This is a genomic window from Phenylobacterium sp. (assembly GCF_036963605.1).
In the GTDB taxonomy this organism is placed as follows: domain Bacteria; phylum Pseudomonadota; class Alphaproteobacteria; order Caulobacterales; family Caulobacteraceae; genus Phenylobacterium.
Map to the genome: position 1 here is coordinate 1 of NZ_JBALUY010000014.1, position 47,671 is coordinate 47,671.

At 68.1% G+C, this 47,671-nt stretch carries 42 protein-coding genes and 1 tRNA gene; 21 read left to right on the top strand and 22 right to left on the bottom strand.

The window, feature by feature from the left end:
- The coding region (locus V7702_RS04310) for a penicillin acylase family protein (RefSeq protein WP_335648913.1) at nt 1-1,108 on the top strand (1,108 nt) is incomplete at its 5' end.
- A 21-nt stretch (nt 1,109-1,129) separates the two neighbouring features.
- Here the strand turns inward: V7702_RS04310 and V7702_RS04315 are convergent.
- The 6 genes from V7702_RS04315 to folK form a co-directional block, all read right to left on the bottom strand.
- On the bottom strand, nt 1,130-3,298 hold the full coding sequence (locus tag V7702_RS04315; protein WP_335648949.1) for a RelA/SpoT family protein: 2,169 nt from the start codon (nt 3,296-3,298) through the stop codon (nt 1,130-1,132).
- 89 nt (nt 3,299-3,387) lie between these two features.
- Nucleotides 3,388-3,747 carry a DNA-directed RNA polymerase subunit omega gene (gene rpoZ, locus V7702_RS04320; RefSeq protein ID WP_300576798.1) on the bottom strand — a complete coding sequence of 120 codons (360 nt, stop codon included), beginning with the start codon at nt 3,745-3,747 and terminating at the stop codon, nt 3,388-3,390.
- 125 nt (nt 3,748-3,872) lie between these two features.
- Entirely contained in the window at nt 3,873-4,328 is a 456-nt protein-coding gene (locus tag V7702_RS04325; RefSeq protein WP_335648914.1) for a hypothetical protein, read from the bottom strand.
- 23 nt (nt 4,329-4,351) lie between these two features.
- Entirely contained in the window at nt 4,352-4,768 is a 417-nt protein-coding gene (locus V7702_RS04330; RefSeq protein WP_335648915.1) for a DUF2442 domain-containing protein, read from the bottom strand.
- A complete protein-coding gene (locus tag V7702_RS04335; protein ID WP_335648916.1) occupies nt 4,755-5,003 on the bottom strand; it encodes a DUF4160 domain-containing protein in 249 nt (82 codons plus the stop codon). Before V7702_RS04335 ends, V7702_RS04330 begins: the two co-directional genes overlap by 14 nt.
- A 54-nt stretch (nt 5,004-5,057) precedes the next feature.
- Nucleotides 5,058-5,552 carry a 2-amino-4-hydroxy-6-hydroxymethyldihydropteridine diphosphokinase gene (gene folK / locus V7702_RS04340; RefSeq protein WP_335648917.1) on the bottom strand — a complete coding sequence of 165 codons (495 nt, stop codon included), beginning with the start codon at nt 5,550-5,552 and terminating at the stop codon, nt 5,058-5,060.
- A gap of 37 nt (nt 5,553-5,589) precedes the next feature.
- Between folK and V7702_RS04345 the strand changes: the two genes are divergently transcribed.
- Nucleotides 5,590-6,189 carry a LabA-like NYN domain-containing protein gene (locus tag V7702_RS04345; protein WP_300576804.1) on the top strand — a complete coding sequence of 200 codons (600 nt, stop codon included), beginning with the start codon at nt 5,590-5,592 and terminating at the stop codon, nt 6,187-6,189.
- Nucleotides 6,176-6,835 (top strand): uracil-DNA glycosylase, encoded by a 660-nt coding sequence (locus V7702_RS04350; protein WP_335648918.1) that lies wholly within the window; start codon nt 6,176-6,178, stop codon nt 6,833-6,835. The genes V7702_RS04345 and V7702_RS04350 overlap by 14 nt, the downstream gene beginning before the upstream one ends.
- A gap of 138 nt (nt 6,836-6,973) precedes the next feature.
- Here the strand turns inward: V7702_RS04350 and V7702_RS04355 are convergent, their stop codons facing one another.
- From V7702_RS04355 to dapA, 3 genes are read right to left on the bottom strand one after another with little or no spacing between them, the layout of a single operon-like run.
- Nucleotides 6,974-7,732: a GNAT family N-acetyltransferase gene (locus V7702_RS04355; RefSeq protein ID WP_335648919.1), complete on the bottom strand. Its 759-nt coding sequence runs from the start codon at nt 7,730-7,732 to the stop codon at nt 6,974-6,976.
- Nucleotides 7,729-8,184: an SsrA-binding protein SmpB gene (gene smpB / locus V7702_RS04360; RefSeq protein WP_293316850.1), complete on the bottom strand. Its 456-nt coding sequence runs from the start codon at nt 8,182-8,184 to the stop codon at nt 7,729-7,731. The genes V7702_RS04355 and smpB overlap by 4 nt, the downstream gene beginning before the upstream one ends.
- 9 nt (nt 8,185-8,193) lie before the next feature.
- Entirely contained in the window at nt 8,194-9,078 is an 885-nt protein-coding gene (gene dapA, locus V7702_RS04365; protein WP_335648920.1) for a 4-hydroxy-tetrahydrodipicolinate synthase, read from the bottom strand.
- A gap of 128 nt (nt 9,079-9,206) precedes the next feature.
- Between dapA and V7702_RS04370 the strand changes: the two genes are divergently transcribed.
- The gene (locus V7702_RS04370; RefSeq protein WP_335648921.1) at nt 9,207-11,300 is read left to right on the top strand and encodes a lytic transglycosylase domain-containing protein; all 2,094 of its coding nucleotides are present in this window, start codon (nt 9,207-9,209) and stop codon (nt 11,298-11,300) included.
- An 18-nt stretch (nt 11,301-11,318) separates the two neighbouring features.
- Here the strand turns inward: V7702_RS04370 and V7702_RS04375 are convergent, their stop codons facing one another.
- Nucleotides 11,319-11,954, bottom strand: a complete 636-nt coding sequence (locus tag V7702_RS04375) for a TetR/AcrR family transcriptional regulator (protein WP_335648922.1) — start codon at nt 11,952-11,954, stop codon at nt 11,319-11,321.
- Nucleotides 11,955-12,109: 155 nt separating this feature from the next.
- Between V7702_RS04375 and V7702_RS04380 the strand changes: the two genes are divergently transcribed.
- Together V7702_RS04380 and V7702_RS04385 are read left to right on the top strand one after the other, a co-directional pair.
- Nucleotides 12,110-13,024 (top strand): class I SAM-dependent methyltransferase, encoded by a 915-nt coding sequence (locus V7702_RS04380; RefSeq protein ID WP_335648923.1) that lies wholly within the window; start codon nt 12,110-12,112, stop codon nt 13,022-13,024.
- Entirely contained in the window at nt 13,021-13,809 is a 789-nt protein-coding gene (locus tag V7702_RS04385; protein ID WP_335648924.1) for a TrmH family RNA methyltransferase, read from the top strand. Before V7702_RS04380 ends, V7702_RS04385 begins: the two co-directional genes overlap by 4 nt.
- Here V7702_RS04385 and hrpB read toward each other — a convergent pair.
- The 3 genes from hrpB to V7702_RS04400 all read right to left on the bottom strand — a co-directional run bounded on the left by hrpB (nt 13,806) and on the right by V7702_RS04400 (nt 19,319).
- The gene (gene hrpB, locus V7702_RS04390) at nt 13,806-16,247 is read right to left on the bottom strand and encodes an ATP-dependent helicase HrpB (protein ID WP_442958392.1); all 2,442 of its coding nucleotides are present in this window, start codon (nt 16,245-16,247) and stop codon (nt 13,806-13,808) included. The two genes, V7702_RS04385 and hrpB, sit on opposite strands and share 4 nt — an antisense overlap.
- A 23-nt stretch (nt 16,248-16,270) precedes the next feature.
- Nucleotides 16,271-17,707 carry a sodium-dependent transporter gene (locus tag V7702_RS04395; protein ID WP_335648925.1) on the bottom strand — a complete coding sequence of 479 codons (1,437 nt, stop codon included), beginning with the start codon at nt 17,705-17,707 and terminating at the stop codon, nt 16,271-16,273.
- A gap of 133 nt (nt 17,708-17,840) precedes the next feature.
- Nucleotides 17,841-19,319 carry an amino acid permease gene (locus V7702_RS04400; RefSeq protein ID WP_335648926.1) on the bottom strand — a complete coding sequence of 493 codons (1,479 nt, stop codon included), beginning with the start codon at nt 19,317-19,319 and terminating at the stop codon, nt 17,841-17,843.
- Between the two features lie 152 nt (nt 19,320-19,471).
- Between V7702_RS04400 and V7702_RS04405 the strand changes: the two genes are divergently transcribed.
- The 5 genes from V7702_RS04405 (at nt 19,472) to V7702_RS04425 (ending at nt 23,519) form a co-directional block, all read left to right on the top strand.
- Nucleotides 19,472-20,140, top strand: coding sequence for an MBL fold metallo-hydrolase (locus V7702_RS04405; RefSeq protein WP_335648927.1), 669 nt, complete (start codon nt 19,472-19,474; stop codon nt 20,138-20,140).
- Nucleotides 20,141-20,196: 56 nt separating this feature from the next.
- The gene (locus V7702_RS04410) at nt 20,197-20,940 is read left to right on the top strand and encodes a response regulator (protein WP_300576826.1); all 744 of its coding nucleotides are present in this window, start codon (nt 20,197-20,199) and stop codon (nt 20,938-20,940) included.
- Complete coding sequence (locus V7702_RS04415) at nt 20,937-22,289, top strand: ATP-binding protein (RefSeq protein WP_335648928.1); 1,353 nt, start codon at nt 20,937-20,939, stop codon at nt 22,287-22,289. Before V7702_RS04410 ends, V7702_RS04415 begins: the two co-directional genes overlap by 4 nt.
- 186 nt (nt 22,290-22,475) lie before the next feature.
- Nucleotides 22,476-23,108, top strand: coding sequence for a hypothetical protein (locus V7702_RS04420; protein WP_335648929.1), 633 nt, complete (start codon nt 22,476-22,478; stop codon nt 23,106-23,108).
- A 189-nt stretch (nt 23,109-23,297) separates the two neighbouring features.
- A complete protein-coding gene (locus V7702_RS04425) occupies nt 23,298-23,519 on the top strand; it encodes a general stress protein (RefSeq protein WP_335648930.1) in 222 nt (73 codons plus the stop codon).
- Between the two features lie 94 nt (nt 23,520-23,613).
- Here V7702_RS04425 and egtB read toward each other — a convergent pair whose 3' ends face one another.
- Entirely contained in the window at nt 23,614-25,836 is a 2,223-nt protein-coding gene (gene egtB / locus V7702_RS04430) for an ergothioneine biosynthesis protein EgtB (protein WP_335648931.1), read from the bottom strand.
- A 224-nt stretch (nt 25,837-26,060) separates the two neighbouring features.
- Between egtB and V7702_RS04435 the strand changes: the two genes are divergently transcribed.
- Nucleotides 26,061-26,594 carry a sigma-70 family RNA polymerase sigma factor gene (locus V7702_RS04435; RefSeq protein WP_335648932.1) on the top strand — a complete coding sequence of 178 codons (534 nt, stop codon included), beginning with the start codon at nt 26,061-26,063 and terminating at the stop codon, nt 26,592-26,594.
- Here V7702_RS04435 and V7702_RS04440 read toward each other — a convergent pair.
- Nucleotides 26,581-26,775: a hypothetical protein gene (locus V7702_RS04440; protein WP_335648933.1), complete on the bottom strand. Its 195-nt coding sequence runs from the start codon at nt 26,773-26,775 to the stop codon at nt 26,581-26,583. The genes V7702_RS04435 and V7702_RS04440 overlap by 14 nt on opposite strands.
- Before the next feature lie 117 nt (nt 26,776-26,892).
- On the opposite strand from V7702_RS04440, the gene V7702_RS04445 reads away from it, so the two are divergent.
- Complete coding sequence (locus tag V7702_RS04445) at nt 26,893-27,129, top strand: hypothetical protein (protein WP_335648934.1); 237 nt, start codon at nt 26,893-26,895, stop codon at nt 27,127-27,129.
- Nucleotides 27,130-27,179: 50 nt separating this feature from the next.
- The gene (locus tag V7702_RS04450) at nt 27,180-27,812 is read left to right on the top strand and encodes a DedA family protein (protein ID WP_335648935.1); all 633 of its coding nucleotides are present in this window, start codon (nt 27,180-27,182) and stop codon (nt 27,810-27,812) included.
- Here V7702_RS04450 and V7702_RS04455 read toward each other — a convergent pair.
- The 6 genes from V7702_RS04455 to V7702_RS04480 form a co-directional block, all read right to left on the bottom strand.
- The gene (locus V7702_RS04455; RefSeq protein ID WP_335648936.1) at nt 27,804-29,480 is read right to left on the bottom strand and encodes an ATP-binding protein; all 1,677 of its coding nucleotides are present in this window, start codon (nt 29,478-29,480) and stop codon (nt 27,804-27,806) included. The genes V7702_RS04450 and V7702_RS04455 overlap by 9 nt on opposite strands.
- Nucleotides 29,470-30,984 carry an ATPase domain-containing protein gene (locus V7702_RS04460; protein WP_335648937.1) on the bottom strand — a complete coding sequence of 505 codons (1,515 nt, stop codon included), beginning with the start codon at nt 30,982-30,984 and terminating at the stop codon, nt 29,470-29,472. The genes V7702_RS04455 and V7702_RS04460 overlap by 11 nt, the downstream gene beginning before the upstream one ends.
- A gap of 95 nt (nt 30,985-31,079) precedes the next feature.
- A complete protein-coding gene (locus V7702_RS04465) occupies nt 31,080-32,705 on the bottom strand; it encodes an alpha-D-glucose phosphate-specific phosphoglucomutase (RefSeq protein WP_335648938.1) in 1,626 nt (541 codons plus the stop codon).
- 573 nt (nt 32,706-33,278) lie between these two features.
- Complete coding sequence (locus tag V7702_RS04470; RefSeq protein WP_335648939.1) at nt 33,279-34,160, bottom strand: hypothetical protein; 882 nt, start codon at nt 34,158-34,160, stop codon at nt 33,279-33,281.
- A 340-nt stretch (nt 34,161-34,500) separates the two neighbouring features.
- Nucleotides 34,501-34,590, bottom strand: a tRNA-Ser gene (locus V7702_RS04475).
- A 313-nt stretch (nt 34,591-34,903) separates the two neighbouring features.
- The gene (locus V7702_RS04480) at nt 34,904-36,529 is read right to left on the bottom strand and encodes an Ig-like domain-containing protein (RefSeq protein ID WP_335648940.1); all 1,626 of its coding nucleotides are present in this window, start codon (nt 36,527-36,529) and stop codon (nt 34,904-34,906) included.
- Nucleotides 36,530-36,810: 281 nt separating this feature from the next.
- Between V7702_RS04480 and V7702_RS04485 the strand changes: the two genes are divergently transcribed.
- From V7702_RS04485 to hfsH, 4 genes are read left to right on the top strand one after another with little or no spacing between them, the layout of a single operon-like run.
- Nucleotides 36,811-38,397: an exopolysaccharide biosynthesis polyprenyl glycosylphosphotransferase gene (locus V7702_RS04485; protein WP_335648941.1), complete on the top strand. Its 1,587-nt coding sequence runs from the start codon at nt 36,811-36,813 to the stop codon at nt 38,395-38,397.
- Between the two features lie 11 nt (nt 38,398-38,408).
- Nucleotides 38,409-39,851 (top strand): polysaccharide biosynthesis protein HfsF, encoded by a 1,443-nt coding sequence (gene hfsF / locus V7702_RS04490; RefSeq protein WP_335648942.1) that lies wholly within the window; start codon nt 38,409-38,411, stop codon nt 39,849-39,851.
- Nucleotides 39,848-40,768, top strand: coding sequence for a polysaccharide biosynthesis protein HfsG (gene hfsG / locus V7702_RS04495; RefSeq protein ID WP_335648943.1), 921 nt, complete (start codon nt 39,848-39,850; stop codon nt 40,766-40,768). Before hfsF ends, hfsG begins: the two co-directional genes overlap by 4 nt.
- Entirely contained in the window at nt 40,768-41,556 is a 789-nt protein-coding gene (gene hfsH / locus V7702_RS04500; protein ID WP_335648944.1) for an oligosaccharide deacetylase HfsH, read from the top strand. The genes hfsG and hfsH overlap by 1 nt, the downstream gene beginning before the upstream one ends.
- Here the strand turns inward: hfsH and V7702_RS04505 are convergent.
- Complete coding sequence (locus V7702_RS04505) at nt 41,544-44,051, bottom strand: TonB-dependent receptor (RefSeq protein ID WP_335648945.1); 2,508 nt, start codon at nt 44,049-44,051, stop codon at nt 41,544-41,546. The two genes, hfsH and V7702_RS04505, sit on opposite strands and share 13 nt — an antisense overlap.
- 247 nt (nt 44,052-44,298) lie before the next feature.
- Here V7702_RS04505 and V7702_RS04510 point away from each other — a divergent pair, with 247 nt between their 5' ends.
- The 3 genes from V7702_RS04510 to V7702_RS04520 form a co-directional block, all read left to right on the top strand.
- Entirely contained in the window at nt 44,299-44,862 is a 564-nt protein-coding gene (locus V7702_RS04510) for an RNA polymerase sigma factor (protein ID WP_335648946.1), read from the top strand.
- Nucleotides 44,825-45,844 carry a FecR family protein gene (locus V7702_RS04515; RefSeq protein ID WP_335648947.1) on the top strand — a complete coding sequence of 340 codons (1,020 nt, stop codon included), beginning with the start codon at nt 44,825-44,827 and terminating at the stop codon, nt 45,842-45,844. The genes V7702_RS04510 and V7702_RS04515 overlap by 38 nt, the downstream gene beginning before the upstream one ends.
- 261 nt (nt 45,845-46,105) lie before the next feature.
- A partial coding sequence (locus tag V7702_RS04520) for a M14 family metallopeptidase (protein WP_335648948.1) occupies nt 46,106-47,671 on the top strand: 1,566 nt, incomplete at its 3' end.

Here is a 47,671-nt window from a genome sequence, read left to right on the forward strand (position 1 = left end):
CTATGCCGACATCACCGCAACGCCAAATCTGAGCGACGCCCACATGCAGACCTGCGCCGCCGAGGCGCCGGCCGCCGCCAACTGGCGGGCCGCCCGCCTCTTCGTGCTGGACGGCGCCCGGTCCGCCTGCGACTGGCCCGCATCGCCCAGGACGCCCGTCGCAGGACTTACGCCCGGCGACGCCATGCCGGCCCTGTTCCGGGATGATTTCGTGGCCAATAGCAATGACAGCTACTGGCTGACCAATCCGGCCGCGCCCCTGACCGGCTATCCGCGCATCATCGGCGAGGAAGCCGTGCCGCAGAACCTGCGCACCCGCTCGGGCCTGCTGGAGATCGCCGCGTGGCGAGCAGGCGGCGATGGGCAGCCCGGCCGCCGGTTGGACCGCAAGGCGGTGGAGACCATCCTCTATGGCAACAAGGTCCTGGGCGCCGATCTCGTCCTGGATGATCTGCTCGCCGCCTGCCGTCAGGAGCCGCGCCAGACCCTGGAGACCGGCGTCGTCGATCTCGCCCCGGCCTGCGCCATCCTCGCCCGCTGGGATCGCCGGGCGGACGCCGACAGTGTCGGAACCCATCTCTTCCTGGAGTTCTGGACCGCCGCCCACAAGATCCCCGACCTCTATGCAATCGCCTTCGACCCGCAGCAGCCGGTCAACACCCCCCGGGGCCTGAGTCCGGCGCCGGAGGTGCGCGCCGCGGCCCTGACAGCCCTGGCTGAGGCCGTACGGCTCACCCAGACCCGCGGCTTGGCGCTGGACGCCCCCTGGGGTCAGGTTCAGGTCCGCCCGGTGGGCGCCGAGCGCCTGGCCGTCCACGGGGCGGACGGCGACATCGGCGTGCTGAACGCCCAGCGCTCGGTCTGGAGCGACGAGGCCAGGGCCTATCTGCCCGTCCATGGCTCAAGCTACGTGCAGGTGGTGGAGTTCGAGGCCGACGGCCCCAAGGCCGAGGCGGTTCTTAGCTATGGCCAGAGCGCCCATCCGGAGTCGCCCCACTATGGCGACCAGACCCGGCTCTACGCCGCCGAGGCCTGGTGGCCCCTGCCCTTCACCGAGGCCGAGATCGCCGCCGATCCGGCCCTGACGGTGACGCGCCTGACCCGCTGAAAGCCCGGCCGGGCGGCGGGCTCAGCCCTTCGCCCGGTCCACCGTCTCGACGCTGGGATTGGCGCGCAGACCTGCGGCGATGTGGGTCAGGTGGCGGGCGTCCTTCACTTCGAGGTCGAAGTCGACGTCGAAGAAGTCGCGCTGGCGGTGGTGCATGCGTAGGTTGACGATGTTGCCGCCCGCCTCGCCAATCACCGTACAGACCTGGCCCAGCACGCCCGGCGCGTTGCGGATGGTGGCGGCCAGCGAGGCGCGGGAAATGGTGTTGCGCTCGGCCTCCGGCGTCCATTGCAGGTCGCGCCAGACGTCTTCGCGGTCCTCGTATTCGGCCAGGGTGGCGCAGTCGATCGTATGCACCGCCAGGCCGCCGCCTTCTGGGTCCAGGATGCCGACGATCCGATCGCCGGGGACCGGACTGCAACACGGCGCGAAATGCAGGGTCACGCCCTGGGTCAGCCCGCTGCCGCGCACATAGAGGCGCGCGCCTGCCCCGCCTTCGATCCGCCGCTGAGCGGTGGCGGCGTCGCGGTCGGCGGCTTTCAGGCCCGGGAAGATGACGTCCAGCACCTGGGTCGGGGTGACACGACCGCGGCCGACGGCTTCGAACAGGTCGTCCTCGGCAGCGGTGGCGAACCGGTCCAGGGCCGGGCGCAGGGAGACGTCAGCCCGCTTCTTGCCGGCCCGCTCGAATGTCTGATCCACGGTAGCCCGGCCCAGGCGGATGAACTCGTCCTTCTCGCTCTGGCGGATATGCCGGCGGATGGCCGAGCGGGCGCGGCCCGTGACGGTGAGCGAGCGCCAGTCCGGCGGCACCACCGGCTTGGCGCCGCGAATGACCTCCACCACGTCGCCGTTCTGCAGCAGGGTGCGCAGGGGGCGCAGCTCGCCATTGACCTTCACGCCGATGCAGGTGTCGCCCACGTCGGTGTGGACCGCATAGGCGAAGTCCAGCGGCATGGCGCCCCGCGGAAGGCTGACCAGCCGGCCCTTGGGCGTGAAGACGAACACCTGGTCGAGGAACATTTCGAGCTTGGCGTGCTCCACCAGCTCTTCGACATCGCCGCCGTGCTCCAGCAGCTGGACCAGATGGCGCAGATTGACCAGGGGATCGCGCCCGCCGGCCGCGGCCTGGGCCTCTGCGTCAAAGCCATAGCTCTCATTCTTGTAGCGCCAGTGGGCGGCGACGCCGTCCTCGGCCACCCGGTCCATGGCCTCGGTCCGGATCTGCATCTCGATGCGCATGCCCCGGGGGCCAACCACCGTGGTGTGGATGGAGCGGTAGTTGTTCCGCTTGGGCGTGGAGATGTAGTCCTTGAACCGCTCGGGCACGCTGGGCCAGGCTCGGTGGATCACACCCAAGGCGCGGTAGCAGTCTTCCTCGGAATCGACGATCACCCGGAAGGCGTAGATGTCCGAGAGCTGAGAAAAGCCGATCGATTTGCGCTGCAGCTTCCGCCAGATGGAGAAGGCGTGCTTCTCGCGGCCGAACACCCGGGCGGCCACGCTGGCGGCGGCCAGCTTGGCGGAAATCTCGCCGGAGACCACCGAGACCGCCCCGCCCTGCTCCTGGCGCAGGGCCTCCAGCCGGCGGCCGATGGCGTCGCGGGCCACCGGATTCAGGTGCAGGAAGGCCAGCTCCTCCAGCTCGGTGCAGATGCGGTGGCAGCCGATGGAGCGCGCCAGGGGCGCATAGATTTCCAGGGTCTCGCGGGCGATCCGCTCACGCTTGGCCGGGTTCTTGATGAACTCCAGCGTGCGCATGTTGTGCAGGCGGTCGGCCAGCTTGACCATCAGGACGCGCACGTCCTTGGAGATGGCCAGGATGAACTTCCGCAGGTTCTCGGCCTGGCGGGTGTGTTCGGAATTGCCTTCGAGCTGGGAGAGCTTGGTGACGCCCTCGACCAGTTCGCCGATCTCTTCGCCGAACAGCTGGTCGATATCGGCCCGGCTGACCGGACAGTCCTCGATCACGTCGTGCAGCAGGGCCGTGACGATGGTCGCGGTGTCGAGGCGGTAGTCGGTGAGGATACCCGCCACCTCGATGGGGTGGGCGAAATAGGGGTCGCCAGAGGCCCGCTTCTGCGAGCCGTGCATGCGCATGGCGTAAACATAGGCGCGGTTCAGCAGCGCCTCGTCGGCGGTCGGGTCATAGGACCGGACCTTGTCGATCAGTTCGTATTGGCGAAGCAGCTTGGGCGGACGCGCCGGAGCGGGCGCGTCCTTGGGCTCGGCGACGGGTTGGGCCGCCTGGACAGTAAGAGGGTCTGCGCCTTCGGGGCTCAGTACCGCTCCTCCTGACCGCCATCCCGGTCGCTCTGCAGGGCCCGGACCAGTTCCAGCTCGCTCATCTGGGCGTGGGTCGGGTCGGCCAGCAGGGCCAGGGTTTCGGCCTCTTCCTCAGCTTCAGTGTGCTCGTCCACCCGCTGCAGGCTGGCGATCAGGTTCTCGCGCAGCTCTTCGGCGTCGACCACGTCGTCGGCGATCTCACGCAGGGACACGACGGGGTTCTTGTCGTTGTCGCGATCGACCAGCAGCTGGGCGCCGGCGGAAATGGCGCGCGCGCGATGGGCGGCCAGAAGAACCAGGTTGAAGCGGTTCGGGACCTTCTGGATGCAATCTTCGACGGTGACGCGGGCCATGAAATCCTCGGATTGGGGAGAGAACTGGAGAAAATAGTCGCTCACGCCCGATTGTGCAATGCCGCAGGGGTGGCGGCTTAGCGCCGCGAGGGCGCTCATGGCTGGCTACGGCCATGCCTCCTACCCTAGCGCAGCCTTTCAACCCTGGGCGTGACACAAGGATCATGGAGAGACGTCCTTGGGCGCACGGCTTCAGAGATTGCTCTCAAGTCCTTAGCTGAGGTGACGGAAGCACCTGACGGTTGAATCTCCACGTACATCGGAAACGCAAATCCGGTGGTCGAGAATATCCCCGCAATTTCGCTCTTTTGGATCCACTCCCCAGGCCTTCGCTCGCTGTTCGAATACCTGGGGGGACGAACGCCATTGCCCGAATAGATCACCCATATATCATCCTCGGAAGCGATGCGGACGATGCTGGAGTCTGTCTTTTTTTCGTCTGTCAGGATGGCCACGTCTTCAGCCGTCACATAGAAGCCGAGGCCACAATAAATTGGGTCCGGTGACGCCCGCGATTCACAGCCTGTCGCTACAAGCAGCACTGACATGGCGAAAAGTGCTGACCTGAGGATGTTCGGCATAGCTTGGCTCCAAAGGGCGCAGCCTAAGCTGTGACAACCGTCTTCGGCCGCCCACCTTTGCGGCCGTTCTCGCGGGCCGCGCGCGCCTTCTGCGCGGAGCGGGCGCGGCCACCAGCGGCTCCGAGCGTACGGGCCATCCAGGTCTTGGAGCCGAAAATTCCGTTCAGCAGGCCCGGCACATGGAGGTCCACGTCGATCCTGGGCCAGTGCAAACCATCGCCCAGGGGGCTGATCTCGATCTCGGACAGTTCGGCTGGCGTGGCGGCCCCCAGCCCCTCGGCAAGGCGCGGGGGAAAGGCCAATTCCAGCCCATTGTCGAGGCCGATCACGATCCGCGACACGCGGCGGTCGTAGCGCGCGGAGACAGCTTTGGGCTGCCCGTGCAGATCGTCTTGGAGACGCGCTTCGGCCGCGATCCGGTCAGCATCAGTTATCGCCATGGATCTGCTCCCATGCACCACACAACGCCGCCAGCTCGGCGGCCAAGGCGTCCGCAATGCGGTTTAGCTCGGCCGTGGTGAGGCCGTGGCTGCCCCGCAAGGTTGGCGGACCATCGGGACAGCCCAGAACGAAAATGGCCTGCGCCCCCGCCCCGAGGACATGCACATGGGCCGGCCTGTGATCGTTGGTGTAAATCACGACACGCAGACGGCCGAGGCGCAGTACCGTGGGCATGCCGGAGAATATCATAACCCAAGCGCTTGGGAAATACGCGGGCGCCGACGCCCCTCACCCCGGCCGCGCGTCACAACCCACGCTCGCCCCCGCCGCCAACGCCCGCGCCGTCAGCCCCGACGCCGGATGCCGCCAGTCCGGGGCGATCTCGGCCAGGGGGCCCATGACGAACAGGCGCTGGTGGGCGCGGGGATGGGGCAGGATCAGGTCTTCGCTGTCGATCACCTGACGGCCATGGGCGATCAGATCCAGATCAAGGGTCCGCGCGGCGTTGCGCGCGGTCCTTTCCCGGTTGAATTCCGCCTCGATTGAAAACAGGGTATGCAGAACCGAACGGGGTTCAAGGCGCGTCTCGACAATCGCGACAGCGTTGCGATACTCCGGCTGCGACGGATCGGGCCAGGCGGCCGAGCGCCACCATCCCGATCGCCGAAGAACAGGCAATCCCGCCTGATCGAAACGAGTCAGGGCGGCTTCGAGAAGGGCTTCGGAAGAGCCGTAATCGCCGGTCAGATTGCCCCCCAGCGCGATCACGACCGCCTCGTCCAAGCCAGGTCCCGCGCCGTTTTCAAGGATTTCCACGCTTATGACTTTCTACCCCACCGATCGGCTCGCCCTCTTTATCGACGGCGCGAACCTGTACTCGGCGGCCAAGGGACTCGGCTTCGATATCGACTACCGCAAGCTGCTGGAGGAGTTCCGCAAGCGCGGCGTGCTGGTGCGGGCCTATTATTACACCGCCCTGGTGGAGGACCAGGAATACTCGCCGATCCGTCCCCTGGTGGATTGGCTCGACTACAATGGCTTTCGCCTGGTGACCAAGGCCGCCCGGGAATATACCGACGCCCAAGGTCGCAAGCGCTGGCGCGGCGACATGGATGTCGAGATCGCCGTCGACATGATGGAGATGGCCGAGCACGCCGATCACCTGGTGCTGTTCTCCGGCGACGGCGACTTCCGCTGCCTGGTGGAGGCCGTGCAGCGCAAGGGCTCGCGGGTCAGCGTGGTCTCGACCGTGAAGTCGCAGCCGCCGATGGCGTCTGATGACCTGCGCCGCCAGGCCGACGCCTTCATCGACCTGGCCGACCTGTCGGAGATCATCGGCCGACCTTCGCGCCTGCCCCGGTTCATCCAGGAAAGCCGGATGAACAATGAGAGCGAGAACGAGGCGGATGCCGAGGCCTGAGCCGGCCATGAGCTCCGCCGCCGAACCGCCCCGCGACTGCCCGCTCTGCCCGCGCCTGGTGGCCTATCGCGAGGTCAACCGCGCGGCTCATCCCGACTGGTGGAACGGCCCAGCCCCTTCCTTCGGCGATCCCGGCGCCCGGCTGGCCGTGGTCGGCTTGGCGCCTGGGCGCATGGGCGCCAACCGCACGGGCCGCCCCTTCACCGGCGACTTCGCCGGCGTGCTGCTGTTCGACACCCTGATCCGCTTAGGCTTTGCCAAGGGGACCTATGAGGCCCGGCCCGATGACGGGCTGGAGCTCATCGACTGCCTGATCACCAATGCGGTGCGCTGCGCCCCGCCGGGCAACAAGCCGGAGACCTCGGAAGAAGCCACCTGCCGGTCGTTCCTGACCGCACGGCTGGACGAGCTGCCCAATCTGAAGGTGATCGTCACCCTGGGCGACGTCTCGCGGCGTAACGTGCTCCGCGCGCTGGGCCTCAAGGCCTCCGCCGGCGTCGGTGGCCACGGCTCTGAATTTCAGGCCGGCCCCTATACGGTGATCAATTCCTACCACTGCTCCCGGCTCAACACGAACACCGGGCGGCTGACGCCGCAGATGTTCGAGGACATCTTCGTCCGCGTCCGGACGCTGCTGGACGGCTAAGGGGAAACCCTGGCTACGGACGAAGTTCTCGTCCTTCCTCCGTCATGGTCGGACTTGATCCGACCATCCATGAACACCAGGCCAGCCCCGCGTTCATGGACCCTCGCGTCAAGCGCGAGGGTGACGGACCAGCGGGCCTCAGACACACCGCCAGTACTGGTAGCGCCACAGGGGCGCAAATCCGGCGCGGGCATAGAGGGTGCGGGCCGGCGCATTGCCCTCCTCCACCTGCAGGAAGATCTGCGTCGCGCCCTTCGCCCGGGCCGCCTGGGCAAGACAGGCCACCACCTGGCCGGCCAGGCCCTCGCCCCGGCGGGCGCGGCGGGTGCGCATGCCGTGCAGGCTGGCCCAGCCCTCGGCCAGGCTCATCGCGCCGACCGCGTGGGTCCCCTCGGCGTCGCGGACGGCGGCGAACGCCGCGCCCGGCGACTTCGACAGCACGGCCACGCGGTGGGCGCCGTCCTCAGGATCAAACCCCTCGCCGAGGAACACCGCCGCCCAGGCCTCATCCGGCGTCTCAAGTTGCGCCGCGCCGGCCGGCTCGGCGAATCCGGCCACCAGATCGAGATCAGCGGTCATCACCAGTGTGGGCTGCTGCGGTCCATAGCCCCGCTCGGTCAGGGCTTCGGCCACGCTGGCCAGGCCCTCGACATCGGGCAGACGGAACACCGGCGACATGCCCTTGGCGCGATAGGCCGCCTCGATGCGGGCGAGCAGGCCCTCGTCGCGGACCAGGGTGTGGGCGAGCGGCGCAGCGCTTTGGGCCCGGCCGATGGAGCCTGGCCGCAGGCCGAGGATCCAGGGGCCGATCACCTCGAAACAGTCGTGGGCGACCGTGGCGATCGTCGCCCGCTCGATGGCCTCGATCTGCGCCGGACTGGGCGACGAGAGGCTCACCCCTTGTCGCGCAGCAGGCGGGCCTTGTCGCGGGCCCAGTCCCGTTCGGCGGAGGTTTCGCGCTTGTCGTGCAACTTCTTGCCCTTGGCCAGAGCAATCTCCAGCTTGGCCAGGCCCTTGTCGTTCCAATAGAGCTTGGTGGGCACGATAGTGCGCCCTTCCCGCTGGACGGCACCGATCAGGCGGTCGATCTGCTTGCGATGCAGCAGCAGCTTCCGGGGCCGGCGCGGCTCATGGTTGAAGTGGCTGGCCTTGGCGTAGGGTGGAATGTCGGCGTTGATCAGCACGATGTCCCGCCCCTCAACGGCGGCATAGGACTCAGCGATATTGGCCTTGCCGGCGCGCAGGGACTTCACCTCGCTGCCGGTCAGGGCCAGGCCCGCCTCCATGGCGTCGTCGAGGAAGTAATCGAATCGCGCCCGCCGGTTTTCGGCGATGGGTTTTCCAGCCATGACGCGCGCCTAGACGATCCCGGCGTCGTGCAGAGCCGCCAGGACTTCCTTGCGCGCAGCCTCCGACGCCGGCGCGATCGGCAGCCGCGCATCTTCAGAGCAGAGCCCCAGGTGGGCCAGGGCGAACTTGGTCGGGGCCGGCGAGGCGTCGGTGAACAGCGCCTTGTGCAGGCGGATCAGCCGGTCCTGCCAATAGAGGGCCGCCTTCCAGTCCCCGCTGAGGGCGGCGTTGTAGAAGGTGGAGATCAGGTCCGGCGCCACATTGACGCTGACCGAGATCGAGCCGTGGCCCCCGTGAGCCATGTAGCCCAGCGCACTGGGATCATCCCCCGACAGCATCACCCAGTCCTGGCCGCACAGCAGGCGCTGCATGGTCGGCCGGGTCATGTCGCCGGTGGCGTCCTTGACGCCGACGATGTTGGGCAGGCGCGAGAGCCGCCCCAGAGTGTCGTTGGAGATGTCCACCCCGGTGCGCGAGGGCACATTGTAGACGATGACCGGCAGCTGCACGGCCTCGTTGATCGCCGCATAGTGGGCGTACATGCCCTCCTGGCTGGGGCGATTGTAATAGGGCGTCACCACCATGGCCGCGTCCGCGCCAACCGCCTTGGCGTGCTTGACCAGCTCGATGGCCTCGCGGGTCGAGTTGGACCCGGCGCCGGCGATCACCGGCACGCGGCCGGCCGCCGTGCGGATGCACAGATCGACCACCCGGCGGTGCTCGTCATGGGAAAGGGTGGCGGTCTCGCCGGTGGTGCCGACCGGCACCAGGCCGTGGACCCCGCCGGAAATCTGACGCTCGATGAGGGCCACGAAGGCGTCCTCGTCCACTGCGCCGTCCCGGAAAGGAGTCACCAGGGCCGGCATCACGCCCCTGAATAAAGGTTCGGACATTGTCTGCAAAAAGCCGTGAAAGCGCCGCATGGTGTTGCGGCCTATGATGTTGCGCGGACAATATGTCCGGCGCGGCCATGCCCGCAACCGCCCTGTCATCCGAGGGGCGAGACCTGGAGAGTTCCTGCTTGTACGTCCTTGCGCCCAAGACCCTTCTGACCGCCGCGGCCCTGTTCCTCGTGGTCGGCGTCCCCCAGGCGCAAACACCCCCGGCCTCAAGCCAGGATCCCTTCCCCAAGCCCATTGAGCTGCAGGCCGTGCGCCGGCCGCCGCTCGCCCCTCTCTCGGCCAGCGAGAATCAATTGCTGCGCCAGGCCCTGGACGCCGCGCGGCGCAGCGACGTGGCCGGCGCGCGTAGCCTGATCGGCGCTATGTCCGACCCGATTGCGCGAAAGATCGCCACCTGGGCCCTGGTGGATGTGGCCGGCGAATCGGTCGGCTTCTTCGAGGCCGATCAGGCCCGCCGCGACCTGGCCGACTGGCCCCGCGGCGCCGGGCGACAGGAAACCGCCGAAAAGCTGCTGGTCACCTCTGGCCTGTCGCCGCAGCAGACCATCGCCTGGTTCGGCGGCGAACAGCCGGTGACCGCCCGCGGCGCCATCGCCCTGGCCAACGCCCAGATCGCCGCCGGCCAAGAGGCCGAGGCCACCGCCCTCATCCGCCGCTTCTGGCGCGACGAGGTGTTCGAGGCCGACGCCCAGGCCTCCATGCTCGCCCAATTCGGCCGCTATCTGCGGCCCGAGGATCACGTGCGTCGCGCCGATCGGCTGCTCTATGGGCCGCAGGGACCCGCCGCCCAAGCCATGCTCGGCCTGCTTCCGGCCGACGAACGGGCGATCGCCGAGACCCGCATCGCCCTGCGCTCCGGCTCATCCAGCGCCGAGGCGCTGTTGGCCCGTCTGACGCCCGCCCAGGCCGCCCATCCCGGCATCGCCTTCGAGCGCGCGGCCTATTTCCGGGGGCGGGGCCAGGAGTCCCGCGCCTATGACGTGCTGACGCCCCTGCCGCCGGAGCATGCCGAGTTGAGCACCGCGGCCAGCCGGGTCTGGCGCGAACGCTATCCCATGACCCTGGCGGCGCTGCGGGCTGGCGATTATCGCAACGCCTATCGCGCCTCGGCCAATACGGGTCTGACTGTCGGCGCGTCGGCCGCCGAGGCCGAATTCTATGCCGGCTGGATCGCGCTTCGCCGCCTGAACGACGCCAAGCTGGCCGACCGCCACTTCGCGGCCATCGCCGAGATCGGCTCCTCGCCCATCACCCGCGGGCGCGCCCTCTACTGGCGGGGCCGGGCGCATGAGGCCATGGGGGACGCCGCCGGCGCCCAGAGCTTCTATCGCGCCGCCAGCGAGCACAATACGACCTTCTATGGCCAGCTGGCCGGCGAGAAGGTCGGCGACGGGACCATGACCCTGCCGCCTGAGCCCCAGATCACCGAGTTCGACCGCGCGCGCTTCGAGGGCCGTGACGTGGTGCGCGCCGCCCGGCGCCTGCAGGAGATCGGCGAACAGGGCTTGTTCCGCACCTTTGCGCTCCACCTGAAGGACACCGTCCCGAACACCGCCGAGCAGGCCCTGATCGTGGACATGACCCGCGGCTATGGCGACCAGACAGCCTCCATGCTGGTGGTGCGCGGCGCCGCCACCCTGGGCCACATCCTGCCCCTGCGCGGCTATCCCTATCGCTCGCCGCCAGAGGTGAGCAATGCGCCGGAAACCGCTTTGACCCTGGGCATCACGCGGCAGGAAAGCGGCTTTGATCCCCAGATTCGCTCGCCGGCCGGCGCTCGCGGGATGATGCAGGTCATGCCGGGCACGGCCCAGATCGTGGCCCGCCAGATCGGCGTCTCCTATTCGGCCGGGATGCTGGACGACCCGGACTACAATATGCGGCTGGGCCAGACCTATATCTCCCAGATGCTGGGCCAGTTCAGCGGCTCCTATCCCCTGGCCATCGCCGCCTATAACGCCGGGCCCGGCCGGCCTGCCCAGTGGGTCAGCTTCTGCGGCGATCCGCGCGGCGCCGGCACCGATCCCATCGACTTCGTGGAGTGCATCCCGTTCTCGGAGACGCGGAACTATGTGATGCGGGTGATGGAGGGGGCGCAGGTCTATCGCGCGCGCCTGAACAACGGCACGGCCAAGATCACCATCTCGCAGGATCTCGCCCGGGGCGGTTATGGCTATTCCACGGCCCAGGCGGCGACCACTGGCGGTCAATAGGGGCGAGGCCTGCTGGACCTAGTCAACCGTGATGCCGGCCAGCAGGCCGTCTATGGTCACGTGGATCAGCTCATCGACCGGCTGCCAGGGGAAGTTGGGGCGCGAGAGGCGCAGGGCGACCACGCCGTGGCAGGCTGCCCAGAGCGCCTGGCTGGCGCTGTCGCCGTCCCCCAGCCGCAACCGGCCCTCGGCGGCGATCTCGCGAACGACGCCGCTGAAGGAATCGTAGCAGCCCGCCCCCAACTCCGAAGCCGCGTCGGGCCCCCGGGGCAAGGGACGCACGGCTGAAAACACCAGCTGGTAGGCGTTGGGGTGTTCGAAGCCCCAACGCATATAGGCGTCGAGCATCATGCGGGTGCGGCTGACGGCGTCGAGCGGGCGTTCAGCGATCTGGTTGTTGCGGTCCAGCAGTTCCTGCATCGCCCCCTGGCAGATCTCCAGCAGGATGCAGGCCTTGTCCTGGAAGTGCATGTAGAGGGCTGTGGACGACACCCCGACCTCGTCGGCGATCCGCCGGATGGTCGCGCCCTCATAGCCCTCGGCCACGAAGATGCGCTCGGCCGCCGCGAGGATTTCGGCCCGCCGCAGATGGCCGTCACCCTTGGCCTTGCGCGCCGACCGACGCCTTGTGGTGCTGACGCCTACCAAACCCAATTCCCCCTCAAAACAGCTGAACACCGGAAACCAATTTCCGCCATGTGACAACCCCAGGCCGGATTATCCAGACTTTTCAGCCGTTCGACGCCATACCCGACCCTATAGGATTTCATCCCCTGGCGTCGTCGGCGGCTTTTTCGTAAGCGAAGCCCATGACTTCACCACGCCCCACCGTCGCCGAAACCCCCGGCGTGATGCGCACCACCGGCTGGGCCGACTACGCCCTGCTGGATTCCGGGGACGGCAAGAAGCTGGAGCGCTACGGCCCCTATACGGTCGTGCGGCCCGAGCCCCAGTGCCTGTGGGCGCCGCGGCTCGACGCCGAGACCTGGGCCAGGGCCGACGCCACCTTCGACCCCAGCGACGAGGAGGACGCCGGCCGCTGGCGCTTCCAGGGTAAGCCGCAGGACTCCTGGCCCATGTCCTGGCGCCAGGCGAAGTTCAACGCCCGCTTCACCGCCTTCCGCCACCTGGCCTTCTTCCCCGAACAGGCGGCCAACTGGGAATGGCTGGAGACGCGTATTCGCAGCGATGCCCAGGGGGCGGCCGAACCGCCCCGGGTGCTGAACCTCTTCGGCTACACGGGCGTCGCCAGCCTGGTCTGCGCCTCGGCCGGGGCGGCGGTGACCCATGTGGACGCCTCGAAGAAGGCCATCGCCTGGGCCCGCGAGAACGCCGAGCTATCTGGGCTGGCCGACCGACCCATCCGCTGGATCTGCGAGGACGCCCGCCGCTATGTGCAGCGCGAGGTCCGCCGGGGCTCACGCTATGAGGGGATCATCCTCGACCCGCCGAAATACGGCCGCGGCCCCACCGGCGAGGTCTGGCGATTGTTCGAGGATTTGCCCGAGCTTTCGGCGCTATGCGCCGAACTTCTCTCGGAAAAGGCCTCCTTCCTTATACTGAACGCTTATGCAGCCCGGATCTCCGGCGCGGCCCTCGCAGGCCTGTTGTCCGAGCGTCTGGCCGAACGCGGCGGAACCATCGAATGGGGCGAACTGGCGCTGTCGGAGCAGTCCGGCGAGCGTGAGATCGGCCTGTCCTTCTACGCCCGGTGGGCCGCGTGAGCGGGCGGGTCGTCACCTCCCTGACCAATCCGACGGTCAAGGCCGTTCGGGCCTTGCACCAACGCAAAACCCGGGACGAGACCGGCCTGTTCGTGGCCGAGGGCCTGAAGAACGTCACCGAGGGGGTCGAGACCGGTCACGCGCCGGAAATCCTGCTCTTTGGACGCGAGGCCGCCGATCATCCCCTGCTGCGCGCCGCAGCCGATGCGACCGACAAGGCCGGCGGCGAGGTCATCGAGGTGACCCAGGACATCCTCGCCAAGGTCTCCCGGCGGGACAATCCCCAGGCGGTGGTGGGCGTCTTCCGCCAGGTCTTCGCTCCCCTCACCTCGCTGGAGCCGCGAACCGCCAAGGCCTGGGTCGCCCTGCACCGGGTGCGCGATCCCGGCAATCTGGGGACCATCATCCGCACCGCCGACGCCGCCGGCTGCGGCGCGGTCGTGCTGGTCGGGGAATGCTGCGATCCCTATTCGGTGGAGGCGGTGCGGGCGACCATGGGCTCGATCTTCGCCGTGCCCATCGCCCAGGCCACAGAAGGCGAGTTCGCCGCCTGGCGCCGCGATTGGCCAGGCTCGGTGGTTGGCACGCTGCTGAGCGCAGAGGTGGACCACCGCAGCGCCGACTATGTCCACCCGGTCCTGATCCTGATGGGCAACGAACAACAGGGCCTGCCGCCGGAAATGGCTGCCCTCTGCGACGTCAACGTCAAGATTCCCATGCGCGGCCGGGCCGACAGCCTGAACCTGTCGGTGGCCACCGGCGTGATGATCTACGCGGCCAGCTAGCTTCGGGGCTTGGTCCGGGTGGTCGGGTCGGCCACGGACGGGTCTTCCGGCCAGGGATGGCGGGGATAGCGGCCGCGCATATCGGCCCGCACATCCCGCCAGGAGCCGCGCCAGAAGCCCGGCAGGTCCTGGGTCAACTGGATCGGCCGTCGGGCCGGCGACAAAAGGGCCAGCGTCAGGGGCCGGCCCGCCACCATCGGGTGCTCATTCAGGCCGAACACCTCCTGCACGCGGATCTCCACCCGCGGGCCGCCCTCGGCCTCATAGTCGATCTGCGCCCGGTTTCCCGTGGGCGCAGTCCAGTGGGTAGGCAACTCCGCCTCGACCCGTCGCTGGAGGTCCCAGGGAACGAGACTGCGCAGGGCGCCGTCCAGCAGGTCCGGCGTCAGGTCGGCGAGCCCGCGAAGGCCGTGCAGCAGCGGCGTCAGCCAGTCGTCGATTTGCGCCACCAGGGCCTGGTCCGACAGGTCCGGCCAGGTGTCCGCATCCCGCTCTCGCAGGAAGGCGATCCGCTTGCGCAGCGCCGTCGCCGCCGTTCCCCAGCGCAGGGCGCCGAGGCCCTCCCGTCGCAGGCGCACGGCCAGGGCCTGAGCGACCACTTCGGGCGGCGGATTGTCATCCAGGCTTTCATCAAGGGCGAGCCGGCCCAGCCTGGTCAGGCGGCGCACGCGGATCCGGCCGCCGGGGCTCTCCTCGACCCGGTCCTCGGTCTCCAAAATGGGCGCGAAGGCCGCGAGGATTTCATCCTGCGTCAGGGGTGCGGCCAGCAGGATGCGGTCGCGGCGATCCCCGCCGCCCAGCTCGGCCACCGCCAGCCAGGGCTCCCGGGCCAGGACGTCGCCCGGCTCGATGAAGGCGCCACGGCCGGTGGCCAGCTGGAACTCCCCCAAGGGTCCGCGGGCCTTGGCCACCCGTTCGGGATAGGCCAACGCCAGCATCTGGCCGTCGCTGAGCGGCGCGCCCTTCCCGGCCCTCGTTCCCCGGATCCAGCGGTCGGCCAGGGCGCGGGCGTCCCGGGCGCGGGGCGAGCTGTCGCGGTCGAAGGCTTCCAGGCGGTGGGTCAGATGGGCTTCGCGGCCGCCCAAACTGCGCTCGGTGACCAGGGCCGCGATGCGTGCGGCGCGCAGGGCCAGCCCATGCTCGGCGGCCCGCAGGACCATGTGCGCCAGCCGCGGCGGCAGGGGCATGTCGGCCAGGGCCTCGCCGTGCGGGGTCAGAACCCCGGCCTCATCGACCGCCTCCAGCCGGCGCAGCAGTGCCTGGGCCTCGGCCAGAGCCGCCCGCGGCGGCGGGTCGAGAAAGGCCAGGTCGTCGGCCGACTTCGCGCCCCAGCGGGCCATGTCCAGGGCCAGGCCCGACAGGTCGGCGTCGAGGATTTCCGGGTCGGCGAAGGCCGGCAGGGCGCGGGTCTCGGCCTCGTCCCATAACCGGTAGCAGACGCCCGGCGCCGTCCGCCCCGCCCGCCCGCGCCGCTGGTCGGCCGCGGCCCGGCTGACCCGCACCGTGGCCAGGCGGGTCAGGCCGCTTGAGGGGTCAAAGCGCGGCACACGGGCCTGGCCGACGTCGATCACCACCCGCACGTCCTCAAGCGTCAGGCTGGTCTCGGCGATGGAGGTCGCCAGCACCACCTTGCGTAAGCCCGGCGGGGGCGCCGCCACGGCCCGGTCCTGGGCCTTGGGGTCCAGGGCGCCATAGAGCGGCGCGACCAGCACGTCGTCGCGCCGGAGCCGCTCGCTCAGCCGCTGGGCGGTGCGCAGGATCTCGCCCTGACCCGGCAGGAAGACCAGAATCCCGCCGGTCTCCTCGGCCAGGGCGCGCTCGATGGCCCGAACCACGGCGTCCTCCAGACGCAGGGGCTCATTGCGGCCGAGATAGCGGGTCTCCACCGGAAAGGCGCGGCCCAGGCTCTCGATCACCGGGGCACCGTCCATCAGCCGGGCGACGGCCGCGCCATCCAGGGTGGCCGACATGACCAGCAGGCGCAGATCGTCCCGCAGCAGGCCTTGCGCATCCAGAGCCAGGGCCAGGCCAAGGTCGGCGTCCAGGCTGCGCTCGTGGAACTCGTCGAAGATCACGCAAGCCACGCCCGACAGGCCGGGATCGGCCAGGATCATCCGGGTGAAGACTCCCTCGGTCACCACCTCGATCCGGGTTCGGCCTGAGACCTTGGACTGCATCCGCACGCGAAAGCCGACGGTCTCGCCCACCGCCTCGCCCAAGGTTGAGGCCATACGCTCGGCCGCCGCCCGCGCGGCCAGGCGGCGGGGCTCCAGCATGATGATGCGGTCCTCGCCCCGCCATGGCGCGTCCAGCAGGGAGAGCGGCGTGACCGTGGTCTTGCCGGCGCCGGGCGGGGCGACCAGCACTGCGCGGGTCCCTGTCGTCAGGGCCTCGTTCACCGCGCCTAGAACGTCATGGATCGGCAGATGGGACGTCAAAGGGATGACCGCCTCTGGTCCGCTCAGCTGATCAGTTGGGGAAAGAGGCCAAACAGCAGGATCAGGAACACCGCGATCGGGCACAGCCAGGCGATCAGGAACCGCCAGAGGGTCAGCAGCGGGCCGCCCGCCAGGCCGGTTTCGGCGTCTACCAGCTTGCGGTCGGCGATCCAGCCGACGAACACCGCCGTGATCAATCCCGATAGCGGCAGCAGGATTCGCCCGGTCACCCCGTCGAAGACATCGAACCAGTTGGCGTTCTCGAAGCCCGGGACGAAGGCCAGCGGACGATGGTCGGCCCAGACATTGAAGGACAGCACAGACACCATGCCGATCAGGAAGAAGCTGGCGCCCAGGAGGCTCGCCACCACGGCCCGGCTGACCTTGAACCGCTCCACGAAATAGGCGGTGGAAATCTCCAGCAGGGACACCGAGGAGGTCAGGGCGGCGAACAGCACCAGGACGAAGAAGGCCAGCCCCACCAGGGCGCCGGCCGGCATGCTGTGGAAGGCCGCGGGCAGGGTCTGGAACATCAGGGTCGGGCCGGCGTCCGGCGTCAGGCCGACGCTGAACACGATGGGGAAGATGGCCAGGCCGGCGATGATGGCGACGGCGGTATCGGCCGCCGAGATGAAGCCCGAGGTCTGGCCGAGATTGGTGTCGCGCGAAGCATAGGCGCCATAGGCGACCATGGCTCCGCCGCCGAGGCTTAAGGAAAAGAAGGCCTGGCCGAGGGCCGAGTTCAGCACCTGGGGCTGCAGGGCGCGCCCGAAGTCCGGGGTGAACAGGAAGGTCAAGGCCGCGGCGAAGTCGCCGCTGATCCCAGCATAGATGGTGATCGCCACCAGTAGGACGAAGAAGGCCGGCATCAGCCAGGTGGCGGCCACCTCAATGCCGCCCTTCACGCCGCGAGCCACCACGAAGGTCGTCGCCGCGGCGAACAGGAAATGGGTCAGGGTCATCTGCAACGGATTGGCGAACAGGGCCGGCATCTGGCCCCTCACCTCCTCGACGCTCAGATGGGAGTAGGCGCCCGCGAAGGGCTGGCCAGCCAGGGTCGTGCGGACCACGTCGGCCGCCGAGGTTCCGATGTAGTAGAGCACCCAGCCGGCGACGACGCTGTAGAAGGTCAGGATCACATAGTTGGCGATCATGCCGACCACCGCCAGGCTCGCCCAGCCGCTGCTGGCGTTAGATTGCCTGGCCATCAGGGTTGCGCTGGCCACGGTCGATCTCTGGCCATGGCGGCCGATCAGGGTCTCGGCCAGCAGCAGCGGCGCGCCGATCAGGGCCACGCAGAGGATGTAGATCAGGACGAAGGCCCCGCCGCCATTGACGCCGGCCTCGGAGGGAAAGCGCCAGAGGTTGCCCAGGCCGACGGCGGAGCCGACCGCAGCGAGGACAAACGCCGCCTTGGACGACCAGTGGGGCTGAGCCGCAGCAGGGGCATTGGCGACCATGAAGATTTCCCGCGGCTAGACACGTCCGTGGGACGCCGAAGCCGCGACCTTGGCCAGCGTCGGACGAACAATCAAGCCAGGTGCGAGCGAGGCGCCGGGACCGGGGGACGTGCGCCCGGCCCCGGACGTCCCTCTACTGCCCCGCGCCGAGGGTTTTTTCGTGATAGCGCGAGTGCCAGTAGGCGTAGCCAAAATAGACCGCGATCCCGATGACCAGCCACACCACCAGTCGGACGAATGTCGCCGCCGGCAGGCTGGAGATCAGATAGAGGCAGGCCAGCATGCCGCCCGGCGCGACGAGCCACACCAGCGGCGTCTTGAAGGCTCGTGGCAGGTCGGGCCGCGAGATCCGCAGATAGAGCACCGCCCCACAGATCATCGAGAAGGCCAGCAGGGTGCCGACCGACACCAATTCGCCCAATAGCCCGATGGGGAACAGGCCGGCCATCAGGCCTGCGAAGATGGCCGTGAGCGCCGTGCCCGCCCATGGCGTGCGCCGCCTGGGGTGCACCTTGGAGAAGATCGGCGGCAGCAGGCCGTCGCGGGACATGGCGTAGAAGATCCGCGACTGGCCATAGAGCAGCGCCATGATGGTGGAGGCCAGCCCCACGGTGGCCCCGATGGTCACCACCGGCTTCAGCCAGGCCAGCTGCGGTCCGACATTGTCCACCGCCACATAGACCGGCGCCGGCACGTTCAGCATCGTGTAGGGGGCGAGGCCCGTGATCACCAGGCTCATCAGAATGTAGAGCCCGGTGCAGATGCCCAGGGAGGCCAGGATGCCGATGGGCAGGGTCCGCTGGGGGTTCTTGGTTTCCTGGGCGGCCGTCGAGATGGTCTCGAAGCCGATATAGGCGAAGAAGATCACCCCGGCGGCGGCGAATATCCCGCCTAGTCCGTACTTGGAGGCGCCGGTGACGGGGTCCGTGGTCTCGGCGGGGATGAAGGGCTGCCAGTTGGCCGGGTTCACATAAAGGAAGCCGAAGATGATCACGAGGAGCACCACCGAGACCTTCAGCAGTACGATGGCGTTGTTGAAGAGAGCCGATTCCGTGATCCCGGCGATCAGCACCGCGGCGGTGATCGCGATGATGGCCATGGCCGGAACGTTGAGGATGGCGCCGGTGGCGACCAGCTGGTGGGCGTCGTTGACCAGATAGGGCGCCTGGCTCCAGGCCGCGGGTATGATCACGCCGAAGTCGGCCATCATGCCCACGAAATAGCCGGACCAGCCGACGGCGACCGTGGCGCCGGCGAACAGATATTCGACGATCAGGTCCCAGGCGATGATCCAGGCGAAGAACTCGCCCACTGTCGCATAGGCATAGGTGTAGGCCGACCCGGCCACCGGAATGGTCGAGGCCAACTCCGCATAGCAGAGCGCCGCCAGGGCGCAGACCAGGCCTGCGATGATGAACGAGATGGTGATGGCCGGCCCCGCATGGGCCTCAGCCGCCTGGCCGGTCAGGACGAAAATACCCGCCCCGATGACCGAACCGATGCCGAGCGCGGTCAGGCTGACCGGGCCGAGGCTGCGCTTGAGCGTATGCTCGCCCTGTTCCGCCGCCTGCGCCAGAAGCACTTCGATCGGCTTTTTTGCGAAAATCTTCATCGCAAGTCGTGTCCCCACGGGCGCAGCACAACGCCGCCCGAATGGCCGGAGCAATGCACGCCACGCAGAGTCCGGCAATCGGTCTCAAGACGGGGCCTTTTCCCGCCTGGGCGAAACAGGGACAATGCCGCGAAAAGCGAAGGTGAACGCTCTTGAACCCATCGGAACCGCCCATCCGCGCCCTGATCGCGCCGGTGACTCCCCTGGCGCAGAACTGCACCATCGTCTGGTGCGCCAGGTCGAAGAAGGCGGCGATCATCGATCCCGGCGGCGAGGTCCCTCGCCTGCTCCAGGCGCTGAGGGACCATGACCTGACCCTGGAGAAGATCTGGATCACCCACGGCCACCTTGACCATGCCGGCGGAACCGCGGCCCTGAAGGCGGCCACCGGAGTCCCCATCGAAGGCCCCCACCGCGACGACGCCTTCTGGATCGACCAGATGGACGCCGACGGCGCCCGCTGGGGCATGCCCGAGGCGCGGTCCTTCACCCCCGACCGCTGGCTGGAGAACGGCGACACGGTGCAGCTCGGCGAAACCGAGTTCGAGGTCTATCACTGCCCCGGACACACGCCCGGTCATGTGGTCTTCTTCCATCGCCAGGCCCGCTTCGCCCAGGTGGGGGACGTGCTCTTCCAGGGCTCCATCGGCCGCACCGACTTTCCCCGGGGCAATCACCAGGATCTGATCGAGGCCATCACCGGCAAGCTCTGGCCGCTGGGCGACGACGTGCGCTTCGTCTGCGGCCATGGGCCGATGTCGAGCTTCGGCGCCGAGCGGCGGACCAATCCCTTCGTCGCCGACGACATCCTGGCGCGCTGAATCCACGCATGCGCCTTTACAGGCGTGAAATCTGACTGTTACCCCGGAGGGCGAAAATGGCTCGCATGCAGACGACGCTCACCGACGCCCCAGGCCCCACCGCCCGGATTCTGATGGTCGATGACGACCCTGGAATCCGCGACGTGGTGTCCGACTTCCTGGGCCGCCACGGCTATTCGGTGACTACAGCCGGCGACGCCCGCGAGATGGAGCAGGCCCTGGAGCGCGAGCCGGTGGACCTGATCGTCCTCGACGTGATGTTGCCCGGCGAGGATGGCCTGGCCATCTGCCGCCGCCTGGCGGTGGGCGAGGCGCCGCCGATCATCATGCTCTCGGCCATGGGCGAGGACACCGACCGCATCGTCGGCCTCGAGCTGGGCGCCGACGACTACCTCTCCAAGCCGTGCAATCCCCGCGAACTGCTGGCCCGTATCCGCGCCATCCTGCGCCGGGCCGAGCAGCGGGGATCGGGCGACGACCTCGGCGCTGCCTGCGAATTCGCCGGCTGGCGCCTGGACCTGGTGCGCCGGGAGCTGCGCTCGCCGCAGGGGGTGGTGGTCAACCTGTCCAGTGGTGAGTTCTCGCTGCTGCGCGCCTTCGTCGAGCGGCCCCAGCGGGTGCTGACCCGCGACCAACTCCTGGACTTCGCCCGCGGGCCGACCTCCGACGCCTTCGACCGGGCCATCGATGTGCAGATCAGCCGCCTGCGCCGCAAGCTGGATGACGGCGGCGGCCACGACCTGATCCGCACCATCCGCAATGAAGGCTACATGTTCACCCCCAAGGTGAAGCGTCCATGAGCCGAGCCCGGGACGGCCGGCCGACCGCCTCCCTGTTCGTCCAGGTGCTGATGCTGGTGGGGGTCAGCCTGATCACCGCCCAGGCGATCAGCGTCTTCCTGCTGTTCAACCTGCCCCCGCCGGTGCCGGACTTCTACCGCTTCTCCGAGATCGCCGAGGCCCTGCAGGGGCGGCCCGGAGACCTGATCGAGCGGCGCGATCTTCAGTACAGCCTCGCCGATTCCCCGCCGGAGGGGGAATCGACCGCCGACAGCATGATGTGGGCCCGGGACAAGCTGGCCGAGGATCTCGGCGTGGCGCCCAGCGCCATCGTCATCGCCAAGACCTACCGGCTGCCCATTTCCGACCGCCGGGTCTTTCGCATCGTCCGCGACCGCATGGAGCGGGAGGGCGGCGAAGGTCAGGAAGACCGGTTCCTGGTGGCGCCGTTCGAGATCGCCATGCAGCGCCCCGACGGCCAGTGGGCCGTGGTGCGGCCCCAGCGCGGCCTGGGCCTGAACGTCTGGCAGAAGCGGGTCATGCTCTGGTTCCTGCTCTCGGCCCTGGTCATGGCGCCGATCGCCTGGATGTTCGCCAGGCGACTGTCGCAACCGTTCCGTCTGTTCGCCCAGGCGGCCGAGCGCCTGGGGCGCGATCCCGAGGCGCCGCCGCTGACCATCCGCGGCTCGGCGGAGATCGCCATCGCCGCCGGGGCGTTCAACCAGATGCAAGAGCGCCTGCGCCGCTATGTGCAGGACCGGACCGCCATGGTCGGCGCCATCGCCCACGACCTGCGCACCCCCCTGACCCGTCTTCGGTTCCGGATCGAGAACGCGCCGGAGGACCAGCGCGCCAAGATGGCCGCCGATATCGATCAGATGGAGGCCATGGTGGCCGCCACCCTGGGCTTCGTCCGCGACGCTACGCGTCCAGGCCAGCGCACCAGGCTGGAACTGGCCTCATTGGTCGAGAGCGTCTGCGATGAGATGGCCGAAACCGGCGCGGCCATCGAGGTCGAGCGCGCCGAGAAGGTGGTGATCGAGGGCGACCCCGTGGCCCTGCGCCGGCTGGTCACCAATCTGGTGGAGAACGCCGTCAAGTTTGGCGACCGGGCCCGCGCCCGCGTGGTCACCGCTGAACGCGCCGTGATCATAGAGATCGATGATGAGGGACCCGGCATCCCTGAGGCCGAGATCGAGCGGGTGTTCGAACCCTTCTATCGCCGTGAACCCTCCCGCAGCCGCGGCACCGGCGGCATCGGCCTGGGCCTGGCCGTCGTCCGCTCCATCGCCCGCAGCCACGGCGGCGACGTCACCATGGTCAACCGCCCTGGTGGCGGGCTGACGGCGCGGGTGACCCTGCCGGGCTAGGTCGATCTCGGGCGCGAAGCGTCGCCACAGACATGGCGTCGCCTAGATTCCGGGATAGCGCTAGCAAGGGGCCGCCCCCGGCGCGGCGCGGCCGCCCGCTGGAGCACAGGTTCCATGAGTCCGTCGCCATCACCCGGCCGTAGGTCCCTTTCACGCACGTCCCGCCCAGCCTGGGCCATGGGAGGGGTGACGCTGATCGCCCTGCTGATCGCCGGGGGCCTCATCCTGCGGACGGGCGAACCCAGGGCGGTCTACCGCACGGCGGCCGTTGAACAGGTCATGGGCGAGAGCGGCCGGCAGGTGACAAGGGTCCCGGCCGCCGCCCTGGGCTGGAGGCCGACAGACGCGGGGTCACCCTCAAGGTTCCACAGCGCGGCGCGATTCTCCGGCGGGCCTCCTCGGCATGGCGCGCCCAGGGCCCCAGTGGCCGACATTCTCGATCTCGACGCCGCGCAGCAGCGGGTGTGGAAGCGCCTCTCCCTGGATCTCCGGCGCCAGATCACCCTTTTGGCGGCCCAGGCCGACGGCGATCGCGCGGCGGTAATCGAGGGCGTGGTCCGGGCCACCCATGAGGCCTTCGCCAAGCTGGAACCCAGCCTGCGCGCAGATCAGAAGGAAAAGCTGGCCAGCCTACGCGCCAGCATGGCGGCGGTCGGACGGCCGGAATCCGACGGCTACGATACTGGTGTGATCTATCTCCTGCGCGACGGCGAGCCCTGGGCCGTGCCTGTCCGCTTGCGCGCCACGGACGGATCCCTGACCGAAATCCAGGGCCCTCTGGCGGCGGGCGAACGGGTGATCATCGGCGGTTCGGAGTGACGGGTCGATGCAGCGGCGGCCGCCACTCCATAGGCAAGCTCGACGGCTGTAGCCCACTGTAAAAATTCCGGGATTCGCTGACGCAACCCCAGGCGCGATTCGCGGGTTGCTAGAGCGGAGCCTTACACGACCTTCCGGAGCCGGACTGTCGGGCGAGAGTTCCGACGCCGCCTGCAAGGAGTGACCCTGATGAGCATTGCCGACCAAAATCCCCCCCGCGCCCGTCGTGGCTTCGCCGCCATGAACCCCGAGCGCCGTCGTGAAATCGCGCGCAAGGGCGGCGCCAGCGTGCCTGGCGAAAAGCGCAGCTTCGCCAAGGACCGTGATCTGGCCGCCTCCGCCGGCCGCAAGGGCGGCGAGGCTTCGAGGGGCGGCGGTCGTCGTGACGCCGACGAGACGACCGAGTCCTAGAGGCGGCCGGGTTCAGGCTCCGCGCCTGAACCGCCCCTGCTCCACATCCTGAAGCGCGCCAGAGGTGATTGGGGCCACTCGCCTCCGGCGCGCTTCAAGCGCTCAGCAGGAAAATCCCGAACGCCGGCGCGGCGCTGATCCAGCGCCGTTCCATCTTCCACCCCGCCTTGCCCGCCAGGGCCTCCAGCCGCTCGGGCGTGAACTTGTGTGAGTTCTCGGTGTGGATGGTCTCTCCCGCGGCGAAGTGGAAGCGCCGACCGGCGACCTGAACGTCCTGGTCTTTGCGCGACACCAGATGCATTTCGATCCGCGCGGCCTCGGCGTTCCAGAGCGCGCGATGGGAAAAGGCGGCGAGATCGAAGTTTGCGTCCAGTTCCCGGTTCATCCGGGCCAGCAGGTTCAGATTGAACGCCGCGGTCACGCCTTGGGCGTCATCATAGGCCGCGACCAGCACCGCCTCATCCTTGACCAGATCGGCGCCGACCAGGAAGCGCGCGCCATCGCCGAGCAGGTGGCGGGCGTTGACCAGAAATTCGACCGCCTCCTCCGGCGTCAGGTTGCCGATGGTCGAGCCGGGGAAGAAGCCGACCGCTGGCCGGCCTTGCGCGGCCGTCGGAAGGTCCAGGGCCGTAGTGAAGTCGTCGGCCAGGGACGCGAGCGTCAAGGCGGGGTAGTCGGCGGACAGGTTGGCTACGGCCTCGTCCAGGGCGCTCGGGCTGATGTCGATGGGCGTATAGACCGCGACCTGCGGCGCATGGTCCAGGATCTGGCGCGTCTTCAGGCTGGCCCCACTACCGAACTCCACCAGCGCTGCGCCCTGTGGGATACAGGCTGCTATCTCTGCAGCCGCGTCCTGAAGAAGGGCGAGTTCGGTGCGGGTCGGATAGTATTCCGGCAGCCCGCAGATATCCTCGAACAGGCGCGAGCCCTCGGCGTCGTAGAAGTACTTGGGCGACATCGCCTTTTGCGGGCGCGCCAGGCCCGACAGGGCGTCGGCCTCGAAGGCGCTGCGGCGGCGGGGCTTGGGGGCCGCGCCGTCCTTGGCCAGGCGCAGACCCGAGAACATCCACCGCTGATGCGGGTGGAAGAAGTTGCGATAGGTGGTCCGCACATGGCCGGTTGGCGTGACGCAGGCGCCGCCGCGCAGCACCATCTGGCCGCTCATGAACTTGCCGTTGTACTCGCCCACCGCCCCTTCGGCCGGGGCGAAGCCCGGATAGGGGCCATAGGCGCTGCGGGTCCACTCCCAGAGATCGCCATACATCTGGCGCAGGCCAGACCCGCTGGCCGCCGTCGGCGCAGGACAGGCGCGGTCGAGGAAATTGCCGCGGCGGGGAAGTTGAGCGGCGGCATGCTCCCACTCGGCTTCCGTGGGCAGGCGCGCGCCGGCCCAGGTCGCGAAAGCGTCGGCCTCGAAGTAGCTGAGGTGGGCCACGGGCAGGTGAGGATCGATGGGGCGCAGGCCTTGGAGGCTCATGGCGCTCCAGCCAGTCCCGACCTCAGCCTCCTGCCAGTAGAAGGGCGCGCGCCAGCCCTCGGCCTGGACGCTAGCCCAGCCGTCCGAGAGCCAGAGCTCGGCCCGCTCATAGCCACCGTCGGCCATGAAGCTCAGCCACTCGCCATTGGTCACCAGGCGGTCCGCCAGGCTGTAGGGCGCCAGATAGGTCTTGTGCCGCGGGCCTTCGTTGTCGAAGGCGAAGCCCTTTCCGTCATGGCCGATCTCTACAAGCCCGCCCTCGAAGCCCTGAAAGTTCGGCGGCCCGGGATCTGCCGCCAGGCCGGCGACAGCGCCGCGGCCATAGGCGGGCTTCAACGGCGACTGGGCGAAGAGATGCAGGATATCCATCAGGATCAGCTCCTGATGCTGCTCCTCATGGGCGACCCCCAGGTCGAACAGGTCCTCAAGAACCGTTTCGCCCGACAGCAGCAGACGGGTCATCGCCTCGTCCACATGGGCGCGATAGGCCATCACCCGCTCCTGAGAGGGACGGGTCAGAAGCCCCCGTTGGGGCCGAGGCTGACGGGGGCCAAGGGCTTCGTAATAGGAGTTGAAGAGGAACCCGAACCGTTCGTCGAAAACCCGATAGCCCGGCAGACCAGGGATTAGGAGGAAGGTTTCAAAGAACCAGGTAGTATGGGCGAGGTGCCATTTGGTCGGACTGGCGTCCGGCATCGACTGGGCCAGTTGGTCTTCAGGCGACAGGTCGCGGACCAGATGTTCGCTGCGCGCCCGGGTGGTGAGGTACCGTTGCAGCCGCGCCTGGGCGGGCGCATCCTGGGCGGCGAAGGTCATGGTTGCGTCGTCCGAAGGCGCCATTCCACCCCTCCCCCATCCTGGTTCCGCAGGCCGGCCGGCCGCGCCCCTCGCCAGTGCGAAGGTTCAGAGTTGAACGCTGATCAGGCGCCCCCTGTTCCTTAAGGTTGGTCCTCAGGCCCGCCGGCGCAACCCGGAACGGAAGACTCTTGTCCACGTTGGTGACTGGCGACCGATCAGCCCCCTATCGGCCACAAGGAGCAGGTGTGACGAGCGAAGGCTCCCAGATGACGCGCGACCGGTGGCGGGACGCCGTGGTGGCCATGATCCCGGCCTTGCGCGCCTTCGGCTGGTCGCTGACTCACAATGGCTCGGACGCCGACGATCTGGTGCAGGACACCCTGATCAAGGCCTGGGCCAATCGCGACAAGTTCGAGCCCGGGACCAATCTGCGCGCCTGGCTCTTCACCATCCTGCGCAACACCTACTACACCCAGATCGCCCGGCGGCGGCGCGAGGTGCGCGACGAGGACGGCGATTACGCCAAGCAACTGAAAACACCCCCCAGCCAGGACTGGAGCGTCGCCATGCAGGACCTCCAGGCCGCCCTCGCCCAGTTGCCGGACGAGCACCGGGAGGCCCTGATTCTGGTCGGCGCAGCCGGACTCAGCTACGAGGAGGCCGCAGAAATTTGTGGCTGCGCGATCGGCACCATCAAGAGCCGGGTGAACCGCGCCCGCAACAGGCTGATCAAGATCATGGAGGATCGCGAGGCTCCAGATCCAGAGCCAGAGGCGTCGAACGCGGTCACCCCGCGATAGCGGCTCGCGGGGCCGCGGACGCGGGCGTCAGGTCGGTTTCACTCTGCGTCTGGGTCTGGCCGTCCAGCTGATCCACCATCGATATAATGCGGTCGGGCACGGCCTGGGACTGGATCTGCTTAAACATGGCCGACAGCTGCGCTGTCAGCTCATCCTTCGTCGGGGGCCGGTCGGCCGCCATGGGGAAGCTCCCTGTGCGAGACTCTGCGATGTTGCCGTCAAGAAGGTTAACGCAGCCTCTCCGACGGAACGAGTCGGAGACCGCGGGGGTTGAACCGGACCATCCAAGGAGACCCCCATGGCTGAACACCCCAAGCCGCCCGCCTCCTCTACCGAGCGCACCAGTGATGAGCCCGGCAAGACCCGTCCCGGCGCCCAGGCCTTTGGTATCGGCGCCGAAGAGGCGAGGCCCGAACCGAGCGGCATTGTCGATGAGCACAAGGCCTATGTGAAGGAAATCGGACATCCCACTGCGCCGGAGACCGATCTGGGCGAACCGGCCGAGGAAATGCCCGATCCCGTGGAAAAGCCCTGACCTAGATATTTGCCGGGAACCTGCGCCGCTTCGACGGGCTTAACTTCGGCATGTTCCAAGCAGACGCCGCAGGCGGCTTCGAAGGCGGCCTGACGTCGCTGCTGCGAGACCACCCCGAGCAGGCTGGACTGGTGGTCGGCCTGCTGGTCTTCGCCGAAAGCCTCGCCTTCGTCGGTTTCTTCGTCCCATCCACCCCGATGCTGCTGGCCATCGGCGCCATGCTGGGCGCAGGCCTCCTGGAACCTGGCCCCCTGCTCCTCTACGCCATTACGGGCGCCGTGGCCGGCGACGCCGTCTCCTACGAACTCGGCCGCTGGATGGGCCCCTCAGCCCTTCGCCATCGCGTGTTGGCGCGTCGTCGCCGCGCCGTGGCGCGGGCGCGCCTGTTCATCCGCAAGGCCGGTATGTTGACCATGGTGCTCGGCCGCTTTACCGGCCCGATCCGCTCGCTGGTCCCCCTGGCCGCCGGCATGCTGAAGATGCGCCGTCTGAGCTTCCAGGTCGCCAACCTCATCGGCGCGGCGCTCTGGATCCCGGTGATGCTGGCGCCTGGCTATCTCGCCGCCCAGGGTCTCAGTCTTCTGCCGGAAGGCCTGTTGAGGCCTGCGCTCGCCGGCCTCGCTGTGATGGCCTTCGCCCTTCTGGTCTGGAAGTGGCGCAAAGGTCAGTCTGCGTCAGGCTGAGACGGCCACCATCGCATTGATCTTGGCCGCGAGCTCTTCCAGCCGGAACGGCTTGGCCACCATCGACATCCTGGCGCCGAGGAAGTCGGCCCGGATCGTGGCGTTTTCGGCGTAGCCCGTGATGAACAGGATCGGCAGTTGCGGCCGGTGAGATCGCGCGATCTCGGCGAGCTCCCGCCCATTCATGCCGGGCAAACCGACGTCCGAGATCAGGAGGTCGAACGGCATGGCCGAGGCCAGGATGGGGATCGCTGCATGCGGCTCGGCCGCCTCGACGGTGAGATAGCCCAACTCCTCGAGCACCTCGCGGACCAGCAGGCGAACAGCTGGATCATCCTCCACGACCAGAACCCGCTGCCCGTCCCCAGGCGGGGCGGCGTCGGTGGCGGACATCTCATCAGCCACCTCCTCCTCGGTGGCGGGTAGGAGAACCTCGACCGTGGTCCCGTCGCCCGGGCGGCTGTCGATCCGCACATGCCCGCCGCTCTGCCGGGCGAAGCCATAGACCATCGAAAGGCCCAGACCGGTTCCCTGCCCCAGGGGCTTGGTGGTGAAGAAGGGGTCGAAGACCTTCTCCACGAGGTCGGGCGCCATGCCGACGCCGCTGTCGGACACCGAGACCACCACATAGCTCCCCGGCGCGACACCCAGCCGCTGGGCGGCGGCCTCGCCCAGATCAGTGGCGCGGGTCCCGATCGTCAGCTCGCCCCCGTGGGGCATGGCGTCGCGGGCGTTGATCGCCAGATTCAGCAGGGCGCTTTCCAGCTGGTTGACGTCCACAATGGCCCGCGGAAGGTCGGGGGCGAAGGCGAACCGCAGCTGTATTCGTTCATCCACCGAACCCCGGATCAGTTCGTTGAGCGAGGCGGCCAGGCTGTTGATATCGGTGGGCTTGGGGTCGAGGGATTGCCGGCGGGAAAAGGCGAGCAGGCGCTGGGTCAGCGCCGCGGCCCGGCTGGCCGAGGCCTGCGCCGCGTCCATGAACCGGTCGATATCCTCCAGGCGGTTCGAGGCGATCCGCCGCCGCATGATGTCGAGGGAGCCGATCACGCCGGTGAGCATGTTGTTGAAGTCGTGGGCGATGCCGCCCGTAAGTTGCCCCACCGCCTCCATCTTCTGGCTCTGCCGCAGGGCGGCCTCGGCCTTGGCGCGCTGCGCCACCTCCGCCTCCAGTTCGGCTGTGCGTTCCCGAACCTTGAGTTCGAGGGCGTCGTGGCTTTGCGCCAGCAGGACCATCTGGTCGCGCAGGGCGAACTGCCGCCGCCGGCTGCGGAGCGCCACATCGACGGCGCTCAACAGAGATCGTGCGCCCAGCGGACGCTCCAGCAGGATGGCGTTGGTGATATCGGCCAGCAGCCGTCCCGAGATGCCGTCGGCGGAAAGACGGGCGCTGTGGCGCCTGGAGGTCAGAATGAGCACGGGAATGTCCGACCAGGCCGGCTGATCGGCCAGGGCGGCAGCCAGCACGGTCGATGCGGCCACGCCCTCTTCCGTCGCCAGAACCGCTCCGGTGCTCTGATCAAGCGCGCTGACGAGCCGGTCCAGATCACCGAAGACCTGGGCGCTATAACCGGCGCCCCGCAAGAGGCCGGCGATCGTCTCGCCGTCGCGACCGAAGGGGGCGCAGACAAGGATCGGGTTCCGCCCGACGTCTTCTCTAGGACTCAACGGCCCGCGGCTCCATCAAGGGCGTGGGCTCGCCGGCATATTCGGGCGTTCCCGTCATCACCCCTCTGAAATTGGTGAGCGGCTCTCCGATCCGGATGCCGCCGCTGTCGATGCGCAGCTCGCGAATGGTGTCCTCGTGGGCGCCGCCGCGGTTCTTGATGACGGAGATCGCCTTTCGCACCCGGCCCTCGGCTTCGAAGAAGCGGATGAGAACAACGGCGTCGGCGACATAGGAGATGTTCAACAACCCCGTCGCCATGCTTCCGACAAGCCCGGATTGAGGATTGATCAGGAAGGTCACCAGCCCCTGCTGGTTCAGATAGGACAGCAACTCGTGCACCTGCAGGATCAACTGCTGTTCCTGGGGCATGGCCGCCATATAGCCGCTGAGGCTGTCGATGACGACGATGCGCACAGATCGCTCCATCACCTCGCGACGGATCATCCAGGCGAACTGTCCGGGAGAAACCTCGGCAGGGTCGATCTGGGAGATGGTCAGGGCGCCGCTGTCGATATGCTTCTGCAGGTCGATGCCCATTGTCTCGGCGCGCACCAGGAGCGTGCCGATGCGTTCGTCGAACTCGAACAGGGCCGCGCTCTCTCCGCGCTCGCAGGCGGCATAGACGTATTGCAGAGTCAGGGTCGTCTTGCCTGCGCCCGCAGGCCCGGTCACCAGGGTGGTGGTCCCGCGCAGCGGGCCGCCGGCCAGCAGCCGGTCCAGTTCCGGCACGCCGCTCGGCGTCGGCTCGCCGGCGAAGGGCGCGTGGTGTTCGGCCGCGATCAGCCGCGGATAGACCTCCAGGCCGCCTTCCTGGATCGTGAAGTCGTGAAAGCCTGCGACGAAATTGACCCCTCGCAGCTTCTGCACCTGCAGGCGTCGGCGCGCCGCGCCGAACTCAAGGGTCAGCCGCTCCAGGGTGATCACCCCATGGCAAAGGCTATGCAGGTGGGCGTCGCGCTGCCCGTGCTCGCCGGTGAGATCGTCGACCAGGATCACGGTGATGTTCCGGCCGGCGAAGAACTGCTTCAGCGCCAGCACCTGCCTGCGGTAGCGCAGCGGATCCTGCGCCAGGAGGCGCATCTCCGAGAGGCTGTCGAAGACGATGCGGGTCGGCTGAACCTCATCGACCTTCTCTTGGATCAGCCGGACAGTGCCGCCCAGTTCCAGCTCCCAGGAATGCAGGACCGACTGTTCCCGCCCCTCGCCGAGCACCTCATTGGCCGAGGCGAGTTCGAACAGATCGATCCCATCCAGGTTCCAGCCGTGGGACTCCGCGACCGCCTGAAGCTCTTCGGAGGTTTCCGAAAGAGTCACGTACAGGACCCGTTCCCCCTCACGGACGCCCTCAAGCAGGAAGCGCAAGGCCAGGGTGGTCTTCCCCGACCCGGGCGCGCCTTCAAGCAGGTAGACCCGGTTTGGCGGCAGTCCGCCCCGTAGGACATTATCCAGCCCGAGGCTGCCTGTGGAAACACGCACCGGCTTGGCCGGCTTACTCTCAGTCATGTGGCCCTCTCAAGAACCGGCTTATGGCGCGCATCCGATTTGAGCGCTGCCGTGGGGTTCAACGCCCGAACGTCACCATAGGCTCCTGAACGGCCCTAGGTTCGGTGCAGCGCGGTGCTTTGAGTCAGAAGGTCTGGATCGACGCCGCCAAGCACCGCCTGCGCCACCGCCTCCAGACCCTGCGTCGTCACGCCGGCTGGCTGTGACGGCGGCGCATCGAGCTGGTCGAGATAGACCCGCAAGGTGGCTCCTTGAGTGCCGGTGCCGGAGAGACGAAACACCACCCGCCCGCCGTCGGACAGGAACAGGCGCACGCCCTGACCCTCTGACCTGGCGCCCGTCACCGGGTCTTCGTAGGCGAAGTCGTCCGCGCCCTCGATGAGCCGCTCGGCGACCGCCGTCCCGCGCAGGCTTGCAAGCCTGTGACGCAGGGACGCCACGGCTTCGGCCGCGCGTTCGCTCGGCAGCCCTTCCCAGTCGAGCCGCTGGGTCGCCACGCGGCCAAAGCGCGCCCAGTGCCGGGTCACCACCTCTTCCACCGAAAGGCCGCGGGCGGCGAGGATGTTGAGCCAGTAGAGCACAGCCCAGAGGCCATCCTTCTCACGGACATGGTCCGATCCCGCCCCGGCGCTCTCCTCCCCGCACAGGGTGATGCGGCCGGAATCCAGCAAGGCGCCGAAGTATTTCCACCCCGTGGGGGTTTCGTAGCAGGGAAGCTCCATGGCCGCGGCGACGGCGTCCACCGCACGGCTGGTGGGCATGGAGCGCGCGACGCCTGCGATGCGCCCCCGATAGCCGGGCACGTGCTCGGCGTTGGCCAGCAGGATCGCCAGGCTGTCGCTGGCGCTCACCGGGAAGTGGGGTCCCATGACCAAGTGGCGGTCGCCATCGCCGTCCGAGGCCGCGCCCACGGCGGGCGCATCATCGGCGTTCATCCGAGACGCCAGCGCCTTGGCGTTGGCCAGACTGGGATCGGGATGGCCGCCACCGAAGTCGGGCAGCGGCGCGCCCCGCAGGATGGCGCTTTCCGGAGCGCCCAGGCGCCGACAGAAGATCTCGGCGGCGTAGGGGCCTGTCACGGCGTGCATCGCGTCGAACAGCAGGCCCCCGGCCGGCGCCCGGAGGAACTGGGCGATGCGGTCGAAATCGAACAACCGTTCCATCAGGTCCGCATAGTCGGCGGCGGGATCGACCACCTCCACCGCCAGGGGTCCGAGTTGCTGTGGTCCCAGCTGCGCCAGGTCGAGGCCTGCGCCGTCGAAAATCCTGTATTCGGAGATCTGGCGGGTCCGCGCGAAGATGGCCTCAGTGACGTCTTCCGGCGCTGGCGCGCCATTGGGTCCATTGACCTTGACGCCAAAGTCGCCGTCGGGTCCCCCCGGATTATGGCTCGCCGACAGGACAATGCCGCCCCAGGCCCCCCGACTGCGGATCAGATGCGACACGGCCGGCGTCGATAGCAGGCCGCCCTGCCCCACCACCGCGCGCCTTGCGCCATTGGCCGCGGCGATGCGCAGGATTTCCTGGGCCGCCGGCTCGGTGAAGAAGCGTCCGTCCCCGCCCAGGACGATCTCGCCGTCGATGGGGCAGATGTCGAACACGGCCTGGATGAAGGTCGCCAGGTAGTGCGGGGTCTGGAACCGGCGCGTGGACTTGCGCAGGCCCGACGTGCCGGGACGCTGGTCGTCGAAGGGGCCGGCCGTGACGACGCGAACGCTCATGCGCCGATGTCCATGCGGCCAAAGGATCGGTGGGGCGGCTTTGAATTCATCGATTTCCCGTGGATGCCGACGCTGCGGGCTGACAGATTTTTCGAGCTAGGTCTCCGGCGCCCAACGACAGCGCCTCCCCAGCCAGCGTGGAAGGAAGCGCAGCAAGCGACCGCAGCGTTCCCCAAGACTGTGGGCGAGGCTCCGATGGCCCGCAAGACGATATTGGCCCGGATCAGATTGCTTTCCCGCCCGCACGAAGCCGCTGAGATCCAAGGCGCGGCTGACCGCCAAGCGCGCCGTCGGCGCCGTCTGCGGACAGCGGCTTTAATTCGTGGAGAATGGCGGTGACGGGGGCCTCTTTTATGTGATTTTTCAATTACTTACATCACATCTTCCGGAGTGTGCCAAGGTCCGCCGTGCCGTCGGCCGACGATCTGGCACACTTGGCACCCCACTTTTCTTTATAAGTCGCAAGCACTTAGCCGTCCCGGCACCTACACCAGAGGGGTGCCACGCAGGTTGAGAAATGGCACCCTTGGCCGCGCCGGATGCCTTAGGTCTCAGTCGGACAGGAAGCGAGCCTCACGCCGCCGCGGGCTGATGTGCTGGATGACTAGTCCATTCGCATTGGCCGCAGTCCTCATAGTATGCCCCGTCCGGCTCGATAGCATCGTCATAGAAGGTCCTGACGTTTCTCGAGTGGCACTTGGGGCATTCGTCAGTGCGGTCGTGCCGCTCGCGACTCATGAGGTGGGCCAGTTGCGTTACCAGCGCATCGACTGAATCTATGGCAATCAGAGCGGATGTCTTGTTCGCGTTCCGATGGTGCGTGACCCAATTGACCAGCTGCCACGTCGACTCATTCGCTGACTTCAAGTGAGCGCGCAGTTCCTTGTTGCTCCGGCCTCCACAGAGGTGATTGAGCAGGACTTCGCCCCATCCGATCACATTGGCATCCTGCGGCCGATCAACATCCTCAGGAAGGTCCACACGACGTCGCACGGCTGACATAAGCGAGATCAGACATTCACGCAGCTGCATGCCAACAGCTTGGAAGTCGACCGCCTCAACCGCCCGGTCGATCAAGTCCTTCGCTTGAGCTTGCCGCCTGAACACCTCGTCGAACGGATTCTCGGAGGGACCATCTTTAGTTTGCTTGCTCATCACGCGCGCCATAAGGCCGACGTGAAATGAGAGGGTATAGTCGAGACTGGGGAAGTGGCGCTGCGAGTAGAGATTCGTCGCGTTGGTTATGACCCACCAACGATCCTTGTCAGTTGTGACGTCCCACATCTCGTAGGGCGTGCCCCACACATACTCGATTTTGAGGCGCTCTACGTTGAGCACCGTCTCGTCTGGAGCCTGGCCCTCCACATATTCGGCAATATTCTTCTCAGCTCCAAAGTCACGCTCTGGGCTATATAGGCCAAGCTCGTCAGCAGGCAGCGGGTGGTCGGGCGGCATTGTGCAGTCGTCAGGATGTGCGTTTACACCAATTGTGCGACGCCGCCCTTTGCGCCTGAGCCAACTCGCGATGTTCGCTAGCTTCAGCATGATACGGCGACGCTACATGTCTTTGGTGCGCCGCGCGATTCCTACGCGACAGGCGATCGAGCATTCCGCTCAGACGGCATGGCCGGCGTCACATGTTTTGATCCTGCAGACACCGCCAATCACGCCAACGACAGCGCGTTCCGGCACCCCTCAAGCCTCTGAATTAGTTAGGATTTTCGTCCATTTTTGGGGGTGCCATGGCACACACGCCAAAAAAGGGCGCTAAGCCCTTGATTTTATTCAAGAAGAGTGGCGGTGACGGAGGGATTCGAACCCTCGATACCCTTTCAGGTATGACGATTTAGCAAACCGTTGCCTTCAGCCACTCGGCCACGTCACCTTGTTGATAACGCTCCGCTTTTCCGGAGCGCCTCCGCCATTTTGCAACCAGTTTGCAGCCGACTGCTTGGCGGAGGCCGGTTTCTACCCGAGGTCAGCTCAGATGCAAAGGCCTGAGGAGGAGATCGCTCCATGCCGTGCCTCGCATGAGACAGCCGATAGGCGGCGGCGCGGCTATCGCGCTCCGCTCATCGAGAACAGGCGCATCGCAGCGACAGATGCCGGGCGCGCTTTCTTCACCGGTAGAAGTGCGCGCCGCCAACGCCTGCGGACCAAGCAGGCGCCGGCTTTGCGCATCAGCTCGCGGACTCCCCCTAGGCTCCGATGATCCAGCCGTCGGTCAAGGCGTCCATCTGGATAGCTTGAAGGATCAATTGGTCACCGCCGGAGAGCGTGATGACCGTGTTCGCCTCCACCTGGGCGACCGAGTATTGCGAGCCTGGCGCCAAGATAACCCGATCGCCTTCGGCGACGCTGAAGTCGACGACAACGTCGAGCCCGGCCCCGACGAAGGTGTGGAACAGGTCCGCGCCAGCGCCGCCGGAAACCGTGTCGTTGCCGACGTCGCCAGAGACGAAGTCGGACCCGGCGCCACCCAGCACATAGTCGTCACCCTTGCCACCACGAACGATGTCGTCTCCATCATCACCCGAGACGATGTCGTCGCCTTCACGGCCGTGAACGAGGTCTGAGTCCTTGCCGCCATGGGCGGTGTCGTTCCCGAGATCGCCTGTGACGTAGTCCGCGCCGGCATTGCCGTGGACGAAGTCGTTGTCCTTGCCGCCAAGGACGGCGTCGTCGCCGGCCCCGCCCTCAACGCTGTCGGCGCCGGCGTTGCCCTGCAGGGAGTCGAGGCCTTCGCCGCCGCTAAGCTCGTCGGCGCCGTCCTGGCCTGAGGCGGTGTCGTTGCCGGCGCCGGCGCTGATGACGTTGTTGAGGCTGTTCCCGGTGATCGCATCGGAGCCTGTCGTCCCGGGGATGGAAGTCGGCGGCAGCGGCGGCGGCGGCGGCGTAACCGTCGTGTCGATGGCGTAATTGTTGGAGTCGGTCGTCCCGGTCCCGGCGTTGCCGGCCGCGTCCGCGACGCCGGTGTTGTCGAGCGTGATGACGTTGGTGGTGTCGGCGATAGCGGCCGTGGGCGTGAGAGTGGCCGTCCAGGTGATGCCGCCGTCAGCCGAAGACACCGCGCTCAGGGCGCCGTTCGCCACCGTCAGATCGGCATTGGTGAACCCGACAACCGCCTCGGAGAAGGTGATGGTCACCGCAGACGTTTCGCCCGCCGTGAGCGCGGCATCAGCCACCACGATGCTGACGGTCGGGCGCGCAGTGTCGATCGCATAGTTGTTGGAATCGGTCGTCCCGGCCCCGGCGTTGCCGGCGGCGTCCGCGACGCCGGTGTTGTCGAGTGTGATGACGTTGGTGGTGTCGGCGATGTCGGCCGTGGGCGTGAGGGTGGCCGTCCAGGTGATGCCGCCGTCAGCCGAAGACACCGCGCTCAGGGCGCCGTTCGCCACCGTCAGATCGGCATTGGTGAGTCCGACAACCGCTTCGGAGAAAGTGATGGTCACCGCAGAGGTCTCGCCGGCCGCGAGCGCGGTATCGGCCACCACGACGCTGGCGGTCGGGCGCGCCGTGTCGATAGCGTAATTGTTGGAGTCGGTCGTGCCGACGCCGGGCGTCGCACCGGCGTCGGTGACGCCAGACTTGTCCACCGTAATGACGTTGGTGGTGTCGGTGATGGCGGTGTCGGGCGTGAGAGTGGCCGTCCAGGTGACGCCGCCATCGGCGGACGAAACCGCGCTCAAGGCCCCATTGGCGACGGTCACGTCGGCATTGTTGAAGTCGAGGACCTGCTCGGAGAAGGTGAAGGTGACCAGCGACGTCTCGCCGGTTCTAAGAGCCGTGTCTGCGACGACAATGCTGACTGTAGGGGCTGCCATGGTGTGCGTTTCCTCCGGGGGCTGGTGGCCTGACTGCCGATCAATCCAGGCGTCTGGCTGTTCTCCCGCGAGGCTCTCCGCGCCGGCTTACCAAGTGGTTTATTGGGCGTCGCTCGAGCACAAGCGAGGCGACATGCCACACCTCCGCCTGGGGTGTTCCGGGGGCGGCGGAGGCTGGTTCAAAGCGGCGCCGTGCGAAAGAGCCGCGCGAGGCCGAGGTTAACCTGTCGATCAGGGGCGGCGCCCCATACTGAGCGGGAATTCCTTGGCCCGCGTACAGAATGTCCAACCTGGTTCGTCTCCCTCAGGCTTTCCACAGAGCCCCCCGCCCCTCGCCGGCCGATCACGCGCCCGAGACCGAGGCTGAGACGCAATTCGCCCTGGGTCTGGAACAGGGCCTGGAGGGCGCCCTGCCCCCGGCCGAGGCGGCGCCCGTCCTGGATCGACGCGGTCCAATGCGCCCGGACCGCCTGAGCCCCACCCGCAGGCGGCTACAGGGCCAGGCCTATGCCTGGGCCTTCCAGGCGGTGGACGGCCTCTACCTGCTGGTCGCCGGGCTCGTGGCCTTCGCCATCGGGCCAGCCCCGGCCGGCGTCTATGCGACACCCGCCCTGGCGGTGATGATTTCGCTCAGCCTGTTCGAGACCTACGGATTCCGCAGCCGGCAGGGTCTGGCCTATCACCTGGCCCAGACCTCCGTGGCCGCCGCCGTCGGCGTGCTGACCGCCATCGCCCTCCTGTCGGCCTTCCTGCCCCTGCCCGCCGTGGTGACAGCCCTGGGTCCATGGACCGTCGCGGCCTTCCTCGGAGTCTACGGCCTGCATGGGGTCTGGTGGATGATGGTCCGTCGCTGGCGAGTCGATGGCCGGCTGACCCCCAATGTCGTCGTCGTCGGCGCCACGCCGGCGGCCGAGCGGCTGATCGGCGAGGCGATCCGGTCTGGGGAGATGAATATCCTCGGGATCTTCGATGACCGCCTGGCCCGGGTCCCCAGCGCCCTGCGCGGGGTCCCCGTCCTGGGTGACACCCAGGCCCTGCTCGACCACCGCATCATGCCCTATGTGGACCGGGTGATCGTCGCCGTGCCTACCGGCGCCCGGGATAGGGTGCGCCAGGTGATCGCGGCCCTGCGCCCCCTGCCCAACGAGATCAGCCTGCTGCTTGAAGACGAAATCGCGCCGGTGGACGCCGTCGCCGTTCGGCGAAACCAGACGATCAGCGACCTGCCCCTGGCCCGCATCTCCGGACCGCCGCGCCATCTTGGGCGGGCGATCACCAAGCGCACGCTGGACCTAGTGGTCGGGGTCGCCGCCCTGGTCCTGGCCCTGCCGATCATGGCGCTGATCGCGCTGGTCATCCGCCTCGACAGCTCCGGCCCGATCCTGTTCCGGCAGCGTCGGCAGGGCTTCAACAACGAAGAGATCGTGGTCTGGAAATTCCGCTCCATGCGCCATGACCTCGCCGACGCCAGAGCCCGCCAGCAGGTGCAGGCCGACGACGTGCGGGTCACCCGGGTGGGCCGCTTCATCCGCCGCACCAGCCTCGATGAGCTGCCGCAGATCTTCAATGTGCTCGCCGGCGAGATGTCCCTGGTCGGCCCCCGCCCCCACGCCATCGGCATGATGACCGGCGATGTGGAGTCGGCCCGGCTCGTGGCCGAATACGCCCACCGGCACCGGATGAAGCCCGGCATGACCGGCTGGGCCGCCATCCACGGCTCCCGCGGGCCGGTGGACACCCCCGCCGATGTGCGCCGCCGCATTCAGCTGGACATCGAATATATCGAGCGCCAGTCGATCTGGCTCGACCTCTACATCATCGCCATGACCATCCCCTGCCTCCTCGGGGATCGGCAGGCCGTGCGCTAGGGACAGGCCTCATGTTCTGGCGCGGCGTGGTCGGCTATCTGCCGGTCAACATCATCCAAGGCCTGGTAGGGTTGGCGACCATCGTCACCTTCACCCGCCTGCTGGCGCCCTCGCAGTTCGGCGACTACGCCCTCGGCTTTTCGGTGATGAGCCTGCTGCACACCGCCATCTTCACCTGGAACGAGGCCGCCATGGCCCGGTTCTGGGTGGCGGAGGTCGACAAGGGCCAGGGCGGCGCCCATGCGGCCACCGTCTATCGCACCTGGCTCGCCCTGCTGGTCGTCTTGCCGCTGGCGCTCGCCGCAGCGCTCCTCGTGCCCATGGCGCCGGGCCTGCGGCTGGCTGTGGTCTGCGGGGTGCTGGCGGTCCTGCCGCGGACCTTCGCCAAGCTGGCCCAGGAACGCCGCCGTGCGGCCGGGGAAGTGGCTGGCGCGGCCTCCATCGACATCATCCAGACCCTGGGCGCCTTCGGGGTCGGCGCGGTCCTGGCCTATCTGGGCTTCGGCGGCGCCGCCCCGCTGATCGGCTTCGGCGCCGCCGCCGCCGTCTGCATGGCCTGGACCCTGCCCTCGGAATGGGCGCACAGCCGCAGCGGCCGGTTCGAAGCGACCCGCGCGCGGAGCTATCTCGGCTATGGCCTGCCGGTCGCCCTGTCGCTGATCCTGGCGCTGGTGCTGTCGACCACCGACCGGTTCCTGCTGGCGGCCTTCCTCGATGAGGCGGCGGTGGGCGTCTATCACGCCGGCTACAGCCTGGCGAACCGCACCCTGGACGTCCTGTTCATCTGGCTGGGCGCCGCCGGCGGCCCGGCCCTGATCGCGGCCCTGGAGCGCGGCGGCGAAGGCGAACTGGGCATAGCCGCCCGGGAACAGGCCAGCCTCATGCTGCTGCTCTGCGTGCCCGCCGCCGTGGGCCTGGCCCTGGTGGCCGCGCCCCTGTCGCAGTTGATGGTGGGACAAGAGCTGGCCGTGGGCGCGGCCCACGTCACCCCCTGGATCGCCGCCAGCGGCCTGCTGGCCGGCCTGACCACCTACTACTTCCATCAGGCCTTCACCCTGGGCCGGCGCACCGAGCTGTTGCTGGGCGCCATGGCCATTCCGGCGCTCGCCAACCTGATCCTCAACCTGATCCTGATCCCGCGGTTCGGCCTCAACGGCGCCCTGTGGGCCACAGTGGCCAGCTATGGGCTGGGCCTGGCGGCCTCGGTGGCGCTCGGAGCCCGCAGCCTTCGCCTGCCGGTGCCATGGACGCCCTTGCTGCAGACCGTCTTCGCCACGGCGGTGATGGGCGCCGCCGTCGCCCAGGTTCCGGCCCTGGGCGGCTGGGCCGAGCTGATCCTGAAGGCGGGCCTCGGCGCCGTCGTGTTCGGGGCCATCACCTTCGCCCTGGACACCGGCGCCCTGCGCAGCCGCGGCCTGGCGCTGGTCCGCGGCTACAAGGCGCGCACCGCATGAGTCAGACCCTGTTCGACAATGCGCCCTGGGCCGACGGCCAGCCGCGCCTCTCGGTGCTGATCCCGTTCAAGGGCGATGACCCCTGCGATCTTCTCGCCACCCTGGGACGCGAGCCGGTGGCCGCAGAGATCATCGTGCTGGACGACGGCACGGCTGACGCCGCCCTCACCGAGCGGGTCCGCGCGCAGGTCGAAGCCCTGCCCCTGCCCGCCCGCCTGGTGACCCTGGCGACCAACGAGGGCCGGTCCAAGGGCCGCAACCGGCTGGTCAGCCATGCGCGGGCCGGCCACTTCCTGTTTCTCGACAGCGACATGGCGCCCGACACCCCCGACTTCCTGGGCCGCTGGCTGGCCCTGATCGCGCAGGACGATCCGGCGGTCGCCTTCGGCGGCTTCTCGCTGCTGCAGGTCGAGCCTCGCCCCGACCAGGCCCTGCACCGGGTCATGGCCGGCCACAGCGACTGCCTGCCAGCGTCAGAGCGGATGGGGGCGCCCGAGAAGCACGTCTTCACCTCCAACCTGCTTGTCCGCCGGGACGTCTTCGCCGCCGAGGGCTTTGACGAGGGCTTCGCCGGCTGGGGCTGGGAGGATGTGGAGTGGGGCATGCGGGTGGCCAGGCGCTGGCCGATCCTGCACATCGACAACACGGCCACGCACCTCGGCCTCGACAGCGCCGCGACCATCGCGGCCAAGTACGAACAGTCGGCCGCCAACTTCGCCCGGGTGGTGGCCGCCCATCCCGACGTGGTCCGCACCTATCCCAGCTATCGCGTCGCCCGCATCCTGCGCCGCGCGCCCCTGCGCGGCCTGTGGCGGCCGATGATCAAGGCCTATGCCCTGAATGGCCTGGCGCCGCTCAGGACCCGCGCCTTCGCCATGCGCCTCTATCGCGCCGCCCTTTACGCCGAGGCTGTCTGATGTCCCCTGCCGAAGCCTACCAGCCCGACCGTTCGCTGAAGGGCAAGATCCGCCGCCGCGTGGTGCGCCTGGCCCATCGCCGACCCCTGGCTACCGAACCGCAGAGTCCCATGGTCACCTTCAGCTTCGACGATGCGCCGCTGAGCGCCGCCGAGGCCGGCACCGCCCTGCTGGAAACCCGCGGCGCGCGGGGGACCTTCTATGTCTCGGCCGGGCTGGCAGGGACCGACGGGCCGATGGGCCGCTATGCGGAGGCTGGGGACTACCAGCGGCTGGCCGCCGCAGGTCACGAGATCGCGTGCCACACCTTTGGCCACCTGGACTGCGGTCGCGCCTCAGGCGCGCAGGCCAAGGCCGACGCCGAGCGCAACCTGGCGGTCCTGGCGCAGTGGGAGACCGGCCCGGTGACCAGCTTCGCCTATCCCTATGGCGACGTCGCCGCCGGACCAAAGCAGGCGCTTGCTCCCGGCTACGCCACCCTGCGCGCTCTGCACCACGGCGTGATCACCGCCGGCACGGACCTGAACCAGACCCCGGCGGTGGGGATCGAAGGGGCCGACGGTGAGGCGATCGCCAGCCGATGGCTGGACGAGGCCCTCGCCCGCAAGGCCTGGCTGATCCTCTACACCCACGATGTGCGGCAAGCGCCCTCGCCCTGGGGCTGCACGCCGGAGGCCCTGGCCCGTCTCATCGACCGCGCGCGGCGTGGCGGGGCCGAGATCGTCACGGCGGCGCAGGGCGCGCAGCGTCTGGGCGTCGGCGTCCGGGGTGCAGCTCAGAAGGCGTAGGACACGGTGACGCCAAAGCGGCGCGGCCGGGGCGCATAGATCGCTGGCTGGCGCCCCGCCGTGGCGAATTCCGCCGCATGGGTGTCGGTGACGTTGTCGATAAACGCCTCCAGGGACCAATCGTCGGCGCGAAAAGTGGCGCGAAGCTTCAACAGCCAGAAATCCCCCAGCGCCGTGTCGGATCCGACGCCAGGTTTGAAGGTGCTGTGAGAGCGGCCCGTATATGAAAGATCTCCACGCAGGACCACCGCCTCTCCCGCCGGAAGGTCAATCCTCCGCTCCAGCCAGCCGCCGGCGGCCAGGGTCGGTACGGCCGGCAGCCGGTCGCCCGCCGAACCGAGGCCCGCGCCGTCGGCGCTGGCCTGATCGCTGGTCAGCACCGCATCGGTCAAGGCGAGGTTGGCGCCGCCGCGAAGCACAGGACTCAGCCAGAGGGCGGCGTCAGCCTCCAGGCCATTCACCCGCGCCTTGCCGACATTGGTGATGAAGGAGAAGGCGCCGTTGGCGCTGTTGGCCGTGTACTGCATGTCCTGCCAGTCGATCGTATAGAGGGCCGCGTCCAGGGTCAGGCGGCTGTTCAGCCAGCTGCCCTTCATGCCGATCTCATAGTTCCACAGGGAGTCGGCGCCATAGGCCGACAGGTTCTCCGGCAGGCCCGGCGCAGGATTGACCCCGCCGGGACGAAACCCCTGGGAGGCCTGCACATAGCCCAGGGTCGTGGGCGAAAACCGATGACTGGCCAGGGCCTTCAGGCTCCAGCCCCGCTCCCGGGTGGCCGTGCGGAAATTGGCGTCGGCGGTGTTGGAGATGACATTGACGACCAGGGCCACGCCCCGGGTCTGCTTTTCGTATTCGAAGCGGCGCGCGCCCAGGACCACGGAGGTGTCACGATCGGCGCCCAGCGTGACCTCGCCATAGATGGCCCGCTGGGTCAGCCGGCTGTCGACGATACGCCGACCGGTGAATCCCGCCTCAGGCCGCGGAAGCCCCGTCTTCGGATCGGCCGCCAGCACCTGGCTGTCGATGACATCGTCGCGCACCTCGCGAAACAGGCCCGCCGTCCAGGCGATCGGCCCATCGATATCGGACTGGAGGTGGATCTCCTGCACCTGGGCGTCGAGCTGGATCGGCTGATAGAGGAGGCCCGGGCTGCGGCTGTCCACATAGGCGGCGTAGACATTCAACTGGGCCGGCGTGCAGAGCGCCGCCGAAGGCTGCAGATATCGTCGGCATCCTTCCGGGTTCAGCCGCTCGGCCTCCAAGGTGACGGTGTAGTCGAAGTAGCGGGTGCTATCCCAGCGATAGGCTGCGGCGTTGGCCGCCAGGCTCACCCCCCCGCCCCGCCAGGACAAAGCCCCCTGATAGAAGGCGATCTCGCCGTCGAAGGGGGTTCGTACATAAACGCGGCTGACATGACGCGGAGCCGTCGCCGAGCCGGCGCTGGTGTCGGCCAGGTCACTGTCCTGATAGGCCGCGCTCAGGTCCAGGGTCAGGTCGTCGGTGATCTGGGCGCGCAGTCCCAGGCGGACACCCCGGACAAGGCTCTCATTGATATGCGAGAGGCCCAGGCGCCCATTGTCCACATAGGCCGGATCCTGCTGGTGATAGGCCGCCAGGCGAAGGCCGACGCGGTCCGCGACCAGGGGCTGGTTGAGCACGAGGGTCCCGCCGCCACCGACCTGGCCGGCATTGGTCGAGACGGTCGCCGATACCTGGCCGCCGGCCTGCGACAGGTCTGGACGGTTGAACGCCACCTTCAGCGCCCCGCCCATGGCGCCGGCGCCATAGAGCGTGCCCTGCGGCCCGCGAAGCAGTTCGACGCGCGCAACGTCCACCAGCAGGAATTCCGGCGAGGAGCCGCCCGGATCGGCGTTGGTGGCGCTTGGCCCGGTCACCGGCGCCTCGTCATAATAGAGGGCCGTGGTCGCCTCGCCGGCCCCATAGACGCCGCGCAGGCTGAGCCGGTTGCGACCGACCCCCGTACCCGTCTGGATAAGGCCCGGCATCAGTTCGACCGCGTCAGCGAAGCTGACCGCCCCGGCCCGCGTCAGGTCCTCGCCGGAAAAGACCCGCATGGACATGGGGGTGAGGCGCTCCAGCGTGGGGCGACGCAGAGCCGTCACCATGACGCCGGCCACCTCGGCCTCGCCGGCGATCACCGCCGGCCCAGGCGCCGGCGGTGCGGGGCGTCGCTCGATAAGATAGCGACCTTCAAACGCCCGCCAGGTGAGGCCCGAGCCGTTCAACAGGGCGGTGAGGGCGGCGGCGGAGCCCATCGCCCCCGAAACCCCCCGGGTCCGGAGACCGGCGACGAGGTCAGGCGTAAACAGAATGTCCCGATCGCTCTGCTCAGAGAACCGGGTGAGCGCCTGGCCCAGGGGCAGGCCCGCAGGGATGGAGTAGGACCCGGTCGCGTCGGCGGCGGCTGCGGCTGTCGCCGGCAGCAGGACGCAAGTCAGACATGCGATGGCGGTCCCAATCGGGTGAAGGCTCAATGACGACACGGCTCCGCCCCCAGACCGTGGCTTTCCCGCAGGCCGTTCGCCTTGGCCAGTCCGGCGCCCCACCGGCAGGGGCGATTTTCACCGGTCCGCCTCATGGACGACGAGAGGCGCGCGCCACCGCCTCAAAAGCCGGCAGCCGCCGCGCCGGGCGCCTGCGCTGACCCAACCCCATTGACCTTACCCTCGCTTGTCCCAAACATGACCGCAATAAGACTATTCGGGGTGTTCGGGGTAACCAATGGCTTGGGCCGAAACGACCAGGACCGACGAGGAGCCTGAGGGGTTGGCCTTTGCCTCCCTGCCGTTTCAGCCGGCTCTCCGCGCCTTTTTCGGACGCCGGGCCGAAGCTCATGAGATCGACGACCTGATCCAGGAGGTGCTGCTGCGCATGCACAGCCGCCGCAGCAGCGTCGAGATCGCCAACCTCCCCAGCTTCATCTTCCAGACCGCCACCAATGTTCTGCTGGATCGCCGGCGCCGCGAAACGGTGCGCCGAGCCAGCGCCCATTGCGAATTGCAGGAGATTTTGCATCCTCGCGACGATCTGTCGCCTGAACGGATTCTGCAGGCCAAGCAGGAGGCCTCCGTCGCGGTGGAGGCATTGAAGGCGCTCTCTCCTCGCACGAGGGCGGCATTCGTACTCATCCGCTTCGAAGGATTGAGCTATAAGGCCGCCGCGACGCGACTGGGCATCTCGGTCAGCGCCGTCGAAAAGCATGTCACCAAGGCGCTTCGGGTCGTCTCGACCCGACTGCAGGAATCCGATGAACGACGATCACCGATCCGCCGGACCTTCGGGTGATCCTGACGCCGCGTCGTGGGTCGTGCGGTTGGAGCGTCATCCGGGCGACGCCGATGTCCGAAGAGAATTCGAAGCCTGGCTGGCCGCCGACCCGTCCCACGGCCCCGCCTGGGCGGCGGTCTCAGGCGCCTGGGATCGTCTGGGCGGGCTTAGAGACGATCCGGAAATCCTCGCCGCCCGCGCCGCCGTAGCCGCTGAACTTGAGGCCGAGCGCCGCGGCGCGCACCTGCCCTGGGCGGCCGGAATCGCCGCCGTCATGGTCACCGGCGCCGCCCTGCTGGGCTATGGCGCCTGGCGCGAAGGCCCCTCGTCGGACGCCCCGACTCAGATCGCCGCCACCGAGACCCTGGCCGTCTATCGCACCGACGTAGGCGGGCGACGCACGGTCGTGCTCGAGGACGGCTCCAAGGTGACCCTGAACACCGACACCGAGGTTCGACTGACCGGATGGGGCGAGGGCCGCGACCTGACCCTGGTGCGGGGCGAGGCCTATTTCGAAGTCAGCAAGGATCCGAAGCGCCCCTTCGTGGTCACCGCGGGCGGCCGGACCGTGACGGCGCTGGGTACGGCGTTCGATGTCCGGTTGGAGCCGCGGCGCTGGTCGGTCAGCCTGGTGGAAGGCAAGGTTCGTGTCGTCGCCGACACCGGCCAGGTGGACCTGGCGCCCGGCGATCACCTAGTTCAGGACGGCGGCGGTCCGTGGACTGTCGAAAAGCGCGATCTCGATAAGCTGACGAGCTGGCGTGACGGCAGCCTCGTCTTCGAAAACCGTCCTCTCGGCGTCATCGTCGAGGAGATGAACCGCTATTCCGCGCGCAAGATCGAAGTCACCGATCCGGCCCTGGCCGCCCAGCCGTTGAGTGGCCGATTCAAGTCCGGGGACACGGCCGGGTTCGTGGCCATGCTGGAGGCCTACGGCCTGGCGCGCGCCCATTCCAGCAGCGCCGGGACAATCGAGCTGCATCCCATCATTTCTGAGTGAGGCTTCTCGCTCTGGCTGCGTCTTGCAGGGGAAGATTGGCGCGCCCTGCGCCGATAGCCGGAGGACTCATGGCCGGGATTTCGCCAGCGCAGCGTCTTAAGCGCCATAGGCGTCTCGGAATGGGCCCTTCCTCGCACGAAAGACCAGTCGCTGGCCGCAGACTTTCGCGTGAAGGAGACCAGCCGACCGGTCCCCGCGCCATCTTCAATTTTATCCATTTGCAGCCGGGTGGATCGCCCCGGGTCGAAAGAGGGTCTAGGAATGATACGAAAACACGCATTGGCGAGCGCCGCCCTGGCGCTGGTCATGGTCCTGGGGGGCGCAGCGAACGCGGCGACCGTCACGCCGCCCAGCGAAGCCTTCGCCCAGAATCCGGGAAGCGACTACTTCCTGGCCGACTACACGGCCTATGAATCCTATCTGAAGACCCTGGCCAGCCAGTCTGACCGCATCAAGCTGGTGGATTTCGGCAAGACCGAGGAAGGCCGCACCCAGTGGATGGCCATCGTCTCCTCCCCGGCCAACCTCGCCCAGCTTGACCACTACAAGTCGATCTCGCGGCGGCTGGCCAAGGCCGAGGGCCTGAGCGAGGCCGACGCCGCCGCCCTGGCGGCCGAGGGCAAGGCCGTGGTGTGGATCGATGCGGGCCTGCACGCCACCGAAACGGTGACCAGCCAGGGCCAGATCCAGGTCCTCTACCGCCTGCTGACCATGAACGACGCCGAGACTCAGCGGACGCTGGACGATGTCATCATCCTGTTCGCCCACGACAATCCGGACGGCATGGAACTGGTGTCGGACTGGTACATGCGCCACGACGATCCTCTGAAGCGTGAGTTCCAGAGCATCCCTCGCCTCTACCAGAAGTATATCGGCCACGACAACAATCGCGACAGCTACATGTCGCAGATGGCTGAGACGACCAACGTCAACCGGCAGCTTTTCCACGAGTGGTTCCCGCAGATCATCTTCAACCAGCATCAGACCGGCCCCACCGGCATGGTCGTGTTCGTGCCGCCGTTCCGCGACCCGTTCAATTTCAACTATGACCCCCTGGTCATGACCACCCTGCAGGAGGTGGGCATGGCCATGCACAGTCGTCTGGTGGTCGAGGACAAGCCTGGCTCCGGCGCCCGCAGCTCGGCCTCCTATTCCACCTGGCACAACGGCATGGTCCGGTCGGTGGCCTATTTCCACAACGCCATCGGCCTGCTGACCGAGATCATCGGCGGCCCGACGCCGGAGACGGTGAAGCTGGTGCCCGATCTGCAGCTGGCCAATGGCGACCGGCCCATGCCCATCGCGCCCCAGACCTGGCGCCTGGCCCAGACGGTCGAATATCAGTGGAGCATGAACCGGGCGGTCATCGACTACGCCTCGCGCAACCGCGAACGCCTGCTGTTCAACATCTACAAGATGGGCGCCAACAGCATCGCCCGGGGCTCCGAGGACAGCTGGACCATCACCCCCAGCAAGATCGATCGCCTGAACGAAGCCGCCGCCGCTGCCCGACCGGAAAACGCCGGCGCGGCCGCGGAGGCCGGCTACGGCCGCGCCGGGGCGGTTGATCCCGAGCTCTACGCCCTGCTGCAGAAGCCGGAGGATCGCGATCCGCGCGGCTACATCATCCCTGCCGACCAGGCCGACATGCCGACGGCCACGGCCTTTGTGAACGCCCTGATCAAGACCGGGGTGGATGTCGACCGCGCGACACGGGCCTTCCGCGTCGGGGACAAGTCCTATCCGGCCGGCTCTTATGTGGTGAAAACCGCCCAGGCCTACCGGCCGCACGTCCTCGACATGTTCGAGCCGCAGGACCATCCGCAC

Excerpts from the sequence above, each read along its gene's own strand:
- V7702_RS04515 (WP_335648947.1), top strand. The coding sequence starts at position 44,825 with ATGAACGACGATCACCGATCCGCCGGACCTTCGGGTGATCCTGACGCC.
- V7702_RS04480 (WP_335648940.1), bottom strand. The coding sequence starts at position 36,529 with ATGGCAGCCCCTACAGTCAGCATTGTCGTCGCAGACACGGCTCTTAGA.
- V7702_RS04485 (WP_335648941.1), top strand. The coding sequence starts at position 36,811 with ATGTCCAACCTGGTTCGTCTCCCTCAGGCTTTCCACAGAGCCCCCCGC.
- V7702_RS04395 (WP_335648925.1), bottom strand. The coding sequence starts at position 17,707 with ATGGTCGCCAATGCCCCTGCTGCGGCTCAGCCCCACTGGTCGTCCAAG.
- V7702_RS04380 (WP_335648923.1), top strand. The coding sequence starts at position 12,110 with ATGACTTCACCACGCCCCACCGTCGCCGAAACCCCCGGCGTGATGCGC.
- rpoZ (WP_300576798.1), bottom strand. The coding sequence starts at position 3,747 with ATGGCCCGCGTCACCGTCGAAGATTGCATCCAGAAGGTCCCGAACCGC.
- V7702_RS04450 (WP_335648935.1), top strand. The coding sequence starts at position 27,180 with ATGTTCCAAGCAGACGCCGCAGGCGGCTTCGAAGGCGGCCTGACGTCG.
- V7702_RS04435 (WP_335648932.1), top strand. The coding sequence starts at position 26,061 with ATGACGCGCGACCGGTGGCGGGACGCCGTGGTGGCCATGATCCCGGCC.
- V7702_RS04330 (WP_335648915.1), bottom strand. The coding sequence starts at position 4,768 with ATGGCGATAACTGATGCTGACCGGATCGCGGCCGAAGCGCGTCTCCAA.
- hfsG (WP_335648943.1), top strand. The coding sequence starts at position 39,848 with ATGAGTCAGACCCTGTTCGACAATGCGCCCTGGGCCGACGGCCAGCCG.
- V7702_RS04410 (WP_300576826.1), top strand. The coding sequence starts at position 20,197 with ATGGCTCGCATGCAGACGACGCTCACCGACGCCCCAGGCCCCACCGCC.
- V7702_RS04350 (WP_335648918.1), top strand. The coding sequence starts at position 6,176 with ATGCCGAGGCCTGAGCCGGCCATGAGCTCCGCCGCCGAACCGCCCCGC.
- V7702_RS04415 (WP_335648928.1), top strand. The coding sequence starts at position 20,937 with ATGAGCCGAGCCCGGGACGGCCGGCCGACCGCCTCCCTGTTCGTCCAG.
- V7702_RS04470 (WP_335648939.1), bottom strand. The coding sequence starts at position 34,160 with ATGCCGCCCGACCACCCGCTGCCTGCTGACGAGCTTGGCCTATATAGC.
- V7702_RS04345 (WP_300576804.1), top strand. The coding sequence starts at position 5,590 with ATGACTTTCTACCCCACCGATCGGCTCGCCCTCTTTATCGACGGCGCG.
- smpB (WP_293316850.1), bottom strand. The coding sequence starts at position 8,184 with ATGGCTGGAAAACCCATCGCCGAAAACCGGCGGGCGCGATTCGATTAC.
- hfsF (WP_335648942.1), top strand. The coding sequence starts at position 38,409 with ATGTTCTGGCGCGGCGTGGTCGGCTATCTGCCGGTCAACATCATCCAA.
- V7702_RS04460 (WP_335648937.1), bottom strand. The coding sequence starts at position 30,984 with ATGACTGAGAGTAAGCCGGCCAAGCCGGTGCGTGTTTCCACAGGCAGC.
- V7702_RS04335 (WP_335648916.1), bottom strand. The coding sequence starts at position 5,003 with ATGCCCACGGTACTGCGCCTCGGCCGTCTGCGTGTCGTGATTTACACC.
- V7702_RS04445 (WP_335648934.1), top strand. The coding sequence starts at position 26,893 with ATGGCTGAACACCCCAAGCCGCCCGCCTCCTCTACCGAGCGCACCAGT.
- V7702_RS04465 (WP_335648938.1), bottom strand. The coding sequence starts at position 32,705 with ATGAGCGTTCGCGTCGTCACGGCCGGCCCCTTCGACGACCAGCGTCCC.
- V7702_RS04510 (WP_335648946.1), top strand. The coding sequence starts at position 44,299 with ATGGCTTGGGCCGAAACGACCAGGACCGACGAGGAGCCTGAGGGGTTG.
- V7702_RS04425 (WP_335648930.1), top strand. The coding sequence starts at position 23,298 with ATGAGCATTGCCGACCAAAATCCCCCCCGCGCCCGTCGTGGCTTCGCC.
- V7702_RS04325 (WP_335648914.1), bottom strand. The coding sequence starts at position 4,328 with ATGCCGAACATCCTCAGGTCAGCACTTTTCGCCATGTCAGTGCTGCTT.
- dapA (WP_335648920.1), bottom strand. The coding sequence starts at position 9,078 with ATGTCCGAACCTTTATTCAGGGGCGTGATGCCGGCCCTGGTGACTCCT.
- egtB (WP_335648931.1), bottom strand. The coding sequence starts at position 25,836 with ATGGCGCCTTCGGACGACGCAACCATGACCTTCGCCGCCCAGGATGCG.
- V7702_RS04440 (WP_335648933.1), bottom strand. The coding sequence starts at position 26,775 with ATGGCGGCCGACCGGCCCCCGACGAAGGATGAGCTGACAGCGCAGCTG.
- hfsH (WP_335648944.1), top strand. The coding sequence starts at position 40,768 with ATGTCCCCTGCCGAAGCCTACCAGCCCGACCGTTCGCTGAAGGGCAAG.
- V7702_RS04400 (WP_335648926.1), bottom strand. The coding sequence starts at position 19,319 with ATGAAGATTTTCGCAAAAAAGCCGATCGAAGTGCTTCTGGCGCAGGCG.